Origin of the sequence: Albidovulum litorale (assembly GCF_025751495.1) — a bacterium.
GTDB lineage: Bacteria > Pseudomonadota > Alphaproteobacteria > Rhodobacterales > Rhodobacteraceae > Albidovulum > Albidovulum litorale.
In genome coordinates this window covers 1-55,045 of record NZ_JAOWKZ010000002.1, presented here as the reverse complement: position 1 = coordinate 55,045, position 55,045 = coordinate 1, and the positions used below count along the sequence as shown (strand labels likewise).

58 protein-coding genes (1 of these 58 cut by a window edge) are annotated in these 55,045 nt (G+C 62.7%); 32 read left to right on the top strand and 26 right to left on the bottom strand.

All coding sequences use genetic code 11. The annotated features are described in order from the left end of the window. Positions 1 to 413 carry the 3' end of a hypothetical protein gene (locus OEZ71_RS06100; protein WP_263739071.1) on the top strand. It extends 709 nt beyond the left edge of the window, so only the last 413 of its 1,122 coding nucleotides appear in the window; the start codon falls outside the window, past its left edge; it ends in the stop codon at positions 411 to 413. Between the two features lie 69 nt (positions 414 to 482). Here the strand turns inward: OEZ71_RS06100 and OEZ71_RS06095 are convergent, their stop codons facing one another. Further along, the gene (locus OEZ71_RS06095) at positions 483 to 974 is read right to left on the bottom strand and encodes a hypothetical protein (RefSeq protein WP_263739070.1); all 492 of its coding nucleotides are present in this window, start codon (positions 972 to 974) and stop codon (positions 483 to 485) included. A 22-nt stretch (positions 975 to 996) separates the two neighbouring features. Beyond that, the gene (locus OEZ71_RS06090) at positions 997 to 1,275 is read right to left on the bottom strand and encodes a DUF4242 domain-containing protein (RefSeq protein ID WP_263739069.1); all 279 of its coding nucleotides are present in this window, start codon (positions 1,273 to 1,275) and stop codon (positions 997 to 999) included. Positions 1,276 to 1,375: 100 nt separating this feature from the next. Between OEZ71_RS06090 and OEZ71_RS06085 the strand changes: the two genes are divergently transcribed. After that, complete coding sequence (locus OEZ71_RS06085; protein ID WP_263739068.1) at positions 1,376 to 2,308, top strand: LysR substrate-binding domain-containing protein; 933 nt, start codon at positions 1,376 to 1,378, stop codon at positions 2,306 to 2,308. 151 nt (positions 2,309 to 2,459) lie between these two features. Here OEZ71_RS06085 and OEZ71_RS06080 read toward each other — a convergent pair whose 3' ends face one another. Beyond that, positions 2,460 to 3,044 (bottom strand): flavin reductase family protein, encoded by a 585-nt coding sequence (locus OEZ71_RS06080; RefSeq protein ID WP_263739067.1) that lies wholly within the window; start codon positions 3,042 to 3,044, stop codon positions 2,460 to 2,462. A gap of 80 nt (positions 3,045 to 3,124) precedes the next feature. Between OEZ71_RS06080 and OEZ71_RS06075 the strand changes: the two genes are divergently transcribed. The 4 genes from OEZ71_RS06075 (at position 3,125) to OEZ71_RS06060 (ending at position 6,256) form a co-directional block, all read left to right on the top strand. Beyond that, the gene (locus OEZ71_RS06075; RefSeq protein ID WP_263739066.1) at positions 3,125 to 3,613 is read left to right on the top strand and encodes a GNAT family N-acetyltransferase; all 489 of its coding nucleotides are present in this window, start codon (positions 3,125 to 3,127) and stop codon (positions 3,611 to 3,613) included. A gap of 31 nt (positions 3,614 to 3,644) precedes the next feature. Then, complete coding sequence (locus OEZ71_RS06070) at positions 3,645 to 4,448, top strand: EcsC family protein (RefSeq protein ID WP_263739065.1); 804 nt, start codon at positions 3,645 to 3,647, stop codon at positions 4,446 to 4,448. Between the two features lie 100 nt (positions 4,449 to 4,548). Then, positions 4,549 to 5,034, top strand: a complete 486-nt coding sequence (locus OEZ71_RS06065; RefSeq protein WP_263739064.1) for a GNAT family N-acetyltransferase — start codon at positions 4,549 to 4,551, stop codon at positions 5,032 to 5,034. Between the two features lie 445 nt (positions 5,035 to 5,479). After that, positions 5,480 to 6,256: a L,D-transpeptidase gene (locus tag OEZ71_RS06060; protein ID WP_263739063.1), complete on the top strand. Its 777-nt coding sequence runs from the start codon at positions 5,480 to 5,482 to the stop codon at positions 6,254 to 6,256. Here the strand turns inward: OEZ71_RS06060 and OEZ71_RS06055 are convergent. Beyond that, positions 6,253 to 6,594, bottom strand: a complete 342-nt coding sequence (locus OEZ71_RS06055) for a cupin domain-containing protein (protein ID WP_263739062.1) — start codon at positions 6,592 to 6,594, stop codon at positions 6,253 to 6,255. The two genes, OEZ71_RS06060 and OEZ71_RS06055, sit on opposite strands and share 4 nt — an antisense overlap. 178 nt (positions 6,595 to 6,772) lie before the next feature. On the opposite strand from OEZ71_RS06055, the gene panB reads away from it, so the two are divergent. Together panB and panC are read left to right on the top strand one after the other, a co-directional pair. Further along, positions 6,773 to 7,600 carry a 3-methyl-2-oxobutanoate hydroxymethyltransferase gene (gene panB, locus OEZ71_RS06050; protein ID WP_263739061.1) on the top strand — a complete coding sequence of 276 codons (828 nt, stop codon included), beginning with the start codon at positions 6,773 to 6,775 and terminating at the stop codon, positions 7,598 to 7,600. Further along, complete coding sequence (panC, locus tag OEZ71_RS06045; RefSeq protein WP_263739060.1) at positions 7,597 to 8,436, top strand: pantoate--beta-alanine ligase; 840 nt, start codon at positions 7,597 to 7,599, stop codon at positions 8,434 to 8,436. The genes panB and panC overlap by 4 nt, the downstream gene beginning before the upstream one ends. Before the next feature lie 80 nt (positions 8,437 to 8,516). On the opposite strand, the gene OEZ71_RS06040 is transcribed toward panC, so the two are convergent. Continuing rightward, positions 8,517 to 9,803, bottom strand: coding sequence for an acetylornithine deacetylase/succinyl-diaminopimelate desuccinylase family protein (locus tag OEZ71_RS06040; RefSeq protein ID WP_263739059.1), 1,287 nt, complete (start codon positions 9,801 to 9,803; stop codon positions 8,517 to 8,519). Positions 9,804 to 9,974: 171 nt separating this feature from the next. Between OEZ71_RS06040 and OEZ71_RS06035 the strand changes: the two genes are divergently transcribed. The 8 genes from OEZ71_RS06035 to OEZ71_RS06000 all read left to right on the top strand — a co-directional run bounded on the left by OEZ71_RS06035 (position 9,975) and on the right by OEZ71_RS06000 (position 17,498). Continuing rightward, positions 9,975 to 11,051 (top strand): GumC domain-containing protein, encoded by a 1,077-nt coding sequence (locus OEZ71_RS06035; RefSeq protein WP_263739058.1) that lies wholly within the window; start codon positions 9,975 to 9,977, stop codon positions 11,049 to 11,051. Positions 11,052 to 11,053: 2 nt separating this feature from the next. Further along, positions 11,054 to 11,407, top strand: a complete 354-nt coding sequence (locus OEZ71_RS06030; protein ID WP_263739057.1) for a hypothetical protein — start codon at positions 11,054 to 11,056, stop codon at positions 11,405 to 11,407. Further along, positions 11,394 to 12,521 (top strand): hypothetical protein, encoded by a 1,128-nt coding sequence (locus OEZ71_RS06025; protein ID WP_263739056.1) that lies wholly within the window; start codon positions 11,394 to 11,396, stop codon positions 12,519 to 12,521. The genes OEZ71_RS06030 and OEZ71_RS06025 overlap by 14 nt, the downstream gene beginning before the upstream one ends. 79 nt (positions 12,522 to 12,600) lie before the next feature. Then, entirely contained in the window at positions 12,601 to 14,541 is a 1,941-nt protein-coding gene (locus tag OEZ71_RS06020; protein WP_263739055.1) for an AAA family ATPase, read from the top strand. Beyond that, positions 14,541 to 15,158, top strand: a complete 618-nt coding sequence (locus OEZ71_RS06015; RefSeq protein WP_263739054.1) for a hypothetical protein — start codon at positions 14,541 to 14,543, stop codon at positions 15,156 to 15,158. Before OEZ71_RS06020 ends, OEZ71_RS06015 begins: the two co-directional genes overlap by 1 nt. Then, positions 15,155 to 16,540 carry a DUF6638 family protein gene (locus tag OEZ71_RS06010; RefSeq protein WP_263739053.1) on the top strand — a complete coding sequence of 462 codons (1,386 nt, stop codon included), beginning with the start codon at positions 15,155 to 15,157 and terminating at the stop codon, positions 16,538 to 16,540. Before OEZ71_RS06015 ends, OEZ71_RS06010 begins: the two co-directional genes overlap by 4 nt. Next, the gene (locus OEZ71_RS06005; protein WP_263739052.1) at positions 16,537 to 16,806 is read left to right on the top strand and encodes a hypothetical protein; all 270 of its coding nucleotides are present in this window, start codon (positions 16,537 to 16,539) and stop codon (positions 16,804 to 16,806) included. The genes OEZ71_RS06010 and OEZ71_RS06005 overlap by 4 nt, the downstream gene beginning before the upstream one ends. Positions 16,807 to 16,823: 17 nt before the next feature. Then, positions 16,824 to 17,498, top strand: coding sequence for a DUF1523 family protein (locus OEZ71_RS06000; RefSeq protein ID WP_263739051.1), 675 nt, complete (start codon positions 16,824 to 16,826; stop codon positions 17,496 to 17,498). Positions 17,499 to 17,509: 11 nt separating this feature from the next. Here OEZ71_RS06000 and OEZ71_RS05995 read toward each other — a convergent pair whose 3' ends face one another. From OEZ71_RS05995 to OEZ71_RS05975, 5 genes are read right to left on the bottom strand one after another with little or no spacing between them, the layout of a single operon-like run. Beyond that, the gene (locus OEZ71_RS05995; protein WP_263739050.1) at positions 17,510 to 20,176 is read right to left on the bottom strand and encodes a phosphoenolpyruvate carboxylase; all 2,667 of its coding nucleotides are present in this window, start codon (positions 20,174 to 20,176) and stop codon (positions 17,510 to 17,512) included. 3 nt (positions 20,177 to 20,179) lie between these two features. Continuing rightward, positions 20,180 to 21,151, bottom strand: coding sequence for a 2-hydroxyacid dehydrogenase (locus OEZ71_RS05990; protein WP_263739048.1), 972 nt, complete (start codon positions 21,149 to 21,151; stop codon positions 20,180 to 20,182). Positions 21,152 to 21,163: 12 nt separating this feature from the next. Next, positions 21,164 to 22,057 (bottom strand): succinate--CoA ligase subunit alpha, encoded by an 894-nt coding sequence (gene sucD, locus OEZ71_RS05985; protein WP_263739047.1) that lies wholly within the window; start codon positions 22,055 to 22,057, stop codon positions 21,164 to 21,166. Further along, the gene (locus OEZ71_RS05980; protein ID WP_263739046.1) at positions 22,057 to 23,253 is read right to left on the bottom strand and encodes a malate--CoA ligase subunit beta; all 1,197 of its coding nucleotides are present in this window, start codon (positions 23,251 to 23,253) and stop codon (positions 22,057 to 22,059) included. The genes sucD and OEZ71_RS05980 overlap by 1 nt, the downstream gene beginning before the upstream one ends. 34 nt (positions 23,254 to 23,287) lie before the next feature. Beyond that, the gene (locus tag OEZ71_RS05975) at positions 23,288 to 24,535 is read right to left on the bottom strand and encodes an aminotransferase class V-fold PLP-dependent enzyme (RefSeq protein WP_263739045.1); all 1,248 of its coding nucleotides are present in this window, start codon (positions 24,533 to 24,535) and stop codon (positions 23,288 to 23,290) included. 210 nt (positions 24,536 to 24,745) lie between these two features. On the opposite strand from OEZ71_RS05975, the gene OEZ71_RS05970 reads away from it, so the two are divergent. From OEZ71_RS05970 to OEZ71_RS05960, 3 genes are all read left to right on the top strand, one after another. Then, positions 24,746 to 25,399 carry a response regulator transcription factor gene (locus tag OEZ71_RS05970; protein WP_263739044.1) on the top strand — a complete coding sequence of 218 codons (654 nt, stop codon included), beginning with the start codon at positions 24,746 to 24,748 and terminating at the stop codon, positions 25,397 to 25,399. Between the two features lie 192 nt (positions 25,400 to 25,591). Next, a complete protein-coding gene (locus OEZ71_RS05965; RefSeq protein WP_263739043.1) occupies positions 25,592 to 26,569 on the top strand; it encodes an HpcH/HpaI aldolase/citrate lyase family protein in 978 nt (325 codons plus the stop codon). 3 nt (positions 26,570 to 26,572) lie between these two features. Then, positions 26,573 to 27,820 carry a glycerate kinase type-2 family protein gene (locus tag OEZ71_RS05960; RefSeq protein ID WP_263739042.1) on the top strand — a complete coding sequence of 416 codons (1,248 nt, stop codon included), beginning with the start codon at positions 26,573 to 26,575 and terminating at the stop codon, positions 27,818 to 27,820. A gap of 3 nt (positions 27,821 to 27,823) precedes the next feature. Here OEZ71_RS05960 and OEZ71_RS05955 read toward each other — a convergent pair whose 3' ends face one another. The 3 genes from OEZ71_RS05955 to hemF form a co-directional block, all read right to left on the bottom strand. Next, on the bottom strand, positions 27,824 to 28,114 hold the full coding sequence (locus OEZ71_RS05955; RefSeq protein ID WP_263739041.1) for a chorismate mutase: 291 nt from the start codon (positions 28,112 to 28,114) through the stop codon (positions 27,824 to 27,826). 71 nt (positions 28,115 to 28,185) lie between these two features. Then, positions 28,186 to 28,821, bottom strand: coding sequence for a LysE family translocator (locus tag OEZ71_RS05950; RefSeq protein WP_263739040.1), 636 nt, complete (start codon positions 28,819 to 28,821; stop codon positions 28,186 to 28,188). Between the two features lie 7 nt (positions 28,822 to 28,828). Continuing rightward, complete coding sequence (gene hemF / locus OEZ71_RS05945) at positions 28,829 to 29,719, bottom strand: oxygen-dependent coproporphyrinogen oxidase (RefSeq protein ID WP_263739039.1); 891 nt, start codon at positions 29,717 to 29,719, stop codon at positions 28,829 to 28,831. Between the two features lie 173 nt (positions 29,720 to 29,892). Here hemF and OEZ71_RS05940 point away from each other — a divergent pair, with 173 nt between their 5' ends. Beyond that, complete coding sequence (locus tag OEZ71_RS05940) at positions 29,893 to 30,237, top strand: hypothetical protein (RefSeq protein ID WP_263739038.1); 345 nt, start codon at positions 29,893 to 29,895, stop codon at positions 30,235 to 30,237. 27 nt (positions 30,238 to 30,264) lie between these two features. Further along, entirely contained in the window at positions 30,265 to 30,639 is a 375-nt protein-coding gene (locus OEZ71_RS05935; protein ID WP_263739037.1) for a hypothetical protein, read from the top strand. A gap of 2 nt (positions 30,640 to 30,641) precedes the next feature. On the opposite strand, the gene OEZ71_RS05930 is transcribed toward OEZ71_RS05935, so the two are convergent. The 3 genes from OEZ71_RS05930 to clpS are packed head-to-tail and all read right to left on the bottom strand — an operon-like array spanning position 30,642 to position 32,840. Beyond that, on the bottom strand, positions 30,642 to 31,451 hold the full coding sequence (locus OEZ71_RS05930) for an SDR family NAD(P)-dependent oxidoreductase (protein ID WP_263739036.1): 810 nt from the start codon (positions 31,449 to 31,451) through the stop codon (positions 30,642 to 30,644). A 42-nt stretch (positions 31,452 to 31,493) separates the two neighbouring features. Then, entirely contained in the window at positions 31,494 to 32,498 is a 1,005-nt protein-coding gene (locus tag OEZ71_RS05925) for a class I SAM-dependent methyltransferase (RefSeq protein WP_263739035.1), read from the bottom strand. 21 nt (positions 32,499 to 32,519) lie between these two features. Beyond that, positions 32,520 to 32,840, bottom strand: a complete 321-nt coding sequence (gene clpS / locus OEZ71_RS05920) for an ATP-dependent Clp protease adapter ClpS (protein WP_263739964.1) — start codon at positions 32,838 to 32,840, stop codon at positions 32,520 to 32,522. Positions 32,841 to 33,012: 172 nt separating this feature from the next. Here clpS and OEZ71_RS05915 point away from each other — a divergent pair, with 172 nt between their 5' ends. Together OEZ71_RS05915 and OEZ71_RS05910 are read left to right on the top strand one after the other, a co-directional pair. After that, complete coding sequence (locus OEZ71_RS05915) at positions 33,013 to 33,732, top strand: HAD family hydrolase (protein ID WP_263739033.1); 720 nt, start codon at positions 33,013 to 33,015, stop codon at positions 33,730 to 33,732. A 174-nt stretch (positions 33,733 to 33,906) separates the two neighbouring features. Beyond that, entirely contained in the window at positions 33,907 to 35,790 is a 1,884-nt protein-coding gene (locus OEZ71_RS05910) for a D-alanyl-D-alanine carboxypeptidase family protein (protein ID WP_412175610.1), read from the top strand. A gap of 6 nt (positions 35,791 to 35,796) precedes the next feature. On the opposite strand, the gene ccoS is transcribed toward OEZ71_RS05910, so the two are convergent. The 4 genes from ccoS to ccoG are packed head-to-tail and all read right to left on the bottom strand — an operon-like array spanning position 35,797 to position 40,032. Next, a complete protein-coding gene (gene ccoS / locus OEZ71_RS05905; RefSeq protein WP_263739032.1) occupies positions 35,797 to 35,955 on the bottom strand; it encodes a cbb3-type cytochrome oxidase assembly protein CcoS in 159 nt (52 codons plus the stop codon). Positions 35,956 to 35,964: 9 nt separating this feature from the next. Then, complete coding sequence (locus OEZ71_RS05900) at positions 35,965 to 38,148, bottom strand: heavy metal translocating P-type ATPase (protein ID WP_263739031.1); 2,184 nt, start codon at positions 38,146 to 38,148, stop codon at positions 35,965 to 35,967. Further along, positions 38,148 to 38,603, bottom strand: a complete 456-nt coding sequence (locus OEZ71_RS05895; RefSeq protein WP_263739030.1) for a FixH family protein — start codon at positions 38,601 to 38,603, stop codon at positions 38,148 to 38,150. The genes OEZ71_RS05900 and OEZ71_RS05895 overlap by 1 nt, the downstream gene beginning before the upstream one ends. 1 nt (position 38,604) lies before the next feature. Beyond that, positions 38,605 to 40,032: a cytochrome c oxidase accessory protein CcoG gene (ccoG, locus tag OEZ71_RS05890; RefSeq protein ID WP_263739029.1), complete on the bottom strand. Its 1,428-nt coding sequence runs from the start codon at positions 40,030 to 40,032 to the stop codon at positions 38,605 to 38,607. 348 nt (positions 40,033 to 40,380) lie between these two features. Here ccoG and OEZ71_RS05885 point away from each other — a divergent pair, with 348 nt between their 5' ends. The 5 genes from OEZ71_RS05885 (at position 40,381) to OEZ71_RS05865 (ending at position 45,308) form a co-directional block, all read left to right on the top strand. Then, complete coding sequence (locus tag OEZ71_RS05885) at positions 40,381 to 41,550, top strand: arylsulfotransferase family protein (protein ID WP_263739028.1); 1,170 nt, start codon at positions 40,381 to 40,383, stop codon at positions 41,548 to 41,550. An 87-nt stretch (positions 41,551 to 41,637) separates the two neighbouring features. After that, complete coding sequence (locus OEZ71_RS05880; protein WP_263739027.1) at positions 41,638 to 42,321, top strand: DUF2270 domain-containing protein; 684 nt, start codon at positions 41,638 to 41,640, stop codon at positions 42,319 to 42,321. 200 nt (positions 42,322 to 42,521) lie between these two features. Beyond that, positions 42,522 to 43,556 carry an LLM class flavin-dependent oxidoreductase gene (locus OEZ71_RS05875; RefSeq protein WP_263739026.1) on the top strand — a complete coding sequence of 345 codons (1,035 nt, stop codon included), beginning with the start codon at positions 42,522 to 42,524 and terminating at the stop codon, positions 43,554 to 43,556. 9 nt (positions 43,557 to 43,565) lie between these two features. Continuing rightward, positions 43,566 to 44,363 carry a carnitinyl-CoA dehydratase gene (locus tag OEZ71_RS05870; protein WP_263739025.1) on the top strand — a complete coding sequence of 266 codons (798 nt, stop codon included), beginning with the start codon at positions 43,566 to 43,568 and terminating at the stop codon, positions 44,361 to 44,363. After that, the gene (locus OEZ71_RS05865; protein ID WP_263739024.1) at positions 44,364 to 45,308 is read left to right on the top strand and encodes a 3-hydroxyacyl-CoA dehydrogenase NAD-binding domain-containing protein; all 945 of its coding nucleotides are present in this window, start codon (positions 44,364 to 44,366) and stop codon (positions 45,306 to 45,308) included. It begins immediately after the preceding gene. A gap of 30 nt (positions 45,309 to 45,338) precedes the next feature. On the opposite strand, the gene OEZ71_RS05860 is transcribed toward OEZ71_RS05865, so the two are convergent. The 6 genes from OEZ71_RS05860 to OEZ71_RS05835 form a co-directional block, all read right to left on the bottom strand. Beyond that, positions 45,339 to 46,019 carry a GNAT family N-acetyltransferase gene (locus OEZ71_RS05860; protein WP_263739023.1) on the bottom strand — a complete coding sequence of 227 codons (681 nt, stop codon included), beginning with the start codon at positions 46,017 to 46,019 and terminating at the stop codon, positions 45,339 to 45,341. Between the two features lie 169 nt (positions 46,020 to 46,188). Beyond that, positions 46,189 to 47,214 (bottom strand): extracellular solute-binding protein, encoded by a 1,026-nt coding sequence (locus OEZ71_RS05855; RefSeq protein WP_263739022.1) that lies wholly within the window; start codon positions 47,212 to 47,214, stop codon positions 46,189 to 46,191. Positions 47,215 to 47,242: 28 nt separating this feature from the next. Continuing rightward, on the bottom strand, positions 47,243 to 48,046 hold the full coding sequence (locus tag OEZ71_RS05850; RefSeq protein WP_263739021.1) for an ABC transporter permease: 804 nt from the start codon (positions 48,044 to 48,046) through the stop codon (positions 47,243 to 47,245). Beyond that, entirely contained in the window at positions 48,039 to 48,947 is a 909-nt protein-coding gene (locus tag OEZ71_RS05845) for an ABC transporter permease (RefSeq protein WP_263739020.1), read from the bottom strand. The genes OEZ71_RS05850 and OEZ71_RS05845 overlap by 8 nt, the downstream gene beginning before the upstream one ends. Before the next feature lie 4 nt (positions 48,948 to 48,951). Next, on the bottom strand, positions 48,952 to 50,019 hold the full coding sequence (locus OEZ71_RS05840; RefSeq protein ID WP_318527807.1) for an ABC transporter ATP-binding protein: 1,068 nt from the start codon (positions 50,017 to 50,019) through the stop codon (positions 48,952 to 48,954). 603 nt (positions 50,020 to 50,622) lie between these two features. Then, a complete protein-coding gene (locus tag OEZ71_RS05835) occupies positions 50,623 to 51,828 on the bottom strand; it encodes an aminopeptidase P family protein (RefSeq protein WP_263739019.1) in 1,206 nt (401 codons plus the stop codon). A gap of 333 nt (positions 51,829 to 52,161) precedes the next feature. On the opposite strand from OEZ71_RS05835, the gene OEZ71_RS05830 reads away from it, so the two are divergent. The 4 genes from OEZ71_RS05830 to OEZ71_RS05815 all read left to right on the top strand — a co-directional run bounded on the left by OEZ71_RS05830 (position 52,162) and on the right by OEZ71_RS05815 (position 54,822). After that, positions 52,162 to 52,512, top strand: coding sequence for a cupin domain-containing protein (locus OEZ71_RS05830; protein WP_263739018.1), 351 nt, complete (start codon positions 52,162 to 52,164; stop codon positions 52,510 to 52,512). Next, positions 52,512 to 53,507 (top strand): P1 family peptidase, encoded by a 996-nt coding sequence (locus OEZ71_RS05825; protein WP_263739017.1) that lies wholly within the window; start codon positions 52,512 to 52,514, stop codon positions 53,505 to 53,507. Before OEZ71_RS05830 ends, OEZ71_RS05825 begins: the two co-directional genes overlap by 1 nt. Further along, the gene (locus OEZ71_RS05820) at positions 53,500 to 54,066 is read left to right on the top strand and encodes a class I SAM-dependent methyltransferase (RefSeq protein WP_263739016.1); all 567 of its coding nucleotides are present in this window, start codon (positions 53,500 to 53,502) and stop codon (positions 54,064 to 54,066) included. The genes OEZ71_RS05825 and OEZ71_RS05820 overlap by 8 nt, the downstream gene beginning before the upstream one ends. A 537-nt stretch (positions 54,067 to 54,603) precedes the next feature. After that, positions 54,604 to 54,822, top strand: coding sequence for a tautomerase family protein (locus OEZ71_RS05815; protein WP_263739015.1), 219 nt, complete (start codon positions 54,604 to 54,606; stop codon positions 54,820 to 54,822). Positions 54,823 to 55,045 lie beyond the last annotated feature (223 nt).

Below are 55,045 nucleotides of genomic sequence, written 5' to 3'. Positions count from 1 at the left end.
CCGGAGGTGGCTGGTACACGGTCTGGATGGCTGCGCTGTTCCCCGAGATCGACTATTCGATCGTCTATGCGGGCAGTCTGCCGAATGTGTATCGCACCTCCGAAGCATTCCATGCCGACTACGAAGAGGTCGCGGCGTCGATCTATGACGCGTTCGACTATTGGCAATTATACCATCTGGGAAGCCGGCGTGGCGAGACGGCCGAAGAGAGGGTGCAATACTTTGTCTTCAATGATCGCGACAACTGCTGCTTCATGGACCCTGCGGCAAGCCATTTCGCCGGGGTCGCGAAGGAAATCTATGGCGATGCGGTCAGGGTGATCGTCGATCAGAATGACGAGCATGTGATGAACGTAAGCGTTGTCGAAGCGATCTGGCAGGAGAATGTGCCTGGGGCGGGTGCGACAAACTGAGCTTATTATGCCTTGTGTAAGGGTCCCCGGCCTGCCGGAGAGCAGGCGGGGGATCGTTGGCGGGGCGGGTCAACGACCGGCGAACCGGCAGGACACGTTCCCGTTCATGTCCGCGAACTGGCCTGCCGGGTTTTCGCGGTGGGTCCAGACATGGAGCTCGTAAAACGGGTCGAGGCCGTAGCGGTTGGGCGCGCCGCGAAAGTGCATCAGATGCCCTTCGATTGAAGCTGGCCCGACGAAGGTGATGTATTCCACACCGACCAGAACCAGGCTGCCGTCAGCCTGCGGTTCGTACATGACGGCCTCGGGCCTGGCGATGTCGAGCGCGTTGTCGTCCCCGGTCAGATATCCCATGTTGACATAGTGGATACCCATCGTGCCGCCGCCGTCACCGCTTGCACAGGGAATCGGCGCATAGCCTTCGGCCTTGGCAACGCTGATATCCGTGAACCGGTCTGTTGCAGCGCGAACCCGGTCGACGATGCTTTCGGCGAGGGCGGCATTGGCAAGGCAAAGTCCCGCCGCAACGGTGACAGGCACCGTGCTCGAAATGCGTTTCATGATGTTCTCCTGAATTTGCGGGTCAGACCGCGGTTGCAGGGTCGATGATGGTCTGGACCTCGGTTATGGTCGTGGCGGGAAAGCCGCTGATCCTGGCATGGTCCCGGATCGCGTCCTCGTCCTCGGCGAAATAGATGCAGAACGTCTTGTCGCCGGTCACGTAGGAATGGCTCCACTGAACGCGGGGCGTGAGTTTTGCCAGGGCGTCGTTCGAGGTTCTGGACGCTGCCGACAATTCATCGCCGCTCATCGCACCGACGCCGACGATGTCGCGTTCTATGACGTAACGTTTCAGGGTCATTTTCATTCTCCTTCAGTGGATGATTGAAGGATCGGCGAAGGACGGTTTGGGTTCACCTCAGATTTTCCACAAAGGTATAAAGCTGAGCTATATTGCGCGTATGAAACTCTCGCATCTCAACGGTTTGCGCGCATTGGAAGCGACCCTGAGGAAGGGCAGTTTCTCGGCTGCCGGAGAAGAGCTTGGCGTGACCGTCGCGGCGATCGGCCAGCAGATCCGGGGACTTGAGGACTATCTTGGCGTCAAGCTCTTTGACCGGCACCCGTCCGGCGTCGTGCCGACCGAGGCGGCGCGTCAGGTTGCGGCGCAACTTACCGTCGGGTTTGGTCAGATCGGAGATGCGGTGGACCAGCTTGGCGCCGTGCGGCGGGCCGAGAAACTGCGGCTGGCGACGTTCAAGTGGTTTCACGAGGACTGGCTGACCGAACGTATGCCCGCATTCTATGATCGCAGTCCGCAGGTGGAGGTGACATTCGATCTTGGCGACAAGTTCGTCGACCTTGTGCGGGGAGAGGCCGACATGGCGGTCCGGGTTTCTCCGTCCATCACGGCTGAGTTGAGGTGTGAACATCTGTTCGATGGCGGGTTCATGCCGCTTTGCACGCCGGAATTCGCAAGGGATCACGGGCTCAGTGAGACGACCCGCGACCTGACGGGTATCCCGCTTTACCGGTATTCGCCAACGGCGGGGGATCCCGCGATCGTGGGATGGGCCGAGCTTCTTGAGCGCCACGGGATCAGGCGTGATGACCGTGACCCGCCCAACCGGGTTGCGGGTGTCCGCGCCGCCCTGTCGGGGCAGGGGCTCGTTCTCTGCGGGCTGGTTTCAAGCTTTGCCGAGATGCGCGCCGGACGCCTGATTGCCCCTCTGGGCCCGCGTCTTTTCACGCACTATTCCTATCCCTACACCCTCGTCTGGTCCGCCGGCCGGTCGCTGACGCCCGCCATGCGGAGCTTCCGTGACTGGATGCTGGATGAGCGTCTGGTGTTTCTTGCCGAGGCGTCAGAACTGCTGGATCTGGAACTCCATTAGCTGTGAAAAAGGCAGGTCCGGGATGGCAGGCGCGTTTCCCCCCAGGCCGGTTGATTGCGGTGCGTGTGAGGCGAGCCATCTTTTCGCTTCTGCAGTTTGGTGATCCCCTTCGGAGTTGCAGGGCGTTGGAATGCATCACCTCGGCAGAGTTTTATTCCTGCCCCGGCCGGACCATCTCGAAAACCTCTGTCACCACCGAATAGTCGCGATAGCCGCCGCGGGCGAGGGGATGGAACCTTGTCACGTCGAAGCGGCCGTTCACGACACAATCGTCGCGCAGGTGGATGCCTGTGACTTCGCCGATGATCAGGTGGTTGTCCTTGCCCAGAAGCCGGACGATCTCTGTCACCCGGCATTCGAGTACGGCCGGGGCGTTCTTCACGCGCGGGCAGGGGATGGTTTCGCACTCGGTGCGCTCGACGCCCGCCAGCGTGAATTCGTCGGTGCCGGGGGGATAAGCGCCCGAGGTGAGGTTCATCGCCTCGCGCGCGGCATATTCGACGATATTGACGGCGAAGACGCGGGTTTCCTCGATATTCCTGAGGCTGTCCTTGCGACCCGTGGAGGCGAACATGACCTGCGGCGGGGTGTAGGCGATGCCATTGAAAAAGGAATAGGGGGCGAGGTTGTCTCCGCTTGCGCCGCGCGAGGAGATCCAGCCGATGGGGCGCGGCGTGATGATCGCGTTGAAGGGATTGTGCGGCAGGCCGTGGCCGTCTTCCGGTCGGTAGAACATCGCGCCTCTCATTCAGGTTTGAACCGATCCTGCCCGCATGTTAGGGGCGAATTCCAGCGGATTCGAGGAGAGACGCGCCCTTGTACAGGCTTGAGGAGGAGACGGAGGCCGACTGGTGGGAGGTCGAGGCGCTTTATGACCTCTGCTTTGCGCCGGGGCGGACGGCCCTGTCCTCTTACCGGTTGCGCGATGGTGTGCCGAAGGTCGCCGAACTGTGCCTGACCCTGCGCGACCCGGATGGAACGCTTGCCGCCGTGATCCGGTACTGGCCGGTGCTGGTCGGCGGGCAGAAGGTTCTGCTTCTCGGTCCCATCGCGGTGCACCCGACCCGGCAGGGCGAAGGGCTGGGTGGGATCCTGATGCATGAGAGCCTTGCCGAGGCGGCGCGTCTGGGATGGGAGCGTGTGCTTCTGGTCGGCGACTATCCCTATTACCGCAAGTTCGGGTTCCGCAAGCTTGAGGGGGTGGAGATGCCGCCGCCAACGAACCCCGACCGCGTGCTGGGCCTCGCGCTGCGGCCCGGCGCCTGGGACGGCGTTTCGGGTGCGGTTACAAGGGCGGTGGATTGAAGCGCGGCCTGCCGCTTCATATCTATAAGACATGGAAAACGAAACGAACCTTCCGGTTCCGGCGGTTTTGGACGGCGTGCCGGTCCTGACCCTGCCCCCCGACGCCCTTGTGGAGCTGTCGGCTTTGGCCCTGCGCCTTAAACGCGCCAACGGGCCGGTGATGCGGGTGATGAACACCATTGGAGGCAAGGTCGAGACACGGTTTTCGGGCCTGCCCACAAGCGTCAAGCGGCTGATCCAGACGGGCACGGCGGAAATTCTGGAAGGCGCTTACTGGGCGGCGGGCAAGGTCGGTTCGCATCCTTCCGTGCCCGAGACCGGCGATTGGGGTCACCGGGTTGCCGCCGCGACGGGTGGCGCGCTGGGCGGGTTTGGCGGCATCGGCTCGGCCATGGTGGAATTGCCCGCGACGGTCGCGGTGTTTTTCGGGGCGATGCAGAAGGTTGCGGGTCAGTACGGCTTCGATCCGGGCGCGGAAGAGACGCGGCTCATCTGTCTGGAGATCTTCGGGGCGGGCGGGCATTTGGCGGGCGATGACGGGGTCGATACCTCGTTCCTCGGCACAAGGCTGGCCGTCAACGGCGCGACCTTGCAGGCGATGATCCAGCAAGTGGCCCCGGCTTTGGCCATCGTCCTTGGCCGCAAGCTTGCCAGCCAGTCGGTGCCGGTTCTGGGTTCGGCTGCGGGGGCGGGCATCAACCTCGCTTTCCTCTCCTATTACCGCGACATGGCGCATGTTCGCTTCGGGTTGAAGCGGTTGGCCGGACGGTATGGCGATGAAACGGTGGAGGTCGAGTTCCGGCAAAGCCTGATCCGGCTTGGGCTGGAAGAGTGACGGGCCACACCGGCATGTGATGTGCAATTGGGCGGGTTGCGCTTGACCCGCGACGGGGTGCCCCCGATATGCGGGACTGAACCCGAACCGGCACGTCTTGATGGCACATTCCGAAGATACCAGGATCACCTTTGCGCGGCTGCCCGAGATCGCGCCGGAGGAGATCATCGCGCATATGTCCGATCCGCGCATGGCCGAGCATATGCCGCTCCTGACCTTCACCTGGGATCGCGACCGGCTGGACGCGTTCGTGGCTACCAAGGAAGCCTGCTGGCAGCGCGACGGCTTGGGCCATTGGGCGTTTCTGGCGGATGGGACCTATGTCGGCTGGGGCGGGTTCCAGAAAGAGGGTGAAGAGTGGGATTTCGGGCTGGTGCTGCGCCCTGAGAATTTCGGCCTCGGGATGCGGATCGCGAAACAGGCGCTGGACTTCGCGCGGGCCGATGCCCGCATTTCTTACGTGACCTTCCTGCTGCCGCCCTCGCGCCGCAAGCTCGGCGCGCTGGCGCGGCTGGGCGCGCGGGCGCTGGGCGACGTGGACTATGAGGGCGAGCGGTTCCTGAAGTTTCGCCTTGATACGATGTGACCGCGGCGGGGGCGTTGGTTTAAGTGCTGCGCTATAGTCGTTTTCCGGACCTTTGTCCCATCTTCACGATGCTGCGATCGCTGCCCCGCTTACCGGCCCTTCGCCGCGTGTGTAAAACCGGAGGTGATCGAACGCACGGTCTGCCGGACAAACCTGCCTTTGTTGCCGACACTTGATATGGCTAGTCTGTAGATCGCGGGGGCAGACGATTCACAGACGACCCATTCTACAAAGCGCATTGGCGGAATATCGACCCTGGCAGGATGTCTGCCTATCGGGACGGTCGTTTAGGGCGCGTTCCAGACAATCACAGTTCGTATTCCGGAATAACTCCCGCCTTGGCGGCGGAATCGCAACACATCGATCATGTGAGCGGTATCGGCGTTGGCAGAACGTGCAGGCGCTGCTACTCGATAGGCACGCGAACAGTCCGGGGAGGCGGCACATGGGCGGGATTACGATGACGCGGCGGGGTTTTGCCGCTTTGGCCGCAGCCGGCGCACTCACGGGCTGCGCCCGGTCGGGTGAAGTTTTTGAAGAGGTCGGCGCCGATGTCGCCCAGTCGAATTTCGTCGAAGGCTATGGCCCGGTAGCGGATGGAGAATACCTGCTGCCTGGTGTGCCTTCCGAATATCTCGAAGGCGTCAACCGCCGGTCGCTCGTCGCCTATACTGGCGATCAGGCGCCCGGGGTGATCGAGATCGACCCCTTCGCGAAGTTCCTTTTCTTCGTGAACGAAGACGGCAGCGCCTGGCGCTATCCGATCGCCGTCGGGCGCGCGGGCAAGACGCTGCGCAGCACCACCACAATCCGCCGCAAGGAGGAATGGCCGGGCTGGCAGCCCACGGCGAACATGCTGCGGCGTGAGCCCGAGGTCTATGGCCCCTTCGCCAATGGCATTCCGGGCGGGCTCGCCAGCCCCCTCGGTGCCCGCGGGCTCTATCTCTATTCCGGCTCACGCGACACGTTTTACCGGATCCACGGCACCAACGATCTCGGATCGATCGGCAATTCCGGTTCGGCAGGCTGCATCCGCCTCTTCAATCAGGACATCATCGACCTTTATGACCGCGTCCCTCTCGGTACCCGCGTGGTGATCCGCACCTATGAGGACTCAGTGCGGATCGAGGGAGAGGCGATGGCCAATCGTGGCATGGAACTGCCGCCAAAGATCGTCTCGCCCGAGACCATCTATGGCGCGCTGGAGGACAGCGCGGGCTAAAGCCGGATCACGTAATCCTTCCGTGTCGTCTCGATCACTTCCCATGTGCCGGAAAAGCCCGGACGCAGGATGAAGCTGTCACCGGCAGCCAGAGGATATTCCGTGCCGTCGTCCGATGTAATCACCGAACGGCCCTTGAGGATGCGGCAATACTCCCACTCGTCATATGAGATGCGCCACTTTCCCGGCGTCGCTTCCCAGATGCCGCAGTAAAGCCCGTCGATTTCCTCCGCATTCCAGGTGGTGAACCGGGGATCGCCTGAAATCAGTTTCTCTGGCGCGGGGGCATCGTGTTCCGCCTTGGCGGCGTCGGGGGTCAGGCGGAGGAAGTCGGGCATGGTTGTCTTTCCTGTTGGGGCACGGTCGCAAGATTTGCCCTCTGCCCGTTTCAAAGGCAATGGGGCACAAGCCTTTGCTGGACCCGCCCGACGGGCGGCGTATAGTAGCGCGAACTCGAAGCTGGAAATGATGCTGCGTTGCGGCTATCCTTTTTCTGCGACTGCGAAGGAGGGCGGTATGAGTGCGACGGGTGAAGTGAAGCGGCCGGTTCCTCCCGATATAAGGGCACGGAAGGGGGGCACGCCGCTGGTGGTCCTGACCGCCTATACGACGCCGGTAGCCCGGCTCGTCGATCCGCATTGCGATATCGTCCTGGTCGGCGACAGCCTCGGCATGGTGGTACACGGCCTGCCCTCGACGCTGGGTGTCACGATGGAGATGATGATCCTGCATGGTCAGGCCGTTGCGCGCGGAACCGCGAAATCCATGCTCGTCATCGACATGCCCTTTGGCTCCTATGAGGAAGGGCCTGAGCAGGCCTTCCGCAACGCCGCGCGGCTGATGGTGGAAACCGGGGCGGCGGCGGTCAAGCTTGAGGGCGGCGTGCATATGGAGGAAACCATCGCCTTCCTCACCGCGCGCGGCATTCCGGTCATGGCCCATATCGGGCTGACCCCACAGGCGGTGAACACGCTTGGCGGGTATCGCGTACAGGGGCGCGGCGAGGATGCGGCGCGTATCCGCCGCGATGCCGAGGCGGTCGCGCGTGCCGGGGCGTTTTCGGTCGTGCTGGAAAAGGTGCCCGATGCGCTGGCGCGTGAGATCACGAACGCGATCGACATTCCGACGATTGGCATTGGCGCCTCGGTCGACTGTGACGGGCAGGTTCTGGTCGTCGATGACATGCTGGGGCTTTTCACGTCTTTCCGGCCGAAATTCGTGAAACGCTACGCGGAACTCGGCGAAGAAGCCGACCGTGCCATCGCCGCCTATGCCGCCGAGGTCCGGGCGCGGACCTTCCCGGCACCCGAACATGTCTTTGGTGAAAAGGTCCCCGGTAAATGACCGAGGTGATCCGGAGCGCAGAGGCTCTGCGCGAGAAGGTGGCGGGCTGGAAACGCGCGGGCGCGCTGGTGGGTGTTGTGCCGACGATGGGAGCACTGCATGACGGGCATCTCAGCCTCGCCCGCGAAGCGCGCAAGCAATCCGACCGGGTGATCGTGACGATCTTCGTCAACCCGATGCAGTTCAACAATCCCGAAGACCTGAAGAAATACCCGCGTGATGAGGCGCACGATCTGGCGCTCCTGGAGGCGGACGGGGTCGATGTGCTCTTCGCGCCCGGCCCGGAGGAGGTCTATCCCGACGGGTTCGCCTCCAAGGTCACGGTCTCGGGCGTGTCCGAACCGATGGAGGGAGCCTTTCGCCCCGGCCATTTCGACGGCGTGGCGACGGTCGTGACCAAGCTTTTCGGCATGACGCAGGCCGGGCGGGCGTTCTTCGGCGAAAAGGACTGGCAGCAGGTGCAGGTCGTGCAAAGGCTGGTGCGCGACCTGAACATCCCGACCCGGATCATTCCCTGCCCGACGATCCGCGAGGACGACGGGCTTGCCATGTCCTCGCGCAATGTGCGGCTGACGGCGGCAGAGCGGGCCGTCGCCCCGGCGCTTCACCGGGAAATGCAGGCAGCGGCTGCGGCGATCCGGGGCGGGACGGCACCCGATGCAGCGCTTGGTGCAGCGCGGGAGGCGATCCTGGCGGCCGGGTTCGCTTCAGTCGAGTATCTCGACCTGCGCGACGCTGAAACACTTCAGACGGCCACCTCACTGGACCGTCCGGCGCGGCTTCTGGCGGCGGCGGCTCTGGGTGAGGTGCGTTTGATCGACAATATCGCGGTGTGAGGGGTTCCGGGCCTTGCGGCCCGGATTGGGCGGGGGGCTCTGCCCCCCGAACCCCCCGGAGTACTTTGGCCAAGAAGAAGTCAGGGGGTAAGGAGTTCGGTGAGGACGAGCGCCATCACCTTCGCGCTGTCTTCCATGTCCTGAATGCCGACCCATTCGTCGGGCTGGTGCGCAAGGTCCAGGATGCCCGGCCCGTAGGCGATGCAGTTCTTCAGCCGCCCGATCCGGTCGATATGCTTCTGGTCATAGGTGCCCGGCGAGACGACGTAGTTGGCTTGCCGCCCAAGCACCCGTTTGATCGCCGCTGCCGTCGTGCTGACAACCGGCGCGTCCCGTTCCGTCATCACCGGCTGAACTTCGAACAGGTCGCGGATCTCGTAGTCGAAGGACGGGCGCACGTCCTTCACCCGCTCCATCAGCGCTGTCACCTCCCGCTTCACCTCGGCCAGATCCTCTTCGATCAGAAACCGCCGGTCGATGGTGATGCGGCAGCGGTCGGGGACGCAAGCGGTGGGAAGGCCGGTATAGTCCTCGTCCTGTTCCGCCGCACCGCCATGCACCGCGTTGATGTTCAGCGAGGGTTGCCGGGCGCCATCCGGAATGACCGGCATCTCGGTGCGCTTCGTGGCCAGAAGCGGGAAGAGCGCCGCCTCCATCTCGGCCAGCACCGCCCCCATGTGACGCACCGCGCAATCGCCGAGAAAGGGCATGGAGCCATGGGCGATCCGCCCCTTCGTCTCGATCTCGGCCCACCAGACGCCGCGATGGCCAAGGCAGATGCGGTCCTTGTGCAGAGGCTCGGGGATGATGACGTGCTGCACGCGCTCCGGCGCGAACCAGCCCTGTTCGGCAAGGTAGGCGACGCCACCAAAGCCTCCAGATTCCTCATCCGCCGTGGCGCTGATCTCTATCGCGCCGCGATAGTTGGGACAGGCCGCGATGAAGGCTTCGGCCGCGATGATCGACGCGGCCAAGCCCCCCTTCATGTCGCAGGCCCCCCGCCCGTAAATGCGGTCGCCCTCAACTTCCGCCCCAAAGGGATCGCGGGTCCAGCCATGGCCTGCCTCGACCACGTCGTGATGCGAATTGAAATGCACGCAGTCCCCCGCGCCGCCGCCCTCGGCCCTTGCGACGAGGTTCCAGCGGGGATGCGCGGGCGCATCGCCAAGCGCCCCCTCGGCGCGGACCAGGTCCACCCTGAAACCCGCGCGGCCCAGCCTCTCGGCGAGGTATTCGCAGATCTCCAGATAATTCCGCCCCGGCGGGTTGACCGTCGGGATGCGGATCAAGTCCTGCGTCAGCCGGACCAGATCACCGCGGCGGGCGGCGATCTCGGCGAACAGGCGGGCGGTCAGATCGGCAGGCATGGCGCAAGGCTAGCCCCGCTGTCCCCCATGCCGCAACGACAATCCGGCGGGCAGAGATTGCAGGATGACGCCGCGTTTGGATTTTGCGATAACGATTTCGACAACCGGGGGGATGACAAACGACCCGTGCATCCCCATCATTGTAAATAGGTTTAACATCAGGGAGCGCCCATGTCCGATTTCGATGCCCAGATTCTTGAAAGCCAGAAACAGGTTTCCGCGGCGCAGGCCAAAATCTCGGAACTGACAAGCCGGATCGAAACTGCGCGGCAGAAGCTCAAGACCGGCGACGACGTGTCGATCGACATCGAGAATGCAACGCTCGATGACGTCCATGCCCATGCCGAGATCATGAACGCGAACATCGCCGAACTGATCATGGGGCTCGACGATGTCACGGCGGGCTTTTCCAAGGATTTCGATGAGATGCGCAACAAGACGGGGCTGGAAAGCTTCATCGGCATCTTCTCCAAGGGCAAATCCGAATCGATGCGGCAGGAACGCCTGCGCGGTGCCTCCATCGACGACAAGTTGCAGGACCTGATCGGCAAGTCCGACGTGATCGTGAAACTCTTGGAAGGTCAGCTCAACATCCTCAATCAGCACAAGGACAAGGTCGAGGCCAACCTGACCGAGACGCTTTCGGACCGCGAGGTGACGGTGGGCGAGTTGGAAACGCTCCGTGCCGATATCCAGAAGCTCGACCCCGAGATCATCAAGATCGAAAACGCGATCAGCGTCGAACAGGACGCGGCAAAGCGCACGCAGCTGGAAAGCCAGCTTGCCGAGTTGAACAAGCGCTACAACGCGATGGTGCAGGATGAGCAGGTGAAGCTCGCCAAATCCCAGACGCTGGAGCGCTATATCGAGAAGGGCAAGACCTGGGTGGACAGCCTGCAAAATCAGGCGGCGACCCAGATGGTGCTGATCAACAAGCTGCAGACGGACACCAAGCAGCGGGTGGTACTTTATGATGCGTTGACCAAGAGCTTGAAGACCGCGCAGCAGCAGGACGTGGCCCACAAGATCAACGAGATCGGGGTCAAGACCGATCAGGAGGCGCAGGCGGCCATGGCCGGGATCGGCGTCGCGACCAACACCCGCATGGCCGAGATGATGGAGGCGCACGAGGACCAGATGGTCTTTGCCCGCAAGGTGCTGGAGCAGAAGGCCAAGGCCGACGAACGCTTCGCCCGGCGGTTCCAGCAGATCGTCGAGAAGCACGACAAGAACCTGTATGGTGGGTAAGGATGACCTATCGGGGTCAAATTATCCTTTCGATCACGGCAGGTATGTTCGGCGCGACCCTCATGTTGCCGGATTTCCTCCTTACCGGCTTCGCACGCACTGAAACGAACGAGCAACTTGTCTTTCGGTCGCTCTCGATGGCTGGAATGTCTGTCGCTTGGATCGCGCTCGCCTTTGGAACGGTCGCGCGCACGCTGATGCGTTCACTTTGGCTGCACGCTCTCAGGCATTCGGAACTCCCAACTCTTGATGGACGACTCCCGGCCGACATCATCCTACGAACGCCGTTTGCCGGATTCTGGCGTTGGTGGCTTCACATCGACCACGAAGGCAACGACCGCGATGCCCGACCTTGACCTGACCACCGACCACAAGGCGCTCGACGACGACCTTGCCGCGCGGCGCTATTTCGCGAAGTTCGAGGGGATCACGCGGCGGCTGACCGGGGTCGCGGAGGAGATGGAGAAGGATCGCGCCTTCTCTGCCATGGACAGCGATGTGCTGGAGGGTTACGTCCGCGCCATTGCCGCGACGTTCAAGGCGCTCAGCCTGAAATACCTCGTCTCGGGCCGGCTCGACGGGATCGGGCAGAAGCATCTGACCATCGACCTGCATGAAAGCGGCTTCCCGATTTTTCAGGAACTGGTCACGATGGCCAACGATACCGCGCAGGCGGCGCGGCATCTGGAAGGCATGCCATCGCCGGCACAGTTGAAGGACGAGATGGTGCGCCAGATCGTCGGCGAGCGCGTGGTGCCGACTCGGCTGCAATATGCGATGTCGCAGCGGCTTTATTATGAGGCCTTGCAGAAGGGCGGGCTCTATTTCCCCCAGATGCATCCGCAGGCCCAGTGGATCGCCGATGTCTCAGGCGGGCGGCGCGGGTACCTCGTGCATTGGGGTGTCTATGACAGCCAGCTGAATGTGCCGGTGATCTATCTGATGGAGGTGGTTGATTCGGGCCGCAAGGCGCTGCCCCTCGACGAACGCCGCTGGCCCGCCGCGCAGGCCCATCTGATGGCGCAGTCGGTGGGGGGGCTGAAGCTGATCACCATCGCCAAGGGCTTCGATACCGATTTCGACGACCTGCACCCGAAGCGGCTGCGCCGCCTGCATCTGGGGCCGATGTATTCCTCGGCCTTCACTCTGCAAACCGGGCCGATCCGCGAGGTGCTGGACGAGGCGAAATCGCCCAAGGGCGAGGACTGGGCGCTCGCCTGGACCCTGGAAGAGCTGGAAAGCGAGCGGGTCGAGGTCGAGAAGGGCTGGTTCAGCGATATCGAACGCGAGGTTTTCAAACTTGATCCGTTCTCGGGCCGCGGGGTGGAGACCGGGGCGACGCGGGTGACGCGGTCGCTGATCCTGCCGCAACGGCCGTTTCAGGTTCTGGCCGAGAAGGACCCCGCCGGGTTCCGCGACGTGCGGAAGTTCGTCGTCGGCAAGGAGGGCAGGGTGCTCGTTTACGGATAGGCCGGAAGCGGGGGCTGCCTGCCCCCGCACCCCCGGGAGGTATTTTTGAACAGAAGAAGATGAGCAGTGAGGGAATTCGATGAGCGCGCCGCAGAATGAGATGGAACTGAAGGAAGAAGAGATCCGGGCGCATTACATGGCGGCGACCGAGATGCTGATGGGCGTCGATCATGCCCCGCGTCTGGCGCAGCCGAAGCTGACGGTGACGGGGCCGGAGAAATCCCCCGATGTGGCGGCGATGCAGCGGCGGTTCCGGTCAACGACGCCCGGCCTCGTGACCCGGTCAATGGCGCGGACGGAGGGCGTGCGGCTGATTGACCGGATGGCGACGACCGATGACGACGATCCGCTGACATCCCCCCTGCAGGCCGCGGCGGCCCATGCGCTTCGCCGGTCCCTGTCAGTCGCGCTTGCGATGGGGGAGGCGTTTTCGGGTCAGACTGGCCTCATCGAGTTGAAGAAGGCCAATCTGGAAAACCGGATGCCCGCATCGCGGGCGAATGAATTCACCGAGCTTCTGGCCGCCGAGGCATTGGTCGTGCTGTCGGTCTTCGCCAACGCGACGGCGTTTCTTCTGGCCGAGAAGGCCAGCGAGGTTTCGGTGGAGATCGGCGCGGTGGAGGAGGTCCTGACCGACAACGCCCAGCTTGCGCTGCACGGTGCGCTCTGGGAACTGGATCAGGACATCGCAGTCTTTGCCAAGGATGAGGCGACGCTGATCGCCACCATCCTCGCCTATGCCGAACAGCTGATGCAGAAGGTCAAGCTGCGCGCCGCCTCCGCCCCGCGGCTGGAGGCTTTTACCGGCGCCAATTACCGGGTCGAGGCGGACGATTTCCCGATCTCGGGCTTTGAACCGGCGCGCAAGGCGCGGGGCTCCACCCTCGTCATGACCTTCAAGAAGCCGCATGAGGTCGTCGGCAACCATATCGCCAAGTATCAGGCCCTCAGGCTGGCCAAGATGCTGATGGCCTATGATTTCAGCCGCAAGCTGAACCCCTTCGCCGAGATGGGCGGCTTCATCTTCACTTTCATGGGGGATGGCAAGCCGGGTACGGGCAAGACGACGCTCATTCAGATGATGGCGGGGCTTCTGAATGATTACTGCAAGGTCGCGAACTACCCGTTCCGCTACGCGAACCTCTCCATCGACAATGTCGACAGCTATCAGGGCAAGTCGGGCCAGAACGCCAAGGCCTTCATCAACGGGGTGATGGACCCCGCCGTGATCGGCTTCGGAACTGTCGATGACATCGATCAGGTTGCGGGCAAACGCGGCGACCGCCAGTCGAGCGCGGGGCAGCAGGAGATCACGGCGGTGCTGATGGAGGCCTTTGCCGGCGCCAATACCGTCGTGCGCGGCAACTGCACCTTTGGCATGTTTTCGAACTACCCCGAGAATGTCGACGACGCCCTGCGCCAGCGCGCCGGGGCGCGGTTTCTGGTCGACGGGCCGCAAACGCGCGAGGATTACATCGACATCCTCGCGCTCCTCCTCGGAAAGAACCATGCGATCCCGATGGGGGAGCATGAGCTTTACGCCGCGCAGGAGATCAAGAAGGCGGTTGCCGCCAGTTTCGACGGCCATTCGGTGCCGCATGAGGATGGGCTGAAGGCGGTGTGGAATGAGGTCGAAGGGCGGATCGGGGCGCTCGATACGATCGCCAAGCTCGGCTCCTACCTCAAGGCCATTCAGGAGGCGGATGAGCGGTTTACCGGTCGCGCGATCAAAAACATTACCGATGCGGTGAAGGTCCGGGCGATGGATTTCGAACTGCCCGATGAGTGGATGGAGGAGCCGGACCTCTTCCTCTTCAAGCCCTACGACGAGAAGAAGGCGATGATTTCCGAACTCAGGAGGCCGATCACGGTCGAGATGGTGGTGCAGGAGATCAACCGCTACGCGGATTCGGAATTCCGCTATGCCGACAAGTCCGACGAGGTCGCCATCGAAAACGCGGTGCGCGAGATGGGCCGGATGGAGGAGGCCAAAAGGCGGTATCTGGAGGGGAAGGGGTGATGAGCCCGGAGGCTTGGAGTGCGCTCGCAAATTGGATGATGGCCATCTCAGCTGCGGCGGGTGCGATCGCCGCGTATGTTGGCTTGAACGCTTGGAAGAACCAAAGCATCTGGCAGGCCGACCATGAACTGGCGCGCAAGACCCTAGTTGCGTTGTACAGGTATCGAGACTCGCTCTATTCGGTCCGGCATCCTGCCATGCGAAATGATGAGATGCGCCTTGAAGAAGAGGATGCCCAACACCTAAACGAAGATCAAAAAAGAAAACAAGGTGTGATTGTTGCATATGCTAGGCGGTGGGAACGGCATTCAAATGCCAAGAACGCACTTGATGCGCTACTAATTGAGGCTGACGCGGTATGGGGGGAAGACCTATCAAATCTTGTCAAACCATTACGAGATTTGGAGCACGAGCTATTTGTTTATATTATGCTTCACCTCGACGCCCATTTTCGGAACAATGCTGACCTCCAAAATTCCTATCGAGAAATCCTGAAGAAGAAACGAGATATCCTCTACGATCTTTTGAGTGAGGACGATGAATTCAGAAAGGATTTCTCTCATCATCTTAGCGCGGTTGAAGATTATCTGCGCGACAAACTTGGGCGCAGCACATGAAACGCCTCATCGAAAAGGGCCTGATGTTCGGCAATCTCGTGCCCGTCGAGAGCCCGGCGCTGGTCGAGCGCTATAACCGCGCGCTGAAGGCGCTGACGGGGAAGGAGACGAAGCTTGCCGATTTCCATATCGACATCTCCGGCTATTCCCCCGAGGTGGGCGACGAATTGGGCGACCACCTCTATCTTAACGCCAATGGTTGCAACCGGCAGTTCATCCTTCTGACCACCGACCAGAAGACTGCGCCCCTTCTCAACGCGAAATTCTCCACCTCGCGCGGCATCCTCTCGCGCTTCATCGAGGAGAACGAGGCGCAGTTGTTCACCCTGACCGCCCGCGACGCCGTGGCGGGGGAGTTGGAGAATACCGTCTACGACCTCGATGAGCCGAAGCGACTGTTCGACATCCGCCGCATCACTGTCGTCGCCGATACGACCGGCAACCATGTGGCCGAGGGGCAGAAGCTATCGGGCCTCATCGAACGCTTCCGGAGTGAGGAGGACGGCTGGTGGGATGACGTGCTGATCGGCGAGATGATCCAGCTTGCCGAAAAGACCGGCGATGTGACGCGCAACCCGGTATCGCTGAAGGCCACCAGCTTCGATCAGGGCAATTTCTGGACCGCGCATTTCGGCGGGCTTTATATCTTCCGCGATGTGGAGCATCCGGCAGCCCTTTCGGTCGGGCCGAAGGAGAAACTGGGCGCGTTGCCGATCACCTATGTCTTCGACCTTTCCGACCGCAATCAGGTGGCGAAGCTTCTCGACATCAACGACCTCGTGGAGCCGATCCACGAGGCGCGCGGCACTGACGCCGCCGCGATCCTGCGCCAGAAGATGGATTTCATCGTGGTTGCGGCAGCGGCGGAGCTCGGCCTCGATATCGGCCACGGATCGCGCCGCGATCTGCGGCAGGCGGCGGCCAGCATGGGGTCGCGGCTGCCCGAAGAGTTCCGGGGGCTCGCCGAACTGCTCAGATGGGTCGAAACCGGCGGTCGCTTCCCGCGCATCACCGCGATGCATCCGGCCTATTTCTACACTCTCCGCGCCAAGCCCCATGCCGACCGCGATCTGGTAAACATGCTTCTGGCAGAGCTTTCGCCCTTAGACGTGCGCCAGCTTTATATCTGCCACAAGGAGCTATTCTACGACCTCTACCGCTCCTGGCCCGAGGCAAAGAAGCAGTTCGTGGCTGACTACCTCGAACGCGAATACCAGATCGACAAGGCCGGCGCGCGGCGTGACCTTTTCGGGCCCGAGCCGGGCATGGCCGATACCGGGGTGGTGGTTGAAGCCGGACCGTGGAGTCGACGGACCAGCCGCAAAACGGATATCGTCGATGCCGTCGGCCCCTGGGGGTCTGTCAGGAAGGACCGCAGATGATCGCCTTTGTCCGCCTTGCCGTCTTTGGTTTCATCGCCATGACGATCATGTATGTGCTTCTGTCGATCTATTCCCGGTCGGTGGAACGCGAGCGGCTGGAAAAGGAATGGGACGCCGAGCGCGGCGGGGGTGAATCCGACGCCCGCGATGCATATATCGAGGCAGGCATGAAGACGTATGAGAAAAGCCTGCGGGCCAAGCTGATCTGGCTGGTCTACGTGGTGCCCACACTGGCCGTGCTGGTGCTGATCTATCTGACGAACTGAGCCCGGGAGTGGCGGTTATGAAATACGCGAAATGGACGATCCTGACGCTTCTGGCGCTGACCGTGATCGGGTTCTTCCACTACACGCTGCCGCAGCATGACATCGTGCGGGTGGTGAACACCTATCAGGAACGGCAGGACCTGAACGACTGGACCCGGATCTTCTGGTCGAGCCCGGATGACCAGTCCGGCACGCTCGTGAACCGCGATGTGCAGTTCATCCAGACGGTCAAGGCCAACGGCAAGCCGATGGTCTACCGCAACGAGGATACAAGCTGGTCCTGGCCGCCCTATTTCAAGTTCGACACCGCCAACCTGCAGACCGAGGCGGAGGACCTGAAATCCACCGCCGCCGCGCCGCAATGGGTCTCGGTCACGCATTACGGCTGGCGGATCGTCTATTTCTCGGCCTTCCCGAACGCGATCTCGATCAAGCCGGTCGACGGGCCGGATGCGACGATCATCCCGTGGTTCAACATCTTCTTCTTCGTGTTCCTTGCCGTGATCCTGCTGGTTCTGCGCCGCATGTGGCTGCAGTTCCGCGAACGCTCCATCGACCCGGTGCTGGAAGACATGGGCGAGGCCTGGGACGGGGTGGAGGATCGCGCCGACGCCGCCGCCGGACGCGCGCGGGGCGTCTGGGGCCGGTTCAGGGCCTGGCTTGGGACGTGGAAGGGCAAGCCGCGCCCTTGACCGGCAGCCGGTCAGCCGGTCCAGCCGAGACCGGCGGCGATGCAGTTCATCGATTGCATCAGGGGCACCGTCGTTCGCGCGGCATGACCTGACCGTGCCTCGCCCAGCAATGCCACCTGCATCCGGTTGATCCGGTCCAGCTGCGGCCGGACCCGTTCGAACCTGCCGAGCATCATCGGGAACCGTGCACCGACCTCCTTGCTGCCGGTCAGGAACCGGATCGCGGCGATGGACCGGTCGTATTCCGCCCCGACCGTGCCAAATATCGCGTCGCGGACTGCGTCGTTCTCGACCAGTGACGCGTAACGCGCCGCGACCTCCATATCCGTCAGCAACAGCGACTTCTCCACCTCGTCCACGATCAGCCGGAAGAGCTTGTGGCGCGTGAACATCTCGGCCAGAAGCCGGTCGCCCTCGCCCGCGCGCACCTGCCGGAACGAGGCGATGGCACTGCCGAACCCGTACCAGCCGGTCAGAAGATGCCGGTTCTGCGACCAGGCAAAGACCCAGGGAATAGCGCGAAGGTCCGAAAGCCCGCCCGCGCCGAACCGCCGCGCGGGGCGCGAGCCGATGCGCAGCATCGCCAGTTCCTCGACCGGGCTCGCCTGCAGGAAATACTGCATGAATTCCGGCCGGTGCAGCAGGTTCGAATACGCCGCCTGGGACATGCCCGCCAGCGCCTCCAGCGCGTCGTCATGTTCGGGGTTCGGAACCGGTTTCACCGTGGCCAGCGAATGCGACAGGACCGAGGCGGCCAGAAGCTCCAGTTGATTGAGCGCGGTGCCGCGATTGGCATATTTCGACGACACGACCTCACCCTGTTCGGTCAGCCGCAGGCGGCCATTGATGGTGCCGAAGGGCTGGGCGGCAATTGCACGTTCGGTGGGCGCCCCGCCCCGGCTGACCGATCCGCCACGGCCATGGAAGAAGACCGGTTGCAGATCATGCCGCGCCAGCGTCTGGGATATCCGCCGTTGCGCCTTTTCCAATTCCCATGTGGAACAGACGAAACCGCCATCCTTGTTGCTGTCGGAATAGCCGAGCATGACCTCGACCGTCCCCGCATTGCTGCGGAGCGACCGGCGGGCGACCGGCACCGAAAGGAGGTCGTCAAAGACCGCAGGGGCTGCGCGCAGGTCGTCGATCGTCTCGAAAAGCGGCACCACGGCGAGGTCGATCTTTTCAGCTCCGAATCCGGCATAACGGGCCAGCAGGTAGACGCCGAGGATGTCGTCGCTGGACCTTGTCATCGACAGGATGAACGGGCCCACCGCATCAGGGTCGTCGCCATGCCGGATCTCGCGCATGAGCCCGAGGAGGTTCAGCAACTCATTGGCATTGGCGCTGAGACGCGCGCGGTCGGGCCATGCAAGGTCGGGCAGGGCAATCTCGCGCCGCAGCCGCGCCGACCAGTCGGCACTGCCATAATCCGGCGCCGGGCCGCTCAGCCCCCAGATCTCGGCCAGAACGGCGGTCGTCACCGTCGAGTTCTGGCGGATGTCGAGCGTCATGGTGCGGAAGCCGAAGGCCTCGGCCTGCCAGCGGATCGGGCGCACATGCCGTTCCGCCGCCCGCGCCGCGCCAATCTCGATCAGCGCCGCCTCGACCGTGGCCAGATCGGCGACGAAATCCGTGGCCGCCCGGTAGGCGCCCGGCGCAGTCGACAGGGTTGCCCGGATACGGTCCGCCATGGCGGTCAGGGCCTGACGGAAGATCTCGCCGGGATTGCGCTTTTCCGAGGCTTCGGGCGATGCCCCCCGCGCGATGATCGCGCGGATGCGGGCCTCGGTCGCGGGTGGGATCTTCACGATCAGCGAACTGATGCTGATCCGTGCCGCCGCCGCGCCCAGCCCGACAAGATAGCGCTCCAGCACAGCCTTCCGCGCCTGCCCGACAGCCAGACGCGTCATGTCCGTCGTCACATTCGGATTGCCGTCGCGGTCGCCGCCGATCCATGAATGAAAACGGATGCAGGGCTTTACCTCGCCCGCCTTGCCGAAATGGCTTTCCTTGGCGGTCGCGAAACGTTCGAAAAGTTGTGGCACCGCGTCATAGACGCTGTCGCGGAAGAACTGCAGCCCCCATTCGATCTCGTCCTTCAGGCTCGGCCGCTCGCGGCGCAATTCGCCCGTCATCCACAGAAGGTCGATTTCGCCCTCGATATCTAACAGCAGGTCCTCGCGCTCGCGCGGGGTCCAGCGCTGGGTTTCAAGCGCCACCAACAGCCGGTAGATGCGCCGGTGGATTTCCAGAACCGTGACCCGTTTCGCCTCGGTTGGATGGGCCGTCAGCGTCGGGCCGACCGACAGGCGGTAGGCGAGCGCGGTGAAACTCGCGGCATTCAGACCCGTCGCGTTTTCGGCCAGTACCTTGGCGAAACTGCCCTCGACCGCGGCCGCACCGTCGCGCGCCTCGGTCTGGCGGCGGTCGCGCATGGCGGCATTCTCGTCGATGATCTTCAGCAGCTGGAACCAGATATTGATCGCCTGAAGGCAGGGAATACTGTCCTCGCCCATGGGAAGCGGCGCTTCGCCCGTGTCGATCAGGTCGGCGATCTGTGGCGCGCGGCGGCGGATCACATTCCGCCACAGCGCCCCGAGTTCACGGCGCAGCTCTGCCGCGTAATCCGGCCCGCCGCGCCCGTCTTCTGCCCGATGCAGGTCCGGTGCGGCGCCCATCGCTCAGGCCACCCGGTCCTGCGGCTCCCGGCCTTCGAAGAAGTCCCGGAGGTTCTGCAGCACGCGCATTCCCATCCCCTCGCGCGTCTCGCGCGTGGCGGACCCCAGATGCGGCAACATGACGAGGTTGTCGGCATCCTTGAGGTCGGGATGAATGAGCGGCTCGCGTTCAAAGACATCAAGTCCCGCGCCACCGATCGTGCCGAACCACAATGCCTGTGCCAGCGCATGTTCGGCCACGACCTCACCGCGCGCGGTGTTGATCAGGAAGGCCGTCGGCTTCATCAGGTCCAGCCTGCGCGCATTGATCAGGTGCCGGTTCGCAGCACCGCCGGGGCAGTGAAGTGAGACGAAATCGCACTGTGGCAAGAGGTCCTCGACCGTGTCGACCTGCACCGCATTGTAGCGGGCGAGGATTTCCGGTGCGACCTTGGACCGGTTCTGGACGAGGATCTTCATGCCGAAGCCGTGATGGGCGCGCTGCGCCATCGCCTGACCGATGCGGCCAAAGCCGATGATCCCGAGCGTCGCGCCCGAAACCTTGGTGCCGATGAGATGCGTGGGCCGCCAGCCGGTCCAGCGCCCCTCGCGCAGCTCACGTTCACCTTCGCCCGCCCGCCGCGCCACCATCAGCATCAGCGTCATGGCAATATCGGCGGTGCATTCCGACAGCACGTCGGGCGTGTTGGTTACCGCGATGCCGTGCGATTTCGCGGCCTCGGTGTCGATATGGGCAAAGCCCACACCATAATTGGCAAGGATGCGGGTCCGGGTCTTGGGCAGATCGAAGACCGGGGCGGGCAGACGGTCGGTCACGGTCGGCAGAACCGCGTCGTAATCGGCCATCGCCGCCCTTATGTCATCCGGCCCCAGAGGCCGGTCGTCGCGATTGATGGTCAGGTCAAAGACCTCGGCCATCTTTGCTTCGACCGCTTCGGGCCAGCGCCGCGTGACAAGCACTCTGGGTTTCGTCATCTGGAAGCCTCCTCAGGCCGCTTCTTTCTTCATCACCTTGGCGATCGTCTCGCCGATGATCGAGGGATGCTCTGCCACGGTTACACCCGCCGCCGTCAGAATCTCCACCTTTTCAGAGGCGCTTTCGCCAAAGGCCGAGATGATCGCACCGGCATGGCCCATCGTGCGGCCCTTGGGTGCGGTCAGACCCGCGATATAGGCGATGACCGGCTTGGTCATGTGGTTCTGGATGTATTCTGCCGCTTCTGCCTCCTGCGGCCCGCCGATCTCGCCGATCATGCAGATCACATGGGTGTCGGGATCGGCCTCGAACTGCTCCAGGATATCGCGGAAGGACGAGCCGTTGATCGGGTCGCCGCCGATGCCGACCGAGGTCGAGACACCGATGCCGCGATCCTTCAGCTGCTGGGCAGCCTCGTAGCCCAGCGTGCCCGAACGGCCCACGATGCCGACATGGCCGGGCAGGTAGATATGGCCCGGCATGATGCCGCAGAGCGCCTTGCCCGGGCTGATCGTGCCCGCGCAGTTCGGCCCCGTCAGGACCATGCGGCGCTCTTTCGGGTAGCGGTACATGTAGCGCTTCACGCGGATCATGTCCTGCGCCGGGATACCGTCGGTCACGCAGACCGCATAGCGGATGCCGCCATCGGCCGCTTCCATGATGCTGTCCGCCGCAAAGGGGGGCGGCACGAAAACGAGGCTGGTATTCGCCCCGGTCGCTTCCACGGCCTCTTTCACCGTGTTGAAGACAGGCACGCCATGGGCGGTCTCGCCACCCTTGCCTGGCACGACGCCACCGACGACATTGGTGCCGTATTCGATCATTTCCTTGGTGTGAAAGCTCGCGAGGCGCCCGGTGATGCCCTGGACGATGACGCGGCTGTCGCGGTCGAGATAGATGCTCATCAGACGGCCCTCAGCTTGGAGTTCTGGGTCTTGTCGTTCTGCCACGCGGTCACGGCGCGTTCGGCGGCTTCCATCAGCGTGGTGGCGCGGATGATCGGCAGACCGGACTGGGCGAGGATCTTCTGACCCTCTTCCACATTGGTGCCCGCAAGGCGGACGATGACCGGGACATCGACCGGGTTCGCGGTCAGCGCCTGGACGACACCCTCGGCCACCCAGTCGCAGCGGTTGATACCGGCGAAGATGTTGACCAGAACCGCCTGCACATTCGCGTCCGACAGAACGAGCTTGAACGCCTTCGCCACCCGCTCGGGCGTCGCACCGCCACCGATGTCGAGGAAGTTTGCAGGCTCACCACCCGCCAGCTTGATCGTGTCCATCGTCGCCATGGCCAGACCGGCGCCATTGACGATACAGCCGATATTGCCGGTCAGACCGATATAGTTCAGCCCCCGGTCGGCCGCGCGCGCCTCGCGCGGGTCTTCCTGGCTCTTGTCGCGCAGTTCCGCAACATGCGGGTGACGGAACAGAGCATTGCCGTCGAAGGTCATCTTGGCATCGAGTGCAAGGATGCGGTCGTCCGATGTGATCACCAAGGGGTTGATCTCGACCATCGTCGCGTCAAGCTCGGTAAAGGCGCGGTAGCAGCCCTGAAGGGTGCGCACCATCTGCTGGGTCAGCTTGGCCGGAATGCCAAGCGCAAACGCGATCTCGCGTGCCTGGAATTCCTGCAGGCCGACGGCCGGTTCGACGGTCGAACGCACGATCGACTCGGGCTTTTCTGCCGAGATTTCCTCGATCTCCATCCCGCCTTCCGAGGACGCGACGATCATCACCCGCTGCGAGGTGCGGTCGAGAACGAAGCCCAGATAGATCTCCTGCTCGAACGGCACCGCCGCCTCGACATAGACGCGGTAGACGCCCTTGCCCTCGGGCCCGGTCTGATGCGTCACCAGCTTCTTGCCGAACATCTCGTCAGCGGCATCGAGGATTTCGCCCTCGCTGTCGCAGAGTTTCACGCCGCCGGCCTTGCCCCGGCCACCAGCATGAACCTGCGCCTTGACGATCCAGCGGTTGCCGCCAAGCTCACGGGCGCGATAGGCCGCCTGTTCGGGGCTGTAGGCCAACCCGCCATCGGGCACCGTTACCCCGAAACGTCCAAGGATTTCCTTGGCCTGGTATTCATGAATGTCCATTCGCGAGCCTCCTCCGCCCGTGACTATTCCGTAATTACTCAGCCGCCATCGCGGCTTGATAGTGCCTGTCCAGCCCTGCCTGCACTGCGCCCATGTCGATCTCGGCACCCATCTCCTTCATCGCCACGGCGAAACGCATGACGATATCGGTGATGGCGCGTTCCGAAAGTTGGTTCAGGATGCCGATGCGGACCTGAACCGGCTCCGACAGTGTCGGCCAGATGCCGAAGCCCTTGGCGCGGCAGCCCTGCACCAGTTCCTTTTCGCGACCCGCAAGCGAGGCAGGCAGGTTCAGGACGACAAGGCTGGTCATGTTCGAGGTCACGTCGCAGCCCATCGCGGTGACGGCATCGCGGAGCGCCTTCTCGTGGAACGCATAGTCGCGGGCCTTCTGGGCGCGGCCATGCTGAAGCGTGATGCGCAAAGCTTCATGGAAAGCCGCGACGGCATAGCCCGAATGGGTGCGGTGATAGGCGCCCGCCGGTACGTCCTTGCCGTCCATGATGCCCCAGTGGCGCGCTTCCAGCACCGGGTTGTGCACGTAGGAGGCGCAGCCATTGGCGCGCACATGGGCGATGTAGGCATCGGTGAAGCTGACCGGAGCATAGGTCAGCGGCAGGCAGAGCACACCCTTCTGCGGGCAGGACGCCCAGCCGACCACGCCCGGATAGGCGTCGATGGAAAAGTCGGCGATCCCGAGGGAAGAGACCGCGTCCACGAGCCCCATCGCACCATGCCGCTCGCAGGCATCCGAGAACCCTTGCAGGTCGTTGATCCGGCCCGAACCGGTTTCCCAATGCGCCATGAAGGCCCATTTCGGTTTGTGCTGGCTGAGCGCCTTCTCGACGATCTCGCCCGTCACCGACTGGCCGTGGGGAACATTGACGATCGTCACCGACGCGGCCTGCGGGTCCATTGCGTTCGCGGCCAGCTCCTCACGGGTCGCCGCCTTCATGCGGATCGTCAGCCCGTCGATGCCGGAAAAGGTGCCGTTGACGAAAGCCACCACCGTGTCGCCCGGCAGGATCGCGCCCAGCATGCAGTCGAGGCCGGAAAAGCCGGTGCCGCCGACGCCGTAGGTGTAAGTGTTCTTCGTGCCCCAGACCTGCCGCAGCATCTCCTTGCACTCGACCATGCCGCGCAGCACGTCGGCCTGCATGTGGTCGGCAAGGCCGGTCTGGGCAAAGCGCGCCAGAACCCGCGGGTCGGTATTGCCGGGGCCGGGGCCCGCGGCAAGCGTCTCGGGAATGTCGAGCTGCGGGAAGATCGTCGTATCATTCATCGGGCGGGCCTCCACAAAATCTGCCTTCTCCGGATCGCTCCGGTGTCAGGATTCAGATAATCGGGCTTGCCGTGGCGTCACAACCTGCGTTACTCCTGCTTTTGGGTATCCAGTTTGGTTGGAAAAAACCTACCCAAAGCGGTATGAATACTGAGGTATACCAAAATTAGACCAACCTTAATGGGTAGGTTTTTCGAAAAAGGCCAATGAATGCAAAACCTTGATCCTTCCGCCAAGCCGATCTCGGTCTCGCTCGCAGATGGCAATCCGCTGGTGCTTTCGGCCATGTCAGAGCTTTTCGACCGTGACCCCCGATTCTCGCTGGTGGCGACATCCGCCACGGCCGAGGGGTTTCTCGGCATGGTGATGCGGGTGCCGGTCAGGATCGGCGTCGTCGACTGGAATGTCCCGGCACTTGGCGGGCAGAAACTGATCGAGGTTCTGCGCGAACAGGCCAATGCGCCGCGCTTCGTGGTTTACGGCGATGACCCCAAGGGCGAAACGGCGCGGCAGGCGATGCTTTCGGGCGCGGCCGGGTTCGTGGGCCGCAACACGCCGGTTGAGAAGCTTCTCGAAACCTGCCTTGCCGTGGCGCAGGGCCAGATGGTGTTTCCCTTCCTCGACATCCGCGAATTGCAGGCCGACCCGATCCACAGCCTGACCCGCCGCGAACGCGCGCTGCTGGAGGCGTTGTCGCAGGGTCTGACCAACAAGGACCTAGCCCGGGATTTTGAGATTTCGGCCAACACGGTGAAGTTCCACCTGTCGAACCTTTTCGAAAAACTCGGGGTCACGAACCGGGCCCAGGCGATCGCGTTTTACTACTCGTCGCGCCTGCCCGGCGAGCGCGCCGGGCCGCGCTGACCGGGCACCTGCCAGACGCTTGCCATACGTTTTGCTGACAATGCGCCGACGCTTTGCCGACCGCCGAAAATGGCTTTCTGGACATTGCTCAGCGTCATTCTGTCGCGCAAGAATCTTTCTTGACAGGCGAAGATTTTTCCGTCCTTGAATGGCGCCCGTTACCCAACGGCAACCCGACCAAGGACTTTCCCCATGAGCTTCCATGTCATCGAACAGGCCCCCGCGCGGCTCAACCGCAGCGAACTGGCCGTCCCCGGCAGCGCCCCGCAAATGTTTGAAAAAGCTGCACAATCTGATGTCGACGTGATCTTCCTCGACCTCGAGGACGCGGTCGCACCGGACGACAAGGCGCAGGCCCGAAAGAACATCATCAAGGCCCTGAATGAGGTCGATTGGGGCAAGAAAACCATGTCCGTCCGAATCAACGGTTTGGACACGCATTACATGTATCGTGACGTGGTTGATGTCGTGGAACAGGCCGGCGAACGGCTCGACCTGATCATGATTCCGAAGGTCGGAACCGCCGCCGATGTCTATGCCGCCGACATGATGGTGACCCAGATCGAGGATGCGAAAGGCCTGAAGAAACGGATCGGATTCGAACACATCATCGAGACCGCTTTGGGCATGCAAAACGTGACCGAGATTGCCGGTGCGTCGAAGCGGAACGAGAGCCTGCATTTCGGCGTCGCCGACTATGCCGCCTCCACCCGTGCGCGCACGACGATCATCGGCGGCGTGAATCCGGACTACTCGGTCCTGACCGACCCGCTTGAGGATGGCAGCCGTGCGGTTCACTGGGGTGATATGTGGCACTATGCGCTGGCCCGCATGGTCGTCGCCGCCCGCGCCAATGGCTTGCGTCCGATCGACGGTCCGTTCGGCGATTTCCAGGACCCGGACGGCTACAAGGCCGCCGCGAAACGCGCCGCGGTTCTGGGCTGCGAGGGCAAATGGGCGATCCACCCGAGCCAGATCGCGCTCGCCAATGAGGTGATGAGCCCGTCGGAGGCCGAGGTCACCAAGGCGCAGCGTATCCTCAAGGCGATGGAAGAGGCCGCTGCAGCCGGCAAGGGTGCCGTGTCGCTTGACGGTCGCCTGATCGACTATGCCTCGATCCGTCAGGCTGAAGTGCTGGTCCAGAAGGCCAAGCAGATCGCGGGTGCCTGAGCCATGTCCGCGTTGCGCGAGAGGGCGAAAGAGCTGTTCCAGACCGCCTGCCGGGCGGCCGATCCGGCCCTTGCCCTTCGCGCGGCGCTGACCGAAAATCCCTTGCCCCGCCCCGATCCGGGTGGGGTATATCATGTTGTTTCTATTGGGAAAGCTGCCGTCCCGATGGCGACGGAACTGCTGCGTCAGTTGGGCGATGACGCCCACGACGCGCTCGTGATCACAAATTATGAAAATGCCTGTGACCTGCCCGGCGCGACGGTCATGGCCTCGGGCCATCCAGTGCCGGACGAGAACGGCGCAAAGGCGGCGGCGGAGGTCATCAGCCGTCTCACAAACACGACGAAAGCCGATCGGGTCATCGCCCTTATCTCCGGCGGCGGCTCGGCGCTTCTCCCTGCCCCGGCGGAGGGGCTGACGCTCGCCGACAAGGCCGAGGTCAACCGCCTGCTCCTCGCCCACGGCTTCGAGATCACGGAGGTCAACCTGATCCGCCAGCAGCTTTCCCGGCTGAAGGGCGGCGGATTCCTGCGCCATGCTGCCCCTGCACCGGTCACCGCCTATATCCTGTCGGACGTGATCGGCGACGACCTGCGGGTCATCGCCTCGGGCCCGACCGTCGCGCCAATCGGTACCGTCGAGGATGCGAGGGCCCTGCTGACCGAACGCGGTATATGGGACCGGTTGCCTGCCACTGTCCGCGCACATCTGGATGCCGAGAAACCGCAACGCCCTCTGCCAAAAGCAAAAAACATCCTGATCGGCTCGAACCGCAAAAGCCTTGATGCTGTTGCGACAGCTGCCGGAACCGGTGCCCGGATCGTCAGCGACCACCTCACAGGCGATGTCGCCGAGGCCGCTGAAGCGGTGATCCACACCGCCCGAACCGCGCCAAGGGACCGCCCCGCCTGCCTGATCTTCGGCGGCGAAACCACTGTTGTCCTAAAAGGCAACGGCCTCGGCGGACGCAATCAGGAACTCAGCTTGCGCGTCGCGATTGCGATGCCCGATCTCGGCCGCGACTGGGTTTTCCTCTCGGGCGGTACCGATGGCCGCGACGGGCCGACCGATGTGGCGGGCGGCATCGTCGATGCCGGGACGGCGGGGCGCATCCGCGCCGCCGGGCAGGACCCAGAGGCGCTTTTGGCCAACAACGACAGCCATGCGGCTCTAAAGGCCGCAGGCGACCTGCTTATCACCGGCGCCACGGGCACCAATGTCGCCGATGTCCAGATCCTGATGCTGAAGTAGGGCTCAGCGCCCGATTACGTCCTCTTCGCGGGCAATCGACCAGTCGATGAGCCGCCGCCAGAGCGCCTCGGCCAAAGCGGGATCGAATCCTTCCGCCTCGGCCCGGTCACGGACTTTCGCGACGACCTCTTCGACCCGGTCCTCGATCCGGGCGGGAAGGCCGAGCGCGGGCTTTAGGTCAGATGCGCGGTCGATATAGGTGGTGCGTTCGGCCAGAAGCGCGACAAGCGCCGCATCGACCCGGTCGATCTCGGCCCTCACCTCTTCCATCGTCGTGCAATCCGCCGCTTTCATTCCGTTCTCCGTCCGCTTGCGTCCGCCTCATAGCGCCATGGGCCGCGCTGCACAATGCGGCCCCTTGTCCGTCACAGCGCCGTCCGTCCTGTCGCCCAGGCGAACCAGAGCGCGATGAGTGCCAGGAGCGCCGACAAAACCCGCCGCACGATCCGGCTGCGGCGCGGGTCGTCGAGGATATGGCGGGCGAGCCCGGCCAGGGTCACGATTGCTGCGTGGATGACGGTCGCGACGGCCACGTAAGCCATTGAGAGAGTTATCGTTTCCGTCAATACCTTGCCCGCTGGATCGGTAAATGCGGGCAGGACCGCGATATAAAAGACGGCCGCCTTGGGGTTCAGAAGATTGGTGATCAGACCCCGCCGGAAATAGCGCAGCATGCGCGCGCCAAAGGGCATCTTGTCGACCCCGTCGCCGCCGTCCCGCCAGCCATCCCATGCAAGCCAGAGAAGGTAGAGAACCCCTCCCCAGCGCAATGTCTCGTACAGGAAGGGAGAGGCAGTCACTGCCGCCGCGACGCCAAGGGCCGCCGCGAGGCCCACGACTGCAAGGCCCAGCGCCACGCCCGCCACTGCAGCAAAACCCGGCCGCCGCCCTTCCGTCGCGGCCACGATGGCAAGCCAGGCCATGTTCGGCCCCGGTGTCAGTTCGATCACCGCCGATGTCAGGATGAAGGCCGCCAGCGTTTCAAGGGCAAGGCCATCCATCGCCTGCTCAGACCCATTTCGCGAGCGGAGGTAGGCTCATCAGCACCGCATTGGCGTCGTGCCCGGTCTCCAGCCCGAACTTGGTGCCCCGGTCGTAGACAAGGTTGTATTCGGCATAAAGTCCGCGATGGACAAGCTGGGTGTCGCGATCTTCGTCGCTCCACGGTGTTTTGCGCCTGCGTTCGACCAGTGGCAGGAAGGCGGGCAGGAACGCCTTTCCGACCGACTGGACGAAGGCGAAATCGGCCTCCCAATTGCCGGTGTTCAGATCGTCGAAGAAAATGCCACCGACCCCGCGCGCACGGCCCCGGTGTGGCACGAAGAAATACTCGTCCGCCCAGGATTTGAAGCGGCCGTAATAGCTCGGATCATGTGCGTCACAGGCCGCGGCCAGCGCCGCGTGAAAATGGCTCGTGTCGTCTTCATATTCGATGCAGGGATTGAGATCGGCCCCGCCGCCGAACCACCAGGCGTGCGGCGTCCAGAACATGCGGGTATTCATATGAACGGCCGGGACATTGGGGTTGCGCATATGGGCGACAAGGCTGATGCCCGAGGCCCAGAAGCGCGGATCGGTTTCCATCCCCGGCACACCGCGCGCGGCCATCGCCGATTGCGCCCGGGCACCGAGATTTCCGTGCACGACCGAGACATTGACGCCGACCTTCTCGAAGACCCGCCCCCCGCGCATGACATTCATGCAGCCGCCGCCCGCATCTTCCCCATGGGTAGACTTGCGTTGAGTTTGCGTGCGTTCGAACCGTCCGGGCGCGAGGTCGGAGGCAGGCCCGGCAGAATGCGCGTCCTCGATGGCCATGAACGCGGCAAGGATCTCGTCGCGCAGCGCACGGAACCAGGCCGCTGCCCGTGCCTTCTGTGGTTCGAATTGCCGGGTCATTCCGATCGCACCTCTTTTTACCCGATCCCGCCTAGCATCTTTCCGTATTCCCCGCCAGATCGGCCCGGTTGTTTCGTGATTTGGCCGGGGTTGAAATGTGGCGTATTGTCAGACGTGTAGCCATTACCGGGAGTTGCCCAATGCCGCCAAGTCCACGAACCGCCTTTGTCTTGATGTCCCTTGCGCTGACCGCCTGCGAGACTGACCCCGTGACGAAATGCGCGGGACCCGAGCAGCGGGAATTGCGCACGGTCGAGGAGCTGATCGCCGAAACCCGGGCCCGGATCGACCGGGGCTATACAATGGAACGTCAGGACAGCGGCGCGAATGTGAACTTCTGCCTGGGTGGACGTCAGTCCCATGTCGGGGTGAGCTTCTGTACCGATCCCGGGACGCGCAGCCGGGCGGTGGCCATTGACAGTGCCGCCGAGCAGAGGAAACTGAGATCACTTGAAGCCCGTCGGGATGCGTTGCGTGCCCGGATCAATGCGCTTCTCGCCTCCTGTGGAAAAAGCTGACCCGAGGAACCGATGCCGATACCGAGATTGATCCCACTTTTCCTGCTGGCGGCACTCGCTGCCTGCGGCACGCCGCAGGAACAATGCATCCGCCGGGCCACGCAGGAAGTCCGCACCCTCGACCAGCTCATTGCCGAAACGGAAGCCAATCTGGCCCGTGGCTACGCCTATGAGGAGCGGGAAGTCGTTCGCCATGTCTGGCAACGCTGCGACGATTTCATCGGTCAGATACCCCATCGCCGGATGTGCCTTGAACCGGTTTTCGACACGGTCAAGCGCCCCGTTGCGATCGACCCGGAGGTCGAAACCCGCAAGCTTGAAGGTCTGAAGAGCCGTCGCGCCGCCCTTGTAAAAAGCGCGCAGGCTGAAATTGCCGCCTGCCGGGCCAAATACCCCGAATAGGATCAGTAGGCGGGAACCGGTGCCGGGTCGATAAGACTGCGGCCGCCGTCGACTGTCAGGATCTGGCCGGTGACGAAACCCGCCCCGTCCGAGGCGAGGAACTGCGCGACTTCGGCCAGTTCCGAGGGCGGTGCAATTCGGCGCATCGGTGTCGCGTCGGTGATCGTGCCGCGCCAGTCCGGATTGTCCTTGAGGCTCGCCTGCAGGCTCGCGCTCATGACGCTGGCCAGCGCGATGCCGTTCACCCGGATACGTTCCGGCGCAAGCGCCACCGCAAGCGACCGCGTCGCCTGATCGAGGGCGGCGGCCGATACCGAATAGGCCAGAAGCTCGGGCTGCGTACGTCGGGCGGCAAGGGTCGAGATATTGATGATGGAGCCGACCGGCCCCTCTTCGCGCCCTTCCTTTTCGGCCTGCGCGATCATCCGCTTCGCGGTCATCTGGCTGAGCTTGAGCGAGGTCACGAGGTTCTGCGCAAGCATCGCCTCGAGCGCCTCGTCATCGGGGTTGAGCGGGTCCGAGGTGACGACGCCCCGGCTGGCATTGACGAGGATGTCGATCCGTTCGAACGCATCGATTGTCGCCGAAAGCAGGTTTGCGAGCGTGAGTTTCTGGCTCAGATCGCCGCCGAAGCAGCGCACATTGCCCTCTTCCGCCGCCGCGGCGCCGACTTCTTCGGCAAGCCTTGCCTCGTCGGCATCGGCGAACATGACTTTGGCGCCGAGATCGACGAAATGACGGGCAATGGCGAGGCCGACGCCCCGCGCGGCGCCTGTGACGATGGCGGTCTTGCCTGAAATGGAAAGGGACATGAGCGGTCCGGGTTTGATTCTGTTGGCGCAGGTTAGAGGATTTCAGCGGCGCGGGCGAGGCACCTGCACCGGGCGGGCGGCACTGAAGAGTTTGAATGCGCCATCGCCGCCGATTTCCGAGACATCGCGGAAATGCGACGAGAGTACAGCCTCATAGGGCAAGTGCCGGTTGGCGACCATGAAGAGCCGCCCGGACGGCACCAGCATTTCTGACGCCGCCGCGATGAAAGCCACGCCAAGTGCGGGTTCGGCCGCGCGCCCGGTATGGAAGGGCGGGTTCATCACCACCGCGTCAAAGCGTGCCTCGGGGTGGAACCGGGTCGCGTCCGCCCAGTGAAACCGCGCACGGGGGTCGCTGATATTGGCCCGGGCGCAGTCGAGCGCGGCATGGTCGGCCTCGATCAGATGGAGTTCCGTCACGCCCGGATGCGACAGAACTTGCGTCGAAAGCCAGCCCCAGCCCGCGCCGAGATCTGCGACGCGGCCTTTCAGCCCGGCGGGCAGGGCGGCTGCAAGCAGCGCCGAGCCGGGGTCGATCTTTTCGGCCGAAAAGACGCCCGGCCGGGTGATAAAGCCGGGGGCGGGGTGCTGATCCTCCGCCGCCCAGTCGGCAAATTCCGGACCGGCGGCAAAGGAAAATATCCGGCCATGCGCTTTCGACAGGGACGACGTTACCGGCACCCTTGCGCGCACGTCCTTCAGCATCGACTCGACGCCGTCGGTCTTTTGCCCATCCACCCAGATCGTGCCACCAGGGGTCACACGGTCCGCTGCCGACGCAATCCATGCCCGTCCCGCCATCCGCGACCGGGGCAGGCACACCAGCGCGGCATCGAAGCTGTCCCCGGCCGACCCGAAATCGGGAACGACCCGGATCCCCCGCGCCGCCAGAGCATCGTGATCGGGGCGGAACCCCTGTACGGCCACGATGGTGTTCGGGGGCAGGGCGGACAGATCCGTATCGGCCACCGGCCCGACCACCAGCCAGCGGGATGCGGGCAACGGTTCTGCGCCCTCAAGCGCGAGAGAAAGTCTCGGATGGCTCATCTGGGCACCGGGCGCGCCGCCCTATTCCTTTTCCATCGTGCATTGCAGCGGATGCTGGTGCCTGCGGGAAAAGTCCATCACCTGCGCCACCTTGGTCTCGGCCACCTCGAACGAGAAAACGCCGACAACCGCCAGACCCTTCTTGTGCACCGTCAGCATGATTTCGAAAGCCTGACTGTGGTTCATGCCGAAGAAACGCTCCAGCACATGGACGACGAATTCCATCGGCGTGTAGTCGTCGTTCAGCAGCATGACCTTGTAGAGCGGCGGGCGCTGCGTCTTCGGACGTGTCTTGGTGATGATCGCCGCATCCGGAGAATCGCCGTCTTTGCGGTCCGACATGAGGATGGGGCGCAAGGGCAAGCGATAAAACTCCTTCAGGCACGGCAACCGGAATCGGGCGCAGTGGGTTCAGATCACCAATATAATCCCTCAGGCGTTTGAGAAAAGGGTAGCAATGTCGCGGATTGAAGCGATTGCCCCAACGCGTCAGACTGGCGCTGCGGAGACGACCATGCCCAGACTCACCACTATAGGCTTCGATGCCGACGATACGCTCTGGCATAACGAGCGGTTTTTCCAGCTCACGCAGGAAAGGTTTGCCGAACTTCTCGCCGATTATGCGCCGCGCGATCATCTGCATGAGCGGCTCCTGGCGGCTGAGCGGCGCAATCTTGGCCATTATGGGTTCGGCATTAAGGGCTTCGTCCTGTCGATGATTGAGACCGCCATCGAGGTAACCGAAGACCGCGTACCGGCCACCGTGATCCGCGAACTGATCGCGGCGGGGCAGGAGATGCTCGCCCATCCGATCGAACTTCTGCCCCATGCGGGTGAGGCGGTGGAGGCTTTGCGGCACGACTACCGGTTATTGCTGATCACCAAGGGTGATCTGCTCGATCAGGAGCGCAAGCTGGCGCAATCAGGGCTGGGTGACCTGTTCCACGGGGTGGAGATCGTGTCGGACAAGACGGACCCGGTCTACTCCTCTCTCTTCCACCGCCACGGTGTTTCGCCGGACGCCGCGATGATGGTGGGCAATTCGCTGAAATCGGACGTTCTGCCGGTTCTGCGGATCGGCGGATGGGGCGTTCATGTCCCCCATGATCTGACCTGGGCGCTGGAACATGAGGCGCCCCCGGAGGGCGAGGAGCGGTTTCGCACTCTGTCCGATCTGGGAAAGCTTCAGGCGCTTGTGGCCAGAATTGAGGAAGATTTTGTGGCCGACGGTTGACGCGCTACCATATATGCGCAGGCGGGTTTCATCTAAGCCAGGGCGACATCGATCAAGGACACAATCGGCAAAGATGTTGAATTAAGAGTGTTTTCGCATTGATCTGCCTATGTTATCGTCGAGCAAATCAAAGAAGTTCCGGCACCAATGACCGGGGCGTGAGGCAGGATAAAGGTGAGACAGGTGGTTGCTTGTCCGGGGCAGTGCGTCCATCGCACTCTGATAGCTGTCGCGTTCGCACTCGTCTGCGTATTCGCACCGGTGCTTGCCATCGCGGCACCCTATGCCGATTTCGTCATCGACGCCCGGACGGGCGAGGTCCTGCATCAGGACAACGCCGACACGCGGTTGCATCCGGCCTCGCTGACCAAGATGATGACGCTTTACATTGCCTTCGAGGCGATCGAGCGGGGTGAAATCACACTCGACAGCAAGGTCACGATCTCCAAACATGCCGCTTCGCAGCCGCCGTCGAAGCTGGGGCTGCGCCCCGGTCAGACCATTGCGCTGCGCTACCTGATCCGGGCTGCTGCGATCAAATCGGCGAACGATGCCGCGACTGCGATCGGCGAGGCGATTGAAGGGTCGGAGCCTGCTTTCGCCAAGCGCATGAACCGGACGGCCAAGGCACTGGGCATGACTCGGACCACCTTCGTCAACGCGAACGGCCTGACCGCCAAGGGGCACTTGTCGACCGCACGCGACATGACGACGCTCGGGCGCCACGTCTTCTACGACTTCCCACAGTATTATAACCTCTTCTCCCGCACGACGGCTGATGCCGGGGTGGCGCGTGTTGCGCATACCAACCGCCGGTTCCTCGCAGCCTACAAGGGCGCGGACGGGATCAAGACCGGATATACGGCGGCGGCTGGTTTTAACCTGACCGCCTCGGCGCAGCGCGGCAACAAGCGCATCATCGCCACGGTTTTCGGCGGCAAGTCCACCGCGACGCGCAACGCCCGGGTGGCCGAGCTTATGGATCTCGGTTTCGGCAAGGCGCCGAACCGGGTCGCCGTGCAGAAACCCGCGCGTCCCGTCTATGTCGCCGAGGTCGAGGAGAAGGACGATGAGGCCGCGCGCATTCTGGCAGAGGCGGTGACCGGCTCGACGACGATGCCGGCGGGCAAGGTCATCCGCCTGAACACCGCCGTGAAAGTCAGCCCGCGCCCGAAGCCGCGCCCGACGCCCGCCGCAGCCCCGGCACCGGAAGACGTTCTGATCGCAATGCAGGGCGCGATCGAAACGGTTGTTGCCGAGGTACAACCGGCCTCGACCGCTGCGGCGCGGCCTGAACCGAAGCCCGAGGCCTTGGCTGAGGCTGTGCCGACGGAAACGGATGCGGCGACAGCGGCGGTTGAGGTTGCTGCCGGCACCGAGGCTGAGGCCGAAACCGAACTGGCCGCTGCGCAGGAGCCCGCCGAACCGGCCTTTGTGCAGTCGACCAAACCGCAGCCCGAAACCCTGGCCGCTGTCGATCCGACCGTTGCGTCTGCGCCTGAGGCTGAGGCCACGCCTGCCGAGGATGATGACGCGATCGCCATGGCCCTCGCCATGGCTGTGGCCGCCGCACCCCTGACCGAAGCGGAACCCGCTCCGACCGTCGAGGCTGAACCCGTCCCTGCGACCGAAACTGTGCTCGTCGAGGCGGTCCCGGCCGCAGAAGCGGCTGAGCCGACCTTGCTGCAGCCAACTGTTTCAGAGAACGGCACGGCACAATCGACCGAACCGCAACCCGAACAGGTCGTGCTCGCCTCGCTTGCGGCGGAAGAGCCGGAGACCGAGGAGCCGCTGGAGGTTGTCACCCGTGTCTCCACCTCAGGCGGGCGTCAGTGGTCGATCAATGTCGGCCATTTCTCGTCGCGCTATAATGCCGAGCGCCAGCTGCTCCAGACCGCGCTGATCGAGACCAACACGCTTGAGGAAAGCCTGCGCAAGGTGGTCGCCCGCCGTGGTGGGTATGACGCCAATTTCGTCGGCATGACCGAGGAAATGGCTGCGCTCGCCTGCCGCCGGTTGCAGGCGCGGCAGACCGAATGCACGGTGGTCGGTCCCTGAGAAGGATCAAGGCTTGGGGTGGTCGTCCCAGTCGTCGCCGAGGATGCGATGCGCGTCGCCATCCGGGTCGTCATATTGCCGGTGTCTTAGCGTCCAGAGGAAGGCAACCAGCCCAACCCCGCCGAGAAACAGCGAGACCGGGATCAGGAGCGCGAGCATTTCCATCTATGGGTCCTACTTCAGCCTGAGCGCGTTGAGCGACACGGTGATCGAGGATGTGGACATTGCGAGTGCCGCGATCAAGGGCGTGGCGAAACCCAGAAGTGCGACCGGCACGGCGATGGCGTTATAGGCAAGCGACAGGGCGAAGTTCTGCTTGATCCGGGTCCGGGTCTGACCGGCGATGCGGATCGCGTCCGACAGGGGCGAAAGGTCCTGCCCCAGCAGCACGATGTCCGACGCCACGCGCGCGGCGTCCAGCGCCGTCGCGGGCGAGATCGAGACATGTGCCGAGGCGAGGGCGGCGGTGTCGTTCAATCCGTCGCCTACCATCAAAACCCGCGCGCCCTCCTCGTGCAGCGACGCGACACGCGCCGCTTTCTCTTCGGGGCGCTGGCTGGACCGCCACTCGTCGATGCCAAGGTCGCGCCCGAGGCGCGCGACTGGCACCTCGGTATCCCCCGAAAGCAGGATCACCCGCTTGCCCGCCGCCTTTAGGGCGGCGATGGCCTCTGCCGCGCCGGGGCGGGGGCGGTCAGTGAAGGTGAAGGCGCGGGCGGGGCCGGTGCCTGTGGCGAGATAGGTCGCGGTGCCTTCGGCGGCTTTCGCGCCCACCCATTCGGCACGGCCGAGCCGGACGATCTTCCCGTTCAGCCGCCCTTCGATCCCGTAGCCCGGAACCTCGCGGATGTCGGTGACCGCAGCAGGGGTGATCCCCATTTCGCCAAGTGTCCGGCTCAGGGCCCCGGCCAGCGGATGGGCGGAGGCGGCGGCGAGCGCGGCGGCGGTTTCCAGATCGGCACGGGGACGGGCGGCGAGGTCGATGGGTTCGGGCGTGCCCATGGTCAGCGTGCCGGTCTTGTCGAAGACGACCGTATCCACCTCGGCCAGACGTTCCAGCGCGGTGCCGTCCTTGATCAGGAGTCCCTTGCGAAAAAGCTTGCCCGAGGCCGAGGTCACAACCGCAGGTACCGCGAGGGCGAGCGCACAGGGGCAGGTAATGATAAGCACTGCCGCAGCGATGTTGACCGCAAGGCGCAGATCGCCGGTCAGGTAGAGCCAGGTCGAGAAGGCCGCGAGGGCCATGATATGCACGACCGGCGAATAGGCGCGGGCCATCCGGTCGGCGAGCGAAGTGTAGCGGGTCTTCGCACTTTCGGCGACGGCGACCAGATCCGCCATCCGGTGGAGCGACGTGTCCCGCCCCGCAGCGGTTACCCGCAAGGTCAGGGGACCCGTCAGGTTGACCTCACCGGCACTGACCGCGCTACCCTCACCCGCGCGAACGGGCAGAGTTTCCCCTGTTAGCAGCGAGCGGTCGATCTCGGACGCGCCCTCGGTCACGATGCCGTCTACGGGCATTCGCGCGCCGGGTTTCACCCGCACCAGATCACCGACCGACAGTTCGGCGATGGGCACGGTCGTTTCCACCCCGCCCGCGATCCGGACCGCACGCGGCACTTCGAGTGCGGCCAATTCCTCGGCTGCCGACCGTGCTGCGGCGCGTGAACGGTAATCGAGATAGCGGCCTGCGAGCAGGAAGAAACAAAGCGAGACGGCGGCGTCGAAATACGCGTGATGGCCACCCGCGAAGGTTTCGTAGAGCGAAATCGAGGAGGCAAGGATCAGCGCGAGTGAGATCGGCACATCCATCCCCAGCCTGCGCGCCTTCAGGGATGCAAAGGCCGACGCGAAGAAGGGCTGACCGGAAAAGGCCAGAACCGGCAGCGCGATGGCCGCCGATATCCAGTGGAAGAGATCACGCGTCGCGGCCTCGGCCCCTGACCAGACGGCCACGGACAGAAGCATGATGTTCATCATCGCGAAGCCGGCGACGCCGAGCCGCATCAGCAGATCGCGCCCGGCGCGGTCGGTTTCTGTCGTCGACAGCAGGCCCGGGTCAAGCTCATGCGCCGGATAGCCGATGGTCTTCAGCGCCGCGATCATCGTGTCCGCCGTCACGCCGGGGGCGGCAGCGACCGAGACGCGTTTCTGTGTAAGGTTCACCCGCGCGGAGCGTACCCCCGGGATCGTGGAGAGCGTGCGCTCGACATCGGAAATGCAGACGGCGCAATGGGCGGTCGGCAGCGACAGGACAAGCCCCGCCTCCTTCGCGGCCCGGCGTTCGGCTACCGCCTCAGCCGCAGGCGCCGCGACACAGGCGGGGCAGGCCGATACCGATGGCGCGCCCGCTGACATCAGCCTGCCACGAAAAGGTCAAGGCGCTGATGGAACCGGGTTCCGTCGGCGGCAAAGGCTTCGAGAAGGATCATCCACTTACCGGGGCCCAGATCGGCGGCGGTGACATAGTCGCCGTTTTGCCATGCGAAAACTGGCACCAGATCACTGGCCGCCTCCGTCGTACGCCCGATCGTGGCAGACAGTTTCTCCACCTTCACCGGCAAACCGGCCGTATCGCGGAAGGACAGGCGCAGTTCGCCGCCCTCGTAGTTCTCGGTCAGGGTCCAGCCCAAGGCCTCTTGTGCGGCGCGTTCGGCATCGAATATCTGCGACGCGACATAGGAGTTCTTGACCTCAAGTCCGGGAAAGGTCCGGACCGCCTGAACCGCCATGACCACATTGACGCCGATGATCACGGCAAAGGCCGAAACAGTGATTGCGAGAACCTTGCGGCCCGTCAGTTCGCTCTTCATCTCACTGGCCCTTTCCGTTGAAGACCGTATCGGCAGAAACCCTGTCGTTGCCGACAGTATCGCTGATCCAGAGCCGGATGTCGCTACGTTCCGTTGTCGCGCCCGACGTGCCTGCCGGTGCCGTTATGTATAGCCGCTGGGTGAGCGTTGCATCGGCCGGCACGATCACCTCCAGTGTCTCGCTCCCTTCCAGCGCCAGCTTCAGACGCGCGTCCGAACTGATCGAGATCCGGAATGGCCGGTCGTCAGGATGCTTGTTGCGCAACCGCAGGGTATAGGTGTTGCGGATCGATCCGTCCGAGAGCGTGACGAAAAGCGGGTTGCGTTCGGGCGTGACGTTCACGTCGATGGGCGAGCGGATGAAAAGCGCGACGATCATCGCGACGCCCACGAGCGACCAGAGCGTCGTGTAAAGGATCGTCCGGGGGCGGAAGATGTGCTTCCAGACATTCTTCGGATGCCCGCCCGCGCGTTCGGCAGTCTCGTCCTTCAAAGCCATGTAGCCGATCAGGCCGCGCGGCTTGCCGATGCGGTCCATCACCTCGTCGCAGGCGTCGATGCACAGCGCACAGGTGATGCATTCCAGTTGCTGGCCCTCGCGGATGTCGATGCCCATCGGGCAGACATTGACGCAGGCCATGCAGTCGATGCAATCGCCCTGCTGGGCGTCGGCCTCAGCCGCCTTCAGCTTGCCGCGCGGTTCTCCCCGCCAGTCGCGATAGGCGACGACCAGCGTATCCTCGTCCATCATCGCGGCCTGAATGCGCGGCCATGGACAGGCATATATGCAGATCTGTTCGCGGGCGAAGCCGCCGAAGAAAAAGGTGGTGAAGGTCAGGATCGCCATCGTCGTGTAGGCGATGGGATGGGCGTTGCCGGTCACCAGATCGACCGCAAGGGTCGGCGCGTCGGTGAAATAAAAAATCCAAGCTCCGCCGGTCGCGAGGCCGATCAGAAGCCAGATGAACCACTTCGTCAGCCTGAGCCGCCACTTGCGGACATCCCACTTAGCATTCCAGAGGCGCACACGCGCGTTGCGGTCGCCCTCCACCCAGCGTTCGACAAGGATGTAGAGGTCGGTCCAGACGGTCTGCGGGCAGGCATAGCCGCACCAGACCCGGCCGAGCGCCGAGGTGAAGAGGAAAAGGCCGAGCCCCGCCATGATCAGCAAACCGGCGATGAAATAGAACTCGTCTGGCCAGATCTCGATCATGAAGAAGAAGAATCGCCGGTTGGCCATGTCGACCAGCACGGCCTGGTCAGGCAGGTTTGGACCCCGGTCCCAGCGAATCCATGGCGTCAGGTAGTAGATGCCGAGGGTAACGGCCATGATCCACCATTTCAGATTGCGAAATGGTCCGCTAACCCGGCGGGGAAAGACCGGTTCACGCGCGGCATAGAGCTTCGGCGGGTCCTGAATCTCATTCATGATCGTGAATATCCGACTGTTCGCGCGCCGCTTATTGCAGGGCAGGCTCGCCCCAACCTTGACCCAGATCAAGTGTCGTTGTGGTCGGCGGAGCAGCAAACGCGTCAATCCGCGCGAATTTGCCCCGAATTGACGGCGTCATTCCTATTCGATGCCCAATTTGGTTTGAATCGGCGGCGCTCCGGTCTATGTCCTGTCGGGAAGTGAATTCGTGAGCGGCTTATGAAACTGGAAAAAGGACGGGGCTTCACAAGGATCATCGGAGTGGTCGGGGTTGCATTCCTGTTGTTCATGTTAGGCTTGTTTCTGGGCGTCCAGTCGTTGCCACCAGCAAAACAACTTAAAAACGTGATCGACTCCACCGGGCAGATCAAGTCACTTGCCGTCGCTGCTTTTAAATCACGGCCTGATCAGCATCTCAGCCGACGCTGGTATCCCGAGGACGGGGTCACCATCGCGGATCCTGCCAGGATGGAGCCGGGCGTCACATTTATCTCCGGTCTTTTCGGCCAGCGTCTCGGGTTTAGGCTGTTTGGGGCGGACGGGCAGTTACTTTACGATTGGCCCATCGACTTCTTCAAGATCGCGCCCGAGAAAATGGAGCACCGCTACCACGCGCTGATTCACGGTGCGTTGCTTTTCCCTGACGGAGATGTTGTCGCCAATCTGGACGGCCGCGGTATGGTCCGGTTCGACGCCTGCGGGCGCGTAAAGTGGATGAACGAAGACCGGACACATCATTCCATCTTCGCCGATGAGAGCGGTGTACTCTGGGCCCCGACCGGGGTCGTTGAGTACGACAAACCCACTTTGGCTAATGTCATATTCCGTGTCGACCGCATTGCCTCCTTCGACCCGGAAACCGGGGCCAAACTGTCCGAAATTGACCTCGTCGAAGCGATTGAAAAGTCCGACAGGATCGGCCTGATCCAGGACATGTACCGGCTGAAGGATGACGTCGTGCATCTGAACGATATCGAGGTTCTGAGCGCTGCGATCGCGTCTGCTTTTCCGACGTTCAACGCGGGCGACATCCTCGTGTCCTTGCGTAATCTCAAACAACTTTGGGTCCTCGACGGGTCCACGCATGAGATCAAGTGGATTTCGGCGGGTCCGACTATTGGCCAGCACGACCCCAATTTCGAACCTGACGGCACCATCTCCGTATTGGATAATCGACCGCTTTCGTCGATCAACGCTCCCGACGGCTATCCCGGCGTCCATGGTGGCAGCCGCATCCTTGCCATCGACCCGGCGGACGGAACGCACAGAACGCTGTACCGCGGCGACGCGCAGAACACGTTCTACACGCCCTATCGTGGCAAGTTTCAGCGCCTGGCGAATGGCAACCTTCTGATCGCCGAAACCGATGCCGGGCGGGCATTCGAAGTGACCCCTGCGGGCGATGTTGTCTGGTCTTATGTCAACGGCTGGGATGCGGAGAATGTGGGCTGGGTCCTCGATATCGGCCGCTATCCTGCAGATTACGGCGATTTTGCAGGAAAATCTTGCAATTAACCCTTGCCGGTTAGGGCCCTCCGGCGCTCAAATGAACGAGGAAAAACCGCGGCAGCCAGCGCGGGTGTCGCGAGGGGGAGCGCGACCATGTCCGAAAAACGTCAGGCACGGAAGTCCGAAGAATTCTCCGCCGCCGAAATCGGTGCACTTGCCCATCTTTACCGGGCCGAGGTCTATCGTTCGACCGTCTGGCGAACGCGGCTGGATACGACGACGAACTGGTCGGTCGTTACCTTGGGAGTGGCCTTGTCGATCACCTTTTCCGCGCCAACGGCCTCACCGGTTCCCCTATTGCTGGTCGGTGTCCTGATCATGCTCTTTCTGGCGCTGGAGGCCCGGCGCTACCGCTATTTCAACGTCTTCCGAGCAAGATCACGCTGGATGGAGCGGTTCTTCTACGTCGCCATGCTGCGCGATGGAGACCTGCACACTGAGGATGACTGGCCCGATGTTCTGGCCGATGACTATTACGCGCCGCGTTATCATGTGACCTTCATGGTCGCCATCGCGCGGCGGGTCAGGCACAACTACCTGTGGATCCTGCTTATTCAGGCGATGGCTTACATCGGCAAGCTGATCGTGCATCCTTTCCCGGTCTCATCGCTCGAAAATTTCATCCACCGTGCCCGGATCGGGCCGCTGGTGCCGGGTGAGGCGGTTCTGGTGATCGGTGCGCTTTATATCGCCAGTTGGGTGGCGCTTGCCATCTGGGTCGGCCGCCGCGACGCGCGCCGTGCGGATGAACGGGGTGGTCTGCCGACCATGGGCTGAGTGCGGTTCGCGACCTACTTATCCGCCTAATCCGCGTCAAGTGGTCGGTTCGCTTTGAACACCAGTCAGTCGACCGTAACATTGGCCTCGCCCTTCAACAGATGCTTTGACGAAAAACCGCTTGCGGCGTCGAATTTTCGACAGCTGCTGCCCCTGAAGCGGCGAACATTGGAGGTGTGGACGATCCGGGGAGGGACGGGATGAAATTCCAGTTGGCGATCAATATGGAGCGGATGGACGCATCGCTCGACATGAAGGACGTGGCGCGCCACACGCTGGAGATGGTGCAGATGGCCGACGGGGGCGGCTTCAACATCGTCTGGGCGGCGGAACACCACGCGCTGGAAATGACCATCGCGCCGAACCCGTTCTCGATCCTCGCCTGGTGGGCTGAGAACACCGACCGCATCCGCCTTGGCACGGCCGTGGCCGTGGCCGCCTACTGGCATCCGATCAAGCTGGCGGGTGAGGCCGGGTTCCTCGATCTCATCTCGGGCGGGCGGCTGGAATTCGGCATCGGCTCGGGCGCGTATCAGCGCGAATTCGACCGCATGGCGCCTGGGCTGAAGCAGTCGGACGCCTGGCGTTACATGCAGGAGATGCTGCCCTGCGTCCGAGAACTCTGGAAAGGTGACTACGAACACAACGGCGAATTCTGGTCCTTCCCGACCGCCACCGCCGTGCCGAAACCGGTGCAGAAGGAGGTGCCGGTCTGGGTCGCCGCCCGCGCGCCGATCACCTATGACTACGCCGTGCGCGAAGGCTGCAACATCATGTCCTGGCCCCTGACCCGCGGCATGGATGAGGCCGAGACCTATATGGGCCGCCTGAACGAGGCGATGGCGGCCCATCCCGGCGCCAGACGCCCGGTCATGGCGATGATGCGCCACACCGCGCTCTATGACCGGAAAGAGGACTGGATGGTCCCGGTCCGAGCCGCCCAGCGTCAGCTTGGCCAGTTCGAGAACCTCTTCAAGAATCTCGGCGACGTGAAGGACGGGTTCCCGAAACAGATCCCCTTCGAAGACCTCGGCAACCGCGCCGAATACGATCCGAAGATGCTGCACGACAACCTGATGTTCGGCACGCCGGACGAGGTCATCGCCAAGCTGAAGCAATATGAGGCGATCGGCGTGGATGAGTTCATCTACTATGCCAGCCTCGGCCTCGGCCTGCCGGAACAGAAGCGCTCGCTGGAGCTGTTCATCAACGAAGTCATCCCCGCATTCTCGTAAGGAAACCCCATGTCTCATGTTGAAACCACCCGCAGGGGGCGGGTGCTGGAAGTCACGCTGAACAAGCCCAAGGTCAATGCCATCGATATCGAGATGAGCCGCGATATGGGCCGGGCCTTTGCCGAACTGCGCGACGATCCTGACCTTTGGTGCGCGATCCTGACCGGGGCGGGGGAAAAGATCTTTTCCGCAGGCTGGGACCTGAAGGCGCTGAACAAGGGCGAGATGGAGCTGGATAACTGGTGGGAGGAGGATTACGGCGACGGCGGCTTTGCCGGGCTGACCGAGAACTGGACGCTGAACAAGCCCGTGATCTGCGCGCTGAACGGTCTTGCCATCGGCGGGGGGTTTGAGATCGCGCTCGCCTGCGACCTGATCATCGCCGCCGAGCATGTCGAGTTTGGCTTGCCCGAAATGCCCCTTGGCATCGTCCCCGATGCCGGTGCCCTGCAACGCCTGCCCCGCCGCATCCCCCACAATATCGCGATGGAGATGTTCCTGCTGGGCCGCAGGATGAAGGCCAGTGAGGCCGCGCATTACGGGCTGATCAACAAGGTCGTGCCGAAGGACCAGTTGATGGACGCTGCCCGCGCATGGGCCGACCAGATCGCATGGTCCGCACCCTTGGCAATGCAGTCCGTCAAAGAGGTGCAGCGCGAGATCGAGTGCAAGCCGCTTGAAGCGGCCTTCGCCCATATGCGGGAAGGCGAGCTGCCGACCTACCGCAAGATGCTGACCTCAGAGGACGCGAAGGAAGGCGTGGCGGCCTTCGTCGAACGGCGCGATCCCGTTTTCAAGGGGAAATAGATGTATCCCGATCCTTCCATTGTGACCCGCGTTACCACGCTCGGCGCCGGGCCCATCGGCGGCGGCTGGGCCGCGCATTTCCTTGCGCGCGGTTATGACGTCACCGCCTATATCCATTCCGAGGCCGAGCGTGCCGCGCTCATGGCCGTGATCGACACCGGCTGGATCAGCCTAGAGGCTTTGGGTCTGGTCGAAGGCGCATCGCGTGACCGGCTGACGGTGACCACCGATCTGGACGCAGCCGTCCGCAACGCTCAGTTCATTCAGGAAAGCGCGCCCGAGCGGCTTGAGTTGAAACAGGCGCTCTACAAGCGACTGGGGGAGGTCGCGCCGAAGGATTGCGTCATCGCCTCATCCACCTCCGGCCTGATGATGACGGATATCCAGAAGGATTGCCCGACGCCCGAACGCACCGTCATCGGCCATCCCTTCAACCCGCCCTATCTGCTGCCATTGGTTGAGATCATCGGTGGCAAGAGAACCGATCCGGCGGCAGTTCAATGGGCGGCAAAGTTCTATGAGGTCGCGGGCAAGGCGCCCCTGATCATGAAAAAGGAAATCCCCGGCTTCGTCGCGACGCGGCTGCAAGAGGCGCTATGGCGCGAGGCGCTGCACATGGTCGCAAATGGCGAGGCGACACCCGAAGATATCGACAATGCCCTGATGAACGGTCCGGCCCCTCGTATGGCGGTGCAGGGCCAGTGCATGGCCTTCCACGTCGCCTGCGGCGAGGGCGGCATGGCCACCAATCTTGACCAGTTCGGCCCGGCGCTGAAATGGCCCTGGACCCGGCTGGAAGCGCCGGAACTGACGCAGGACCTGCGCGATCGCATGGTGGACGGGTGCAATGAAATCGCCGCTGGTCGGCATTTTGAGGAGATGGCGGCCCAGCGCGATCGCGAGATCGTTGCTGTCCTGAATGCGATAAGGACGGCGCGGGAATAGGACACACAGAGCGGAATTGCGAGGAATTGCTCAGCGGGTTTCGGAGAGGGCTTTCGCCGTCAGTTCGGAAAGAGACCGCTTCTGCCGCCCGTCCGCATCGAAGTTCTCCGGGGCGAGCCAGCTTAGGTAGGCCCGCTTCAGGGCAGGCCATTCACGATCGATGATCGAGAACCACGCCGTGTCGCGGTTCCGGCCCTTGATGATGAGATGCTGTCGGAACAGGCCCTCGAAGGTGAAGCCAAACCGCTTGGCCGCGATCTTCGAAGGTTCATTGGCGTTGTCGCATTTCCATTCGAACCGGCGATAGCCGAGACCCTCAAATACATGACGCATGAACAGGTACAGTGCCTCGGTCGCCTTGGCGCTGCGCGCCATGGCCGGACCCCAGTAGATGTGACCGATCTCAGCCGAACCATGCACCGCATCGACCCGCATCAGGGCTTGCCGCCCGACGGCCTTTCCCGTTGCCTTGTCGATGACCGCGAAGAACATCGGATCTTCGGTGGTCTCGACCCGTTCCGCCCATTCGCGAATGATTGCGGGATCGTCCGGTGGGGCATCCGGCAGGTAGCGGTATTTCTGATCCCGATCGGGAACATGACCTGCTTCGAAAAGGTCATCTGCGTGGGCGGTGGCTGACAGCGGCTCCAGTCGAACAAGGGTGCCGTCTAAGACGCGTTTACGGGCTTGGGGGAAACCTGTTTTCAACATCTGGCGCTTTGCCTTTTACAACTTTTCCCGACGGTTCAGTTCTGCCGCTGCGAATTTGAACATCTTCCGCGACCAGTGTTCAGATTTTTGGTCGATCTCAGCAATACCGGTATCATGAAAAAGCCGGGGGAATTACCCCCCGGCTATCCCGCTCAGTTGCGCGTGACGTTTACTTCTGCAGCTCGGTCCAGATGGCCGCATAGTATTCCTGCGCCTTGGGCGAACAGGTCGGAAGGAACTGCCCGGCCGCCTTCAGATCGTCCGCCACGACGATTTCAGGCGCCGTCTTCATGTCTTCGGGCATGAAAGCATCGGAACCGGCGATACCGTTCGCGTAACGCGCAAAGGACGAGATCAACGCTGCGTTTTCAGGATCTGCGATGAAGTTCAGGAACTGATGCGCCTCATCGACGTTCTGCGCGTCAGAGAGCAGCATCACTTGGTCCATCCAAAGCGGATAACCTTCCTTCGGGTAGCCATAGACGACATCGGGGTTCTGCAGACGCGCCCGGAAGATCGCGCCATTCCAGTAGACCGAGGCCACCACGTCATTCGCGGCCATCTTTTCGGTCATGCCGTAATCCATCGAAAGCCATTTCGGCTTGGCTTCCATAAGGGCATCGCGGGCTTTCTTCAGAACTTCTGTATCTTCGGTGCAAGGCTCGCCGCCGACATACCAAAGGGCGAGCGACATGACGTCGTTCATCTCGGGCGTCACGTTGACCTTGCCGACAAGCTCTTCGGGCGGGTCCATGAAGATCGCCGATGTGTTGATGTCGCCGCTATAGGCGGTCTTGTTCACCGCGACACCGGTTGACCCCCACTGCCACGGAACGGAATACTTACGACCCGGATCATAGGGCGATTCCAGCCATTGCTGGTCGATGTTCGCATGGTTCGGGATCTTCGAAAGATCGAGTTCCTGGACGAGCCCTTTCTCGATGAAAATCGGCACCCAGCTGTTGGACGGTACGACGAGGTCGAAGCCGTGACCGCCCGCCTCAATCTTGGCCAGCGCGGTGTCGTTGCTGTCGTAGTCGGTGATCGTTACCTTGATACCGGTTTGTTCCTCGAACTTCTTGATCATGTCCGGGCTGGTATAGTCCCCCCAGTTGAACAACTGCAGCTCGCCTTCCGCGCAGGCCAAAGTTGTGCTGGCCAGCAGGATGCCGACGGCAGAGAGTACTTTCTTCATTATATTTTCCTCCTTGTTGGTCTTGGTCTTACTCCCGTTTCCGCGTGAGCAAGAAAAATGCCGTCAACAGAACAACGGTCAGCAGCAGAAGCAGGGTCGAGATCGCATTGACCTCGGCCGAAACCGACCGCCGGATCTTTGCCAGCATGTAGGTCGGCAGGGTATCCTGACCTGCCGATTTCACGAAGAGGGTAATGACGACGTCATCGAGCGAGGTCACGAACGCCAGCATCAGCCCGGCAATGATGCCCGGCATCAGAAGGGGCAGCGTGACGAACCGGAATGTCTGCCAATGCGTCGCGTAAAGGTCGGCTGCGGCGGTTTCAAGAGTCGTGTCCATTCCTTCAAGCCGCGCCCGGATGGGCAGGTAGGCAAACGGGATGCAGAACGCCGTATGCGCCGCGATGAGGTAGGCGAGCCCCTGATAGCCGGTCGCAACTTTGATCGAAGCAAAGAAAATCAGAAGCGCGACGGCGGTCACGATCTCGGGCACCATCAGCGGTTGGTTGATCATCAGGTAGATGAACGTCTGCCCGCGGGTTTTCCGACGGCGCGTCGTGCCGAGGGCTGCCAATGTCGCCACGGTCGTCGCGATTAGCGCGGCAATCGTCGCAACGGTCAGCGAACGCATCGTCACCTCACGAACCTGTTCGTTGTTCCATGCGATCGGGTACCATCTGAACGAAAAGCCCTCCCAGATCGCGATGCTGTCGCCGACGTTGAAGGAATAGGCAACGAGTATGACAATCGGAGCATAGAGCGCGCAGAAAACCAGTATCGCGACCGTGGCGAAGCCGGGAATACGGGATGCGGAGAAGTCGCGCCTAGCCATGGGGTGCATCCCTGTTCGCGGCGCGGACGTAGAACATGAGCGCAATCGCCACGATCATGAGCAGCAGAACGGAAAGTGCGGCGCCAAGCGGCCAGTTGCGGCCCTGCCCGAACTGAAGCTCGATGAAGTTACCGATCATCATGTTGCGGCCGCCGCCAAGGATACGGGGCGTCACATAGGCCCCGAGCGCAGGGATAAAGACCAGGATCGAACCGGCGATGATGCCGGGCTTCACGATCGGCAGGATGACCCGGCGTAGCACCTGCAATCTTGACGCGTAAAGATCGTAGGCGGCCTCGATCAGCCGCATGTCGAACCGGTCGATCGCGGCAAAGAGCGGCAGCACCATAAGTGGCAGGTAAACATAGGTCATGCCAAGGAAGACCGCGAAATCCGAATAGATGATCAGGATCGGTTCATCGATCACACCGAGATACAGCAGGAAGGTATTCAGCATGCCTTCGTTGCGGATGATCTGATTGATCGCGAAGGTCCGGATCAAGAGGTTGGTCCAGAACGGAATGGTGATCAGGAAGAGAAGCGCGGTACGCGCCCGCGCCGATCGCGTGGCGATGAACCAGGCTGTCGGGAACCCGACGATAAAGGTGAATATCGTGGTGATCAGCGACAGCTTCACCGAGCGCCAGAAGATCGTCAGGTGCGCGTCGGCGAGATGGTAGGTACCGTCAAAGATGTCGCGTGTCAGGACCGTGCTGACCCATGCGCCGGTCGAGAACTCCCATACCACATTGCCGTATTTGCCGGGTTCGAGGAAAGAATAGACCAGCATGATCAAAAGCGGGCCTGCCGCTGCAAGCGTCAGGATGATCAGCGCCGGCGCAGACAGAAGCCAGGTGTTGCGGGCGTCGCGTCGTGCTTCTTTCGTTTCGCCCGTACTCATGGCATCAATCCTCGAGAACCTGGACCGCGCCGGGCGCGAAAGCCACACCTACCTCTGTGCCGGGCGGCGGCACTTCGCCGCCGGTCGCCTCGTTCTGATGACGGGCGATGATCTCCGTGCCATCTGCCAAGAGTAGTTGGATGTGGCTGTCAGTGCCGAAATACACGGACTCGCCGACCTTCGCCGTCAATGGAACGTCCCCACTGACCGGAACGATCCGGACATGTTCGGGCCGCACTGCAAGCGTGTGCGCACCTTCAGGGGATGCCGGATCGACCGGTATGGATACGTTGCGCACGATCGTCGCCTTGGCGTTTCGTACCTCCGCGGGGATCAGGTTCGTTTCACCGATGAAGTCCGCGACGAAACGGTTTACCGGGTGGTTGTAGATTTCCCGCGGCGCACCGATCTGAAGCAGGCTACCTTTGCTCATCACACCGATCCGGTCGGACATCGTCAGCGCCTCTTCCTGATCGTGGGTGACGAAGATGAATGTGATGCCAAGCTCGTGCTGAAGCCGCTTGAGTTCGGACTGCATCTCCTTTCTCAGCTTGAGGTCCAGCGCCGAAAGCGGTTCGTCCAGAAGCAGCACCTCGGGTGATGGCGCAAGCGCACGGGCAAGGGCCACACGCTGCTGCTGACCGCCCGAAAGCTGTTGCGGTTTGCGGTCGGCGAGGTCTTCCAGACGGACGAGCGATAGTGCCCGCTTCACCTTGTCTGTGATTTCGGACGCGGCGACGCCTTGCATCTGAAGACCGAAACCCACGTTCTGACGCACAGTCAGATGCGGAAACAGCGCATAGCTCTGAAACACGGTATTTACCGGCCGAAGGTTCGGCGGCGCATCGGTGATGTCGTTGCCATTGAGCAGGATTTGCCCGGAGGACGGTGTCTCGAACCCGGCGATTAATCTCAGGAGCGTCGTCTTCCCGCAGCCGGACGGTCCGAGCAAGGTGAAAAACTCACCCTTGCGGATGGCAATTGAGACATCGTTCAGGGCCACGACCGTTTGCTGGCCAGTTCTAAACACTTTACGCGCTGCGCGCGCCTCGATCACCGCGTCCGCCGGCACCTGCTCCCCCCAATTCTTGCGAGCACGATGGACGAAGGTGCCGTGAATAAGCAAGAAATTTATTAGAACGGGTGTCTTTGCGTCATGGCGCCCGTTGCCATTTGGTCAAGTAAGAAAATCAGAAACAACATCAGTTGGTCGAGTGACGAGCGGCACCTCGAACGTGTTCTGGCGAAGCCGCACGGCCAGTGTTCCGTCAGACTGAAGTCATTGACCTTACCGTACTTAAGAGGTGTCCGTGGTCCGGGTTTTCGGGCTTTGGAGGCGTTTGTAACGGAGGCAATGGTTTGGTCTCTGTTTGGGCTCAGGCTCCAGACTCATTGTTTTTCAGATTACGAATCCCTGAACCAGACGACAGCCTGCCCACAATGGCATCCCGATCAAGCAGGCCCGCGCCAACCATCACGGTGACGATGAGCGCCAGCTACACCACTCCAAGGGACAGCATCTCAGCGCGTCCTGTCCCTAACCATGTTGGGGGAAAGCCGAGTATGATCGAAGCGGTTGGAACGCGTGCATGTTCCGTGATGTGAGCCTTCAAAGCAACTGCACGGATATAGCGAAAATTAAAGACGCCGCTTTCGCGGCGCCTTTCCGAAATGATCAGCCGACGACGTTGAAGTCAGGCCCATAGGGATATTTGGTGATATCCTCGTTACCGCCCTCGGTGATGACGAGGATGTCGTGCTCACGGTAACCGCCTGCGCCGGGCTGGCCTTCGGGAATGGTCAGCATGGGTTCCATCGAGATCACCATGCCGGGTTCCAGCACGGTGTCGATATCCTCGCGCAGTTCCAGCCCGGCTTCGCGGCCATAGTAGTGGCTGAGTACACCGAAGGAATGGCCGTAGCCGAAGGTGCGGTATTGCAGAAGCTGGCGTTCCTCGAAGAAGTCGTTGATCTTCGCGGTGACCTCGGCGCAGGACACGCCGGGTTTCAGGAGGCTCATCCCGTATTCATGGGCGGCGACGTTTGCTTCCCAGATCTTCAGGGAGGCCGCATCCACCTCGCGCACGAACATCGTGCGTTCGAGCGCGGTGTAGTAGCCCGAGATCATCGGGAAGGTGTTGAGGCTGAGGATATCGCCGATCTGGCATTCGCGCGAGGTGACCGGGTTGTGGGCGCCGTCGGTGTTGATGCCCGACTGGAACCAGACCCAGGTGTCGCGGTATTCGGCATCGGGGAAGCGCTTCGCAATCTCCATTTCCATCGCATCACGGCCCGCCATGGCCACGTCGATCTCGCGCGCGCCGACCTTGACCGCGTCGCGGATCGCATAGCCGCCGACATCGGCGACATTGGCGCCATGCTTGATCAGCGCAATTTCGGCGGCCGATTTGTGCATGCGCTGCTTCATCGTCGCGGGGGCGATGTCGACCGTCTTCGACGGCGAGAGGAAGGATTTGAGCTTGTCGGACTGAAGAAGCGTCAGGTGATCCGCCTCATAGCCGATCACCTTGCCGGCACCGGTCACCGACAGGATCGCGCGCCAGTAGTTGTCGCGCTGCCAGTCGGTATAGGTGATGTTGTCGCCATGGCTGCGCCGCCAGGGCTGGGCCGCGTCGATACCCGCCGAGATCGTCACATCCTCGGTCGCGGTCACGACGAGGGCATAGGGCCGCCCGAAGGAGCAGTAGAGGAAACCCGAATAGTAGGCGATGTTGTGCATCGAGGTGAGCACGACCGCATCGACGCCCTGGGCGTCCATGATCGCGCGCAACCCTCCAAGCCGCTGATCATATTCCGACGCGGCGAAGGGCAGGACCTTGGTGCCCTGATGAAACCGGTATTGCTGGGGACGTTCCGTCATTCGTTCAGACCTCACATGTTGGGGTCCGGCCAGTGGCACGGGAACCCCGAAAGGTCCCGGCGTACAGGACTGCGGCGGATTTCTCCGCAAGCGGCGGGGCATCTTGCCCCTGCGGCGACGCCATCGCCACGGGCTCGGGCGCTGTCTAGCGCATCGCACGCCGTGGGGGCTAGTCCAAAAACGACCCTTGCTGGTGTCGCCTGTTGGACACCGTCCTGGTACTTGGCTTTGACGAAGCAGATGAAATCATCCGCCTGAAGAGCTAACTGTAAGGAAGCCGGGGGCGCTGCCCCCGGACCCCCGGAGTATTTCAGGACAGAAAGTGAGGCTTTGATGAGGGTGGTCAATCTTGCGGAGAAGCTCGCCATGTTCGACACGCACTGGGACCCTAAGGTTGTGGCCGGATACAACGGCAATGACATCATGGTTGTGAAGTTTCAGGGGGAGTTCCCGTTCCATGACCATCCCTATACCGACGATTTCTTTCTGGTCATCGAAGGCGAGGTCATGCTGGATGTCGGTGATGACACGCATGTGCTTAAGGCGGGGGAATTGTTCGTAGTGCCGAAAGGCGTCCGGCACCGGCCGCGCGCCGAGCAGGAGGCGAAGGTCATGCTGATCGAACCGCAGGGCACGCCGAATACCGGCGATGCGGCGACGGCTGCGGCCAAGGCGCATATCTGATGCGCCCGGGGCTGCGAAATCTGATCACCGATGTCGCCGGCGTGAACGTCGGCAATGCCGAGGATCACCGTCTGCGCTCGGGCGCGACGGCTCTGGTGGGCGACCGCCCCTTCGTCGCCGGGGTCCATGTCATGGGTGGCGCGCCGGGCACGCGGGAGACTGATCTTCTGGCGCCCGACCGGTTGGTGGCCGAGGTAGATGCGCTGGTCCTGTCGGGCGGTTCGGCCTTTGGCCTCGACGCCTGTTCCGGTGTTGCCGACGGGCTCCGCGCGGCGGGGCGGGGATTTGCTGTCGGCGATCAAAAGGTGCCCATCGTGCCGGGGGCGATCCTTTTCGATCTTCTCAACGGCGGCGACAAAGGCTGGGCGGAGAACCCCTATCGCGCGCTCGGTCGCGCGGCCTTCGATGCGGCTGATGTGACGTTCGGGATAGGCACGGCAGGGGCCGGGACCGGCGCCACGACCCATGACCTGAAAGGCGGGCTTGGTTCGGCGTCGGCCGTGCTGGAGAGCGGCATCACCGTGGGGGCACTGGTAGCCGTCAACGCCATCGGTTCGGTGACCGCAGGCACCGGCCCTCACTTTTGGGCGGCACCTTCGGAAATCGGTGCGGAGTTCGGCGGTTTAGGCCCTGCCGTGGCGCACGATCCGGCAGCGGAACCGGCTCTGTCGAAACGACAAGGCGAGGCCACGACCATCGCCATCGTCGCGACCGATGCGGCGCTCGACAAGGCGCAGGCGACGCGGATGGCCATTGCCGCCCATGACGGGCTGGCCCGCGCCATCGTACCGGCCCATACGCCTTTCGACGGTGATCTGGTCTTCGCCGCCGCGACCGGGGCGAGGCCCCTGACCGATCCTCATGCCGATGCGTTCCTGATCGGCCACGCCGCCGCCTGCTGCCTTGCCCGCGCCATTGCCCGTGCGATCTATGAGGCCAATGCACGGCCGGGCGACCGCGTCCCGACCTGGCAAAAGCGCTTCGGCAATGGCTGAAGACCCGCTTTACCACGATGCGCGATTGGCCCGCTTCTATGACCTCGACGTGGGCTGGGGCGCGGATCGTGACTGTTGTCTGAACCTCGCGCGGGACGTCGGATCAGTGCTTGATCTCGGCTGCGGGACCGGGGCGCTGGCCGTGCGCATCGGGGCGGAGACGCGGGCAGAGGTCACCGCGCTCGACCCGGCTGCGGCGATGCTCGATATCGCAAGGGCCAAACCCGGGGCGGAGCGGGTCAACTGGGTGCAGGGCGATGCACGGTCGGTTGATCTTGGGCGCTGCTACGACCTGATCCTGATGACCGGCCATGCTTTTCAGGTCTTCCTGACCGCCGAAGACCGCGCCCGATGCCTTGCCACCATCGCCCGCCACCTTGCCCCTTCTGGCCGGTTCATCTTCGACAGCCGCAACCCGGCGGTGAGGGAATGGGAGGAGTGGCGTCCCGATCTATCGCGGCGCCAGTTGGACGCCCCCGAACTTGGTCGGATCGAGGCATGGAACGATGTGCATTGGGTGTCCGTCGTCAGAGTTTTCCGGACATCTTGGGCTGTTTAGTAACGGAGGCTCGCTCTGATCGCACTCTCCCACACCTCGTATCATAAAAAAGCCAGACGCAGACTTCTGGCCATTTAGGCCCTCATTCGTGGCGCCGTGGCGGTCTGCGCAAACGCACCCTCTACGCAAGTCGCTGAAAGCGCGCGACTATCCGAGGTCAACCTCGCACCGTCTCGATTTACAGAACTGGGTGGCTGGGGCGGTAGGATTCCCTCCCCACCGTTGGAAAAAATCGAGAACCGCCAGAGACCGCTAAAACTGGGGCACTATCTGGGGCATTCTGGGTGGCGCTGGGCTTGCTTTACTGCTGCACCCTGCTGCCCTGCTACCACTGGTCCCAGACTGCCACCTAGGGCCACTCTCTGGGCCGCTGGTGGACGGCGGAGTGGTCTGGATGGGGGAGGCTATGGTGAGGAGGAGTGGTCGTCTAGGGGCGGCTAGGTGGGGCGGTGTGGGGGCGGTGAATGTCTGGACTGCGGACAGAACCGCCCATTGCATGTTAAGGTGGCTCGACATGCCGACTAAGGAGTGGAACCCATGCCTCTGATCGACATTCACGTTTTGGAGGGCGTCTTCTCCGAAAAGGAAAAGGCGCAGCTGATAAGTGAGACGGCCAAAGCCTTCGGAACAGTGGCTGGCAAAACGATGCAAGACAACACGTCTGTCCGAGTTCACGAGGTAAGGAGCGGGCATTGGGGCGGGGCTGACGGTGTTTGGACAACCGAAAGTGCTCTGGAGTTGAAGACCAAAGGTTAGCCCAGTACGCACAGGGCTCGGAGCGGACGCTAGGCCAAAACTGCTCAATGGCCCCTATGCGGGACAAAGCCGACATCTGAGAAAATTTTCGGAAGATTGTTCAGTCCCGATTATCCTCGCGTTGTGTGACGGCCCTTCTCTGCCTTGCATGGCAGGTGACAAGCTTGATGAGTTCTATCATGATCAGACCTTCAATTTGCCTATGGAATTGAAAGATGCTGAT

Coding starts and splice junctions, on each gene's coding strand:
- OEZ71_RS06095 (WP_263739070.1), bottom strand. CDS start 974: ATGAAACGCATTTCGAGCACGGTGCCTGTCACCGTTGCGGCGGGACTT.
- OEZ71_RS06090 (WP_263739069.1), bottom strand. CDS start 1,275: ATGACCCTGAAACGTTACGTCATAGAACGCGACATCGTCGGCGTCGGT.
- OEZ71_RS06085 (WP_263739068.1), top strand. CDS start 1,376: ATGAAACTCTCGCATCTCAACGGTTTGCGCGCATTGGAAGCGACCCTG.
- OEZ71_RS06080 (WP_263739067.1), bottom strand. CDS start 3,044: ATGTTCTACCGACCGGAAGACGGCCACGGCCTGCCGCACAATCCCTTC.
- OEZ71_RS06070 (WP_263739065.1), top strand. CDS start 3,645: ATGGAAAACGAAACGAACCTTCCGGTTCCGGCGGTTTTGGACGGCGTG.
- OEZ71_RS06065 (WP_263739064.1), top strand. CDS start 4,549: ATGGCACATTCCGAAGATACCAGGATCACCTTTGCGCGGCTGCCCGAG.
- OEZ71_RS06060 (WP_263739063.1), top strand. CDS start 5,480: ATGGGCGGGATTACGATGACGCGGCGGGGTTTTGCCGCTTTGGCCGCA.
- OEZ71_RS06055 (WP_263739062.1), bottom strand. CDS start 6,594: ATGCCCGACTTCCTCCGCCTGACCCCCGACGCCGCCAAGGCGGAACAC.
- panB (WP_263739061.1), top strand. CDS start 6,773: ATGAGTGCGACGGGTGAAGTGAAGCGGCCGGTTCCTCCCGATATAAGG.
- panC (WP_263739060.1), top strand. CDS start 7,597: ATGACCGAGGTGATCCGGAGCGCAGAGGCTCTGCGCGAGAAGGTGGCG.
- OEZ71_RS06040 (WP_263739059.1), bottom strand. CDS start 9,803: ATGCCTGCCGATCTGACCGCCCGCCTGTTCGCCGAGATCGCCGCCCGC.
- OEZ71_RS06035 (WP_263739058.1), top strand. CDS start 9,975: ATGTCCGATTTCGATGCCCAGATTCTTGAAAGCCAGAAACAGGTTTCC.
- OEZ71_RS06030 (WP_263739057.1), top strand. CDS start 11,054: ATGACCTATCGGGGTCAAATTATCCTTTCGATCACGGCAGGTATGTTC.
- OEZ71_RS06025 (WP_263739056.1), top strand. CDS start 11,394: ATGCCCGACCTTGACCTGACCACCGACCACAAGGCGCTCGACGACGAC.
- OEZ71_RS06020 (WP_263739055.1), top strand. CDS start 12,601: ATGAGCGCGCCGCAGAATGAGATGGAACTGAAGGAAGAAGAGATCCGG.
- OEZ71_RS06015 (WP_263739054.1), top strand. CDS start 14,541: ATGAGCCCGGAGGCTTGGAGTGCGCTCGCAAATTGGATGATGGCCATC.
- OEZ71_RS06010 (WP_263739053.1), top strand. CDS start 15,155: ATGAAACGCCTCATCGAAAAGGGCCTGATGTTCGGCAATCTCGTGCCC.
- OEZ71_RS06005 (WP_263739052.1), top strand. CDS start 16,537: ATGATCGCCTTTGTCCGCCTTGCCGTCTTTGGTTTCATCGCCATGACG.
- OEZ71_RS06000 (WP_263739051.1), top strand. CDS start 16,824: ATGAAATACGCGAAATGGACGATCCTGACGCTTCTGGCGCTGACCGTG.
- OEZ71_RS05995 (WP_263739050.1), bottom strand. CDS start 20,176: ATGGGCGCCGCACCGGACCTGCATCGGGCAGAAGACGGGCGCGGCGGG.
- OEZ71_RS05990 (WP_263739048.1), bottom strand. CDS start 21,151: ATGACGAAACCCAGAGTGCTTGTCACGCGGCGCTGGCCCGAAGCGGTC.
- sucD (WP_263739047.1), bottom strand. CDS start 22,057: ATGAGCATCTATCTCGACCGCGACAGCCGCGTCATCGTCCAGGGCATC.
- OEZ71_RS05980 (WP_263739046.1), bottom strand. CDS start 23,253: ATGGACATTCATGAATACCAGGCCAAGGAAATCCTTGGACGTTTCGGG.
- OEZ71_RS05975 (WP_263739045.1), bottom strand. CDS start 24,535: ATGAATGATACGACGATCTTCCCGCAGCTCGACATTCCCGAGACGCTT.
- OEZ71_RS05970 (WP_263739044.1), top strand. CDS start 24,746: ATGCAAAACCTTGATCCTTCCGCCAAGCCGATCTCGGTCTCGCTCGCA.
- OEZ71_RS05965 (WP_263739043.1), top strand. CDS start 25,592: ATGAGCTTCCATGTCATCGAACAGGCCCCCGCGCGGCTCAACCGCAGC.
- OEZ71_RS05960 (WP_263739042.1), top strand. CDS start 26,573: ATGTCCGCGTTGCGCGAGAGGGCGAAAGAGCTGTTCCAGACCGCCTGC.
- OEZ71_RS05955 (WP_263739041.1), bottom strand. CDS start 28,114: ATGAAAGCGGCGGATTGCACGACGATGGAAGAGGTGAGGGCCGAGATC.
- OEZ71_RS05950 (WP_263739040.1), bottom strand. CDS start 28,821: ATGGATGGCCTTGCCCTTGAAACGCTGGCGGCCTTCATCCTGACATCG.
- hemF (WP_263739039.1), bottom strand. CDS start 29,719: ATGACCCGGCAATTCGAACCACAGAAGGCACGGGCAGCGGCCTGGTTC.
- OEZ71_RS05940 (WP_263739038.1), top strand. CDS start 29,893: ATGTCCCTTGCGCTGACCGCCTGCGAGACTGACCCCGTGACGAAATGC.
- OEZ71_RS05930 (WP_263739036.1), bottom strand. CDS start 31,451: ATGTCCCTTTCCATTTCAGGCAAGACCGCCATCGTCACAGGCGCCGCG.
- OEZ71_RS05925 (WP_263739035.1), bottom strand. CDS start 32,498: ATGAGCCATCCGAGACTTTCTCTCGCGCTTGAGGGCGCAGAACCGTTG.
- clpS (WP_263739964.1), bottom strand. CDS start 32,840: ATGTCGGACCGCAAAGACGGCGATTCTCCGGATGCGGCGATCATCACC.
- OEZ71_RS05915 (WP_263739033.1), top strand. CDS start 33,013: ATGCCCAGACTCACCACTATAGGCTTCGATGCCGACGATACGCTCTGG.
- ccoS (WP_263739032.1), bottom strand. CDS start 35,955: ATGGAAATGCTCGCGCTCCTGATCCCGGTCTCGCTGTTTCTCGGCGGG.
- OEZ71_RS05900 (WP_263739031.1), bottom strand. CDS start 38,148: ATGTCAGCGGGCGCGCCATCGGTATCGGCCTGCCCCGCCTGTGTCGCG.
- OEZ71_RS05895 (WP_263739030.1), bottom strand. CDS start 38,603: ATGAAGAGCGAACTGACGGGCCGCAAGGTTCTCGCAATCACTGTTTCG.
- ccoG (WP_263739029.1), bottom strand. CDS start 40,032: ATGAATGAGATTCAGGACCCGCCGAAGCTCTATGCCGCGCGTGAACCG.
- OEZ71_RS05880 (WP_263739027.1), top strand. CDS start 41,638: ATGTCCGAAAAACGTCAGGCACGGAAGTCCGAAGAATTCTCCGCCGCC.
- OEZ71_RS05875 (WP_263739026.1), top strand. CDS start 42,522: ATGAAATTCCAGTTGGCGATCAATATGGAGCGGATGGACGCATCGCTC.
- OEZ71_RS05870 (WP_263739025.1), top strand. CDS start 43,566: ATGTCTCATGTTGAAACCACCCGCAGGGGGCGGGTGCTGGAAGTCACG.
- OEZ71_RS05865 (WP_263739024.1), top strand. CDS start 44,364: ATGTATCCCGATCCTTCCATTGTGACCCGCGTTACCACGCTCGGCGCC.
- OEZ71_RS05860 (WP_263739023.1), bottom strand. CDS start 46,019: ATGTTGAAAACAGGTTTCCCCCAAGCCCGTAAACGCGTCTTAGACGGC.
- OEZ71_RS05855 (WP_263739022.1), bottom strand. CDS start 47,214: ATGAAGAAAGTACTCTCTGCCGTCGGCATCCTGCTGGCCAGCACAACT.
- OEZ71_RS05850 (WP_263739021.1), bottom strand. CDS start 48,046: ATGGCTAGGCGCGACTTCTCCGCATCCCGTATTCCCGGCTTCGCCACG.
- OEZ71_RS05845 (WP_263739020.1), bottom strand. CDS start 48,947: ATGAGTACGGGCGAAACGAAAGAAGCACGACGCGACGCCCGCAACACC.
- OEZ71_RS05835 (WP_263739019.1), bottom strand. CDS start 51,828: ATGACGGAACGTCCCCAGCAATACCGGTTTCATCAGGGCACCAAGGTC.
- OEZ71_RS05830 (WP_263739018.1), top strand. CDS start 52,162: ATGAGGGTGGTCAATCTTGCGGAGAAGCTCGCCATGTTCGACACGCAC.
- OEZ71_RS05825 (WP_263739017.1), top strand. CDS start 52,512: ATGCGCCCGGGGCTGCGAAATCTGATCACCGATGTCGCCGGCGTGAAC.
- OEZ71_RS05820 (WP_263739016.1), top strand. CDS start 53,500: ATGGCTGAAGACCCGCTTTACCACGATGCGCGATTGGCCCGCTTCTAT.
- OEZ71_RS05815 (WP_263739015.1), top strand. CDS start 54,604: ATGCCTCTGATCGACATTCACGTTTTGGAGGGCGTCTTCTCCGAAAAG.